The sequence below is a fragment of the Sphingomonas soli NBRC 100801 genome (genome assembly GCF_001591025.1).
Classification (GTDB): domain Bacteria; phylum Pseudomonadota; class Alphaproteobacteria; order Sphingomonadales; family Sphingomonadaceae; genus Sphingomonas; species Sphingomonas soli.
On record NZ_BCTZ01000013.1, the window covers coordinates 168,973 to 225,218 of the forward strand.

Here is a 56,246-nt window from a genome sequence, read left to right on the forward strand (position 1 = left end):
TCCGCGCTGTCAACCCTTGCGATTAAATCGTGTGCGATTTATATTCGCCGCATGACCGATACTCCCCGTCCCGCCGATCAGGGCGATGCGCTCGACCAGTTCCTGTGCTTCTCGGTTTATGCAGCCGGGCTCGCGTTCAACCGCGTGTACAAGCCGCTGCTCGACCGGTTCGGCATCACCTATCCGCAATATCTCGCGCTGGTTGCGTTAAGGGACAGCAATGGCAGAACAGTCAGCGAGCTGGGCGGAAAGCTGCATCTGGAATCGAACACCCTTACCCCGCTCATCAAGCGGCTGGAGGCTGGCGGGCTTGTCACGCGGAATCGCGACAAGCAGGATGAACGCGTTGTCCGGGTGGCGCTGACCGACGCCGGCCGCACCGTGGTGGACGAAGCGCTCGGCTGTGTTCCGGCCGCCATTCTAGAGGCGACCGGCATGCAGCCCCAAGACCTGAAGGCGCTCAATGTCAGCCTGGCATCGCTGGGATCGGCGCTCAGAAACGGCGCTGCCGCCTCCGACGCGGACGGGCGGTAACCCGCCGGTGCGCCTGCCATTGGGCAGCGACACCGTGGCTGCGATCGAGGCGAAGCATGCGGCCGACGCGACCATCCTGCGCGACTGGCGGGTGGTATCCGTATCGACCGATTTCCCCGCTGAAACCGCGCTTCCCGGCGCGTGATAGCACAGGGCGTCGGCGCTTTATGCGCCGGCGCCAGCGCACCTAGGAAGGCACGGCCACCCGAAAGGTCATCTATTTATAACCAGAGCCAAGGCCAACCGAAACGGACGTCCTCCACGTGGAGGCCGACCTGCCAAGACGGGTTTGCGGTGACCGCTTTCAGAAAGAGCTAGCGATTGGGCTGATGACCGGAATTAGGGCGCACTCCCGACAGGCCGGTTGTGCCAATATCGACTTGGCTGCTCGTGGGCCGCAACCGGACTGGCGGCTTGTGGCCGCCGGAGCGGCATAAGCAGACATCGTAGCGGGTGGTGCGCGTACAACTCGAATTGGGCCGCAAGCCGCCTTACCGCTTTCGTGCGGTGCCGCCGCGATAGCTGGCGTGAGTCCCTCCGTTACGCGCCATGCTCCCCACAGTATTGAGTCCTGGGCTTGCCGCAACGATCGACGCAGGTCGGCGGTCGTGCCCAGTGGCGCGACCGCGGCGGTTGCGTTATGCCCGCGCTCTGCTCCCTCTTCCGCTGAGAACCTCATGGCATTGGTCAAGAAATCGAACATCGACAGGCGCGCGAAATCCGGGAGCGATGCGACGCCGGAGCCAGTGACCTCGACTAAGCCCGCTGCCGTTACGCGGCGCAAGCCACCCGCGCGGACCGGGAGAGCTGTGACCGCCGCCGACCGGATCGAAGTCGCGACCGAGGAACTCGCCAGCGGCCTCGCCGAATCCGCCTCCGCGGCGGCCGAACTGCAGCGCGCGATGGATCAGATTTCGGCCGGCGCCGAGGAAGCCGCGGGCGCCGCGCAGGAATCGCTCGGACTGATCGGCGCGCTCGCCGACGGCTTTCGCGAGGCGCGCGACCGGGCGGAAGCCTCGCGGCGCCAGGCCGAACTCGTCCAGAGCGCGTTCCTGGAGACCAGCGCCCAGATCGACAGTTCGCTCGCCGCGATCGAACTGAGCGCCAGCCGCCAGCTCGTCTCGGTCGAGATCATCGCCGCGCTGGAGGCGTCGGCCAACAGCATCGGCGATATCGGGCAGAATGTCGCCGATATCTCCGACCAGACCAGCCTGTTGGCGCTCAACGCCACGATCGAGGCGGCGCGCGCCGGCGAGGATGGGCGCGGCTTTGCCGTCGTCGCCGATGAGGTCCGCGCGCTGGCCGAGGCATCGGAGGCCAGCGCGAGCGAGATCCAGGCGCTCGCGCTCGGCATTTCGGAAGAGGTGCGCTCGGTCGCCGAACGGATCCGCAGCGCCGCCGCGCTCGCGGTGGACGAAGCCGAAGCGGGGCGTTCGGTGGTGACCGTGCTCGACGCGGCGCGCGGCGATCTGGCCAAAGTCGTCGACGGCACCCAGGCGATCCTGCTTGCCTCGGTCGAAGCAGACGGCGCGGCGCGCGAGGCGCAGCGCGGCGCCGAGCAGATCGCCAGCGCGGCCGAGGAGCAATCCGCCGCGGCCGCCGAGGCGCAGCAGGCGGTGCAGCAGCAGAGCGTGTCGCTCGACCAGAGCCAGGAGACCGCCGAGGCGCTTTCCGAGCAGAGCGCGCGGCTTCGCGACGATGGCGACAATCAAGCGGCCGCGGAAGACCTGGCCTCGGCGGCCGAAGAGCTGTCGGCGACCGTGCAGGAGCTTTCCGGCGCGTCGGCGCAGATCCTCGTCGCGGTCGAGCAGATCGGGCGCGGCGCGCAGATTCAGGCGGCGGCAACTCAGGAAGCCAATAGCGCGATGGCCCAGATCGAACGCTCGGCGCGGGCGACGCAGGAAATCTCGAATGCCGCGCTGGAGCAGATCGGCACGGTCGCCGGATCGGTGCGAGGCGCCGGCGAGACGATCGGCAAGCTGGCCGGCGGGGTCGAGACCGCGCTGGGCGACACGCGCCAGACGCTCGGCCTGCTCGGCGGCCTGAACGACACCGCGCGGCGGATCGAGAAGATCACCGACGGGCTCGCCTTGGTCGCGGTGCAGACCAACATGCTTGCGGTCAGCGGCTCGGTGGAAGCGACGCGCGCGGGCGACGCGGGACGCGGCTTTGCGACCGTGGCGGGCGATATCCGCAACCTTTCGCGTGATTCGGCGGCCAGCGCCGAGCGCGCCGGCGATGTCGTGCGTATGATCCAGGAAGGGGTCGCATTGGTGAGGCGCGACCTCGACCAGATTGTCGCCGCCTCCGAGATCGAAGCCGCGCGCAACCGCGCGGTAATCGAGCGCTTCGGGCAGATCGTGAGTGACCTGGAGGGCGCGCGCGCGGCGAGCGAGGCGATTTCGCACGGCGCCGAGGCGATCTTCCGCTCGGTCAGCGAGATCCAGAACGGCACGGCGCAGATCGCGACCGCCGCCGAGGAAGCGTCGGCCTCCGCGGTCGAGGCGGGCAGCGCGGCGCGGCAGCAATCGCTGGCGGCGGAAAGCCTGGCTGCGGCGATCGAGGATATCGCAGCGCTGGCCAACGCGCTCGTCGACAAATCGGCCTGATCGCATGGCGAGCGCGCCCCTCGACGCCGGGCAGATGCTCAGCTTCAACGTCGCCGACGCGCGCTTCGCGCTGCCGGCCAGCGCGGTGCGGGAAGTGGTGCGCCGGCCCACAGTAACGCGGGTGCCGCACGCGCCCGCCAGCCTGCTCGGCCTCGGCAATCTGCGCGGCACGGTCGTGCCGGTGGTCTCCCTCGGCGCGCTCATCGGCAAGCCGGTCGGCGCGGGCGGACGGGTGATCGTGCTCGAACAGGCCGATCCTGTCGGCATCCTGGTCGACGAAGTCTCGACCGTCACCGGGCGCGGCGGCGAGGACGAGGCGCGGCCGATCGACTTGCCGGCGCTGCTGCGCGAGGCGTTCGGGACCGAGCGGGCGGCGCGCCCTGCGAGCATCGGGTCGCTCGGCGCCACGCTGCGCGAGGAAGCGGCGGCAGAGGATATCGTGCTGCTCGCCTTTTGGGTCAGCGGGCAGGAATATGCCCTGCCGCTAGATCAGATCGAGGAAGTTACACGGCTGCCCGACGACATCACCTTGCTGCCCAGGGCCGATGCGGCGGTGGTCGGATCGGTGGCGCGCGCGGGCAAGCTGCTTCCCCTGCTGTCGCTGCAGGCGCTGCTCGGGCTGAAGCAGCGCGAGACCGGGCAACGGCCGCGCATCGTGATCGCGCGGATCGGCACCCACAAGGTGGGGCTGGTCGTCGACTCCGTCAGCGCGATCCTGCGCGTCGACGAAAGCAGGATCGATCCTGTGCCGGCGGTGCTGTCGCGCGGATCGAGCGAGGCGCGCATCCAGGCGATATGCCGGTTCGACGGCGACAAAAGGCTGGTGTCGATCCTCGCCACCGACCATCTGGTGCGCGACGACGTGACCAGCAAGCTGCTGCAGGCATCGAATGTCGAGGGGGCGGATATGGCAAGCGAGGCCGAGAGCGCCGATACCGAGCAGATCCTGGTCTTCCGCCTCGGCGACCAGGCGTTCGGCCTGCCGATAGGGGTGGTCAGCGAGGTGACGATGCTGCCCGCGAAGCTGACGCCGCTGCCCAAGGCGCCCCCATTCATCGAAGGGGTGATGAACCTGCGCGGACAGGTGTTGCCGGTGATCGACCAGCGGCGGCGCTTCCTCGGCGATGCCGCCTCGGGAAAGCGGCGGCGGGTGGTCGTGGTATCGCTCGGCGATATCCAGGCCGGGTTTGTCGTCGATGCGGTCTCCGAAGTGCTGCGCGTGCCCGCCAATGCGCTGCGCACCGCGCCCGAGCTCGGCAATGACGAAACGCGGGTGTTCGACCGGGTCGCCAATCTAGACAGCGGCATGATCCTGATCGTCGAGCCGCGCGAGCTGCTCGACCGCGCCGAGCGGGATATGCTGGCGGCGATGGCCAGCGAGGACGCTCCGCCTCCGTGATCAAGCTGCTGATCGTCGACGATTCCCCGCTGATGCGCAGACTGCTTTCCGACTTGTTCGCGGAAAGCGGGGGTTTCGAGGTGGCGATCGCGCGAGATGGCGCCGAGGCGATCGAGCAGCTTCACGCTTTCGCCCCCCAGGTCATCACGCTTGACATCCACATGCCGGGCATGGACGGGCTCGCCTGTCTCGACCGGATCATGCTCGAACGGCCGACGCCGGTCGTGATGGTGTCGGCGTTGACCGCGCAGGGGGCCGACGAGACGCTGGAGGCGATGGCGCTCGGCGCGATCGACTTCATCGCCAAGCCTGGCGGCGCGATGTCGATGGAAATCGACAAGCTGGCGGGGGTGCTGATCGACAAGGTCCGTTTGGCGGCGAGCGCGCGCATCCCGCGGACGCTGCGCCTCGCCGAGCGCGTGCGCGTGCGCACCGCGGCGCCCACGCGACCGGCCGCCCCGCGGCCCGCCCCCGCGCGGCTGCCCAAGCGGCTGGCGGCGCTGCCCGGCCAGGGGCTGGTCGTGGTCGGCTGCTCGACCGGGGGACCGCCGGCGCTCGAGGCGCTGCTCACCGGGCTTCCCGCCGATTTCCCCTGGCCGATCGTCATCGCGCAGCACATGCCGGCATCGTTCACCGGACCGCTCGCCCGCCGCCTCGACCGCATCTGCGCACTCACCGTCAGCGAGGTCTGCCGGGCGACGCCGCTTGCCCCCGGCAACGCCTATATCGGGCGCGGCGACGCCGACGTGGTCATCGCCAAGCGTCCCGCCGGGATCGTTGCGATGGCTGCCCCGAGCAGCGCCGACTTTCACTGGCATCCCAGCGTCGATCGGCTCGTCGCAAGCGCGATGGCGCATTTCGGGCCCGATCAGCTTGTCGGTGTGTTGATGACCGGCATGGGAGCGGACGGCGCGGACGCGATGCGGCAATTGAAGCAGGATGGTGGCGTGACGATTGCCGAGGCCGAGGAAACAGCGATCGTCTGGGGCATGCCCGGGGCGCTTGTAAAGCTCGGTGGGGCGAGCCTGGTCGCGCCGCTCGACCGCATCGCCGCGGAGCTGGCCGGCGTGATGGGCAGGAAGTGAGCGAGCCCACCGCACCCCCGCCCGAGCCGTTCCATCTGTCGCCCGAGGATCTGGAGCGCGCCACCCAGCTCATCTACCGGCTGACCGGCATGATCTTCGGCGAGAACAAGCGCTATTATATCGAGCGGCGGATCGCCGACCGGATGGCGAAGAGCAACGCGCCGGACGTGCGGACCTATCTCGCGCTGGCGGCGGCCGGGCCCGAGGCCGAGCGGCTGATTAACGCCTTCACGGTCAACGAAACCTATTTCTACCGCGAGGACCATCAGCTCGCGGCGCTTTCCAACACGATCCTGCCCGAGGTCGTGAAGAGCCGCCGCCCGGGCGATCTGATCCGCATCTGGTCGATGCCCTGCTCGACGGGGGAAGAGCCCTATTCGATCGCGATCTGGCTGCTCGAGAACTGGCCGCTGGTCGACGCATACAATATCGAGATTGTCGGGTCGGACATCGACACCCAGGCGGTCGCCGCCGCCAGGGCCGGCTATTTCAACCAGCGCTCGCTTGCCAAGCTGCCGGATCGGGTTCGCGAGGCCTATTTCGAGCCCGAGCATCGCCATCGCCGCAAGCTGATCGACGATCTGTGCGAGTCCGTGCGCTTCACCGCGGCCAATCTGGTCGATACGGCGAGCGTCGTCGCGCAAGGAAAGTTCGACGTCGTGCTGTGCCGCAACCTGCTGATCTATTTCGACGACGCTTCGCGAGCGATTGCGGCCAAGAACCTTTATACTTGCCTCAACCCCGGCGGCTTCCTGTGTCTTGGCCATAGCGAATCGATGGCGCGGATCACCGAGCGTTTCACCCTGGCTCGCCTTGACGACGCAATCGTCTATCGTAGGCCGTGATGGACGAACTGCTCTCCCAGTTCCTGATCGAGGCGCGCGAGCTGATCGCCCAGGCCGGCGACGATTTCGAATGGCTGGCGCGCGATCCCGCGGACAGCGCCCGGATCGACAGCGCCTTTCGCGCGATCCACACGCTCAAGGGCTCGGTCGCGATCTTCGACATGGTTCCCGCCGGGCGCGCGCTTCACGCCGCCGAGGACGTGCTCGACCGCGCCCGGGCCGGCCGTCACCGGCTCGGCCGGACCAATGTGGACGCCCTTGTCGCCGTGCTCGACCAGACCGACCGCTGGGTCGATGCGATGGAACGCGATGGCGCGCTTTCGCCGCGCGCGGGCGCCGAGGCGGATGCGCTGCTCGCCCGGTTGCAAAGCAACGTCGCGCGGCCGCCCAAGCTGCCCGCCGCCGAGACGCCGCCTTGGCTTCCCGCCCTGCTGGCGCGCGAAGCCGCTGCGATCGAGGCCGCGGCCAGCGATCTGGTGGCCTTTCGCTACAACCCCGACAGCGAATGCTTCTTCCGCGGCGAGGATCCGCTCGCCACCGTGGCCGCGCTTCCGGGTATCGCCGCGCTGGCGATCCTGCCCAACGCCGCCTGGCCGGCGATCGACGCATTCGAGCCGTTTCAGTGCATGGTGACGATCGAGGGCCTGAGCGCTGCCGCGTTCGACGATGTCCGCACGGCGTTCCGCTTCGTTGCCGATCAGGTGATGCTGTTTCCCGTCGCGGCGGCAAGGGCGGCCGAGGCTGAGATCCAGACCGCGGCCGCCAAGTCGCTGCGCATCGACACCGCTCGGATCGACGCGCTGGCCGATGGCGTCGGCGAGCTGATCGTCGCCAACAACGCGCTGGCCCATGTCGCCGCCGAAGCCGATCGCGTCGATCCGCAGATCGGCGCGCAGGTTCGCGCGGCGCACGCGGCGCTAGAGCGCGCAGTGAGCGGCATGCGTCGATCGGTGATGACGGTTCGGCTGGTGTCGCTCGGTCCCAGCCTCAGGCGGCTGCCGCGGATGGTGCGCGAGATCGCCGCGACCTTGGGCAAGCCCGTCCGCTTCGAGATCAGCGGGGAAGGCATCGAAGTCGACAAGGGCATCGCCGACGAGCTGTTCGAGCCATTGCTCCACCTCGTCCGCAACGCGCTCGATCACGGGATCGAGCCTGGGGTGGTCCGCCGCAAGGCGGGCAAGCCCGAGACCGGGCTGCTCAGGCTGGCTGTAACGCGAGAAGGCGATCAGGTCGTCGTCGCTCTGACCGACGACGGCGCGGGCATCGACACGGCGCGGGTGCGCGCCATCGCTGTCGAGCGCGGGCTGCTCGATCGCGATGCCGCCGCCGCGCTCGACGAGATGCAGGCGATGCGGCTGATCTTCGCGCCGGGCTTCTCGACCGCGGCAACGGTCAGCGCGGTTTCCGGGCGCGGAGTCGGCATGGACGCCGTCAAGGCGGCGATCGACCGGCTCGGCGGCCGGGTCGAGATCGGCAGCGTGTTGGGCCGGGGCACGACCATAAGGCTGCGCCTCCCGCTCAACGCGATATTGACCCGGCTGCTGATCGTGCGTGCCGGGGGCGAGCGCTACGGCATCCCGCTCGACCGCATCGTCGAGACGACAAGCATCCCGACCGAGCATATCCACGATGTCGGTGGCGGGCGCAGCTGCGTGCTGCGTGATCGCGCGATACCGGTGCTCAGCCTCGCCGCGCTGCTCGGCGCGGAGGACCGGCGGTCCCCCTTCACCAAGCTGATCGTCACCGAAAACGCCGCGGAGCCGGTCGGCGTGATCGTCGACGGCTTCGGTCAGCGGATCGACGGGCTGGTGCGCCCCAAGACCGGGCTGATGGCCGGCGTGCGCGGACTTGCCGGCACGACCACGCTCGGCGATGGCGGGGTGCTTCTGGTGCTCGACCTGGCGGAACTGGTCGCGTGAGCGTCGCGCTCGCCGGCGATGCTATCCGCCTGACCGGCAATTGCCCGGTCGAGGACGCTGAGACCTTGCTCGCGCTGCTCCAGGAAAATGCCGTGGCGTCAATCGATATCAATGACTGCGGATGCCTGCATATGGCAGTGGTGCAAGTGCTGCTCGCCGCAGCGAGGCCGGTTCGGGGAGCCCCGGCAAACGCCTTTGTCCGGGAATGGCTTGTACCTCAAATGCTTAGCCTGACCGATTGAATGCTACCGGACTTTCATCCCTTGCTCTAAGCCCTATCCGCAACGAAACGAACCGAGTCGAAACGAATGTCCGTCACCATCCTCATTGTCGATGACAGCAAGCTTGCGCGCATCGTCGCCGGAAAAGCTCTGACAGAGTTGCAGCCCGATTGGCAGCGAGTCGAGGCAGGCAGCGCCGCCCAGGGCCTCGAGATCGTCGCGAGCCAGCGGATCGATGTCGCGCTGATCGACTTCAACATGACCGAGAAGGACGGCCTTGCCCTTGCCGCCGAGCTGCGCGCGCTGCGTCCCGACATGCCGATCGCGATCATCACCGCCAATATCCAGGACGAAGTCATCGCCCGTGCCCGCGAGGTCGGTGCCGGCTTTGTGCCCAAGCCCGTGACCACGGAGAGCCTTCAAGGCTTCATCTCCGGCGCCGCGCTTCGATTGCGATCCGGAAAGTGAGTACCGAGCCCGCCGTCACGCTGGACGAACTCGAAACCGATGCGTTGACCGAGATCGTCAATATCGGCGTCAGCCGTGCCGCCTCCAACTTGCGCAAGATGGTTGGCGACCAGGTGCTGCTTTCCGTGCCCTCGATAGAGGTGGTGAGCCAGCGCCGCGCCGCGCGGCTGATCAACGAGCGCGAGATCACCCAGCTGATCGCAGTTCGCCAGGATTTCGCGGGCCCCTTTTCCGGCCGGGCGCTGCTGATCTTTCCTGAGGAGAACAGCCTCGAACTCGTTCGCGCCGTAACCGGCGACGAACTCAGTCCTCAAGAAGTTCAGGACATCGAGCACGAAGCTTTGGCCGAAACCGGCAATGTGATCCTCAATTCGTGCCTGGCGACCATGGCCAACATGCTTCAGCGGTCGCTCACCATGACGATCCCCGAGGTGCTGCGCGGCGACGGCGCAGCGCTGTTCGAGACGCGGGACGAAACCGCCGCCGACGGTCTCGTGCTGTTCCTCTATATCGACTTCGCGGTGCGCAAGCGCGACATCCGCGGCTATATCGCCATGCTGATGGATCTGCCTTCGCTCCAGGCGCTCAAGGCGCTGCTCGGCGAGTTCATCGAGCGGGTCGTCGGGGACGATGGCTGAAGCGCCGGCCAGCGACGAGTCCGTGGCGGAGCGGCTGCGCGCCGTGCTTGTCACTTCGGGGGCCAGCGGCAGCTGGGACTGGGACATCGCCGCGGACACGCTGTATTTCGACGAGCATTTCGCCGATCTCTACGGCCTGACCCCCGAAGCGGGCGTCGCCGGGGTTCCCGGCGCGACCTTCTTTTCGGCGATCGATCCCGAAGACCGCGCGCGCATGAAGATCGCGGTGGCAGGCATTCTCGGCGGCGCCGAGCTCTTCTCGAAGGAATTCCGCATCCAGCGGCCCGATGGCTCGGTGCTGTGGATGCATGGCCGCGGCCAGGGTCATCTCGACGATCGCGACCGGTCGGTGCGCTTCACCGGCCTGCTGGTGGACGTCACCGAACGCAAGCGGACCGAGGAACGGCTGCGGATCGCGCAGAGCGCGGGCGGGGTCGGCACGTTCGAGCATGTCGACGGCTTCGCGACCGCGTCGGTCTCCACCGAATTCTGCCGCCTTCTCGGGCTGCATCCCGCCCGGGTGCTGCCGGTCCGCACGATCAACAGCGTCTTGCTTGTGGGCGACAAGCCGATCATCCCCGATACCGAACAGACGGGTGAGCCGCTCGACGGCGAGTTCCGGATCATTCGCAACGACGACGGCGCGGAGCGCTGGATCGCGCGGCGCGGCGAGATCGTGCGCGACAGCGAGACCAGCGGCTATCGCTTCATCGGCGTGATCTATGACGTCACCGCCGCCAAGCAGGCCGAGGAACGGCTTCGCGAGCTCAACGAGACGCTCGAGGCGCGGGTCCAGGAGGAGATTGCCGAACGCCGCCAGGCCGAGGAGACGCTTCGCCAGGCCCAGAAGATGGAGGCGGTCGGGCATCTCACCGGCGGCATCGCGCATGATTTCAACAATCTGCTGACGATCATCATCGGCAATATCGACACGGTCACGCGCAGGCTCGATTCGTCAAGCGACCCTCGCGCGAAGCGCTCGCTCGACAACGCGCTCAAGGGCGCCGAGCGGGCGGCCGCGCTGACTCAGCGGCTGCTCGCCTTCTCGCGCCGCCAGGCGCTCGATCCCAAGCGCACCGACATCGCGCGATTGCTCGCCGGCATGTCCGACCTGCTGACGCGCTCGATCACCGAGACGATCGCGATCCGGATCCATGCGCCCGGCGATCTGTGGAACGTCGAGGTCGATCCGCACCAGCTCGAAAACGCGATCCTGAATCTTGCGGTGAACGCGCGCGACGCCATGGCGGACGGCGGAAATCTGACGGTCGAGGCGCACAATCTCGTCGCCGAGGCGGGCAACACGGCCGCCTTTGTCGAGGCAGGTCATTATGTCGTCGTGAGCGTGACCGACACGGGCACCGGGATGACGCCCGAGACGGTGGCGAAGGTCTTCGATCCGTTCTTCACCACCAAGGAGGTCGGCAAGGGCACCGGTCTCGGCCTCTCGATGGTCTATGGCTTTGCCAAGCAATCGGGGGGCTATGTCCATATCGACTCAGTCCCCGGCGCAGGGACTACCGTTGACCTTTATCTTCCCAGGGCCGCGGACGGCGAGGCGGAGGCGGCGGCTGAGGAGTCGGTGCAGGCCATCGAGCTCGGAAATCGCGATGAGACGATCCTGGTCGTCGAGGACGACGACGATGTCCGCACCTACACCGTCGAGATCCTGCGGGAGCTGGGCTACCGCGTCATCGAGGCGCATGATGGCCAGACCGCTCTGGGCCTCCTGACCCGCACCGAGCAACCCGTGCACCTCCTGCTGACTGACGTCGTGATGCCGGTGATGTCCGGTAGTGAGCTCGCCGACCGCGCCCGAGCCATACGGCCGGACATGGAGGTGCTCTTCACGTCGGGATATACCCGCGATGCAATCATGCGAGACGGCAGAATTGCGCCGGGCCTGGACCTGTTGCCGAAGCCGTTCACGTTCGCGTCGCTGGCTGCAAAGGTGCGAGAGATGCTCAATCGCAGTGTAGCCTGATATATCGGGATGATCTCCCCAAGCCCTCCGATATATCGCCCTTTGGGCCGCCGCCGCTCGGCGCGTTGCCTTACGAGTTCGTTTGCGCCACGGCGCGATCCCACAGATTTCCGCACGAGCGAAAGTTATATGGCTGCGCTGATTGGGCTGACCGCCCATCAGTTGCTGATGGGCGGCCTCGATTAGATTTCGGTCCTCTCCGCGATTGTGAGAGCATCCTCGATGTCCACTCCGAGGTATCTGACCGTGTTCTCGATCTTCGTGTGTCCGAGGAGGATTTGAATGGCTCGAAGATTTCCCGTCGCTTTGTAGATCATTGCTGCCTTCGTGCGCCGCAGTGAGTGTGTTCCGTATTCAGTGCGTCGTAAGCCGATGGCGGTGACCCATTCATCGACAAGGCGCGCATATTGCCGGGTGCTGAGATGGCCAGCGCAGTCAACACGGCTTGGGAAAGCGTAATCTGCGACAGTGCCGCCGCGGCGTTCCAGCCAAGCAAGCAGACTCGCGCGAACATCAGCCGTGAGCTCAAACTGCACCGGTCTTCCCGTCTTCTGCTGGATGACGATTGATCTGGTCCGGATCTCGGCACCAGCCACGACATCGCCGATCCGAATCTTGACCAAATCGCATCCGCGCAGCTTGCTATCGATCGCAAGGTCAAAGAGCGCTCGGTCTCGAAGCCTTTCCTCCCGGTCTAGGAAAAACCGGACCGCCCATATCTGCTTCTGCGTGAGAGGCCGTTTGGTGCCGACCATCTTACCCGAGTTCCATGCGGTCCTGTTCTGCATGACAGGGTCGTACTGTGAATGTCCCATGTTCCAGCTCCTAGGCCTTAATTGGCCACGGAAATGCTCGCGCGAATGTCCTTCATCTTGGTTCCGGCTACTGCGCGAGCTCTCGACGCTAGTCAGCCGTGGCGAGTTGGATGAAAAGGCTCGGTCACGATCGTCAGCTTTCAGGATTAGCGGCGCTTGTCTTCAACGACCGATTTTGGGGCGCAAACCTGCCCTCCCATGTCGGCGCTAACAATTACAAAAGCTTTCCCGGCCGAAATCAGACAGGAGGCCGGTGCCGCGCTGCCGTATAAAGCGCGGTTGAGCCGGAGGCGCGAAACGCCGACGCATCACTACGCCAGTTAGAGGTCCGTTGCGGCGCGCAATTGTTCCAGCCGCTCCATGCTGAGAATCTCGACGATATCGCGCAACCGGTTCACGGAAACGGCGAGCGCGTCGAGATCATCCGCGCCAATTTCGTAGCTGGGCGAGTAGCGTGCCTCGACATAGGCGCGCTTGAGCAACTCGAAACGGCGGCGATCGAGGCGAGTGGCACGCGGCCAGGCATTGACAAGGCGGGACTCCTTGTCTTCCGACAACGAGCGGAGGAACTTGATGTTGTGCGAGCGCGGGAAATATAGTGTCCGCACCAACAAGAAGCAGGCATAGGCTGTTTCGGTGGCTTGGTGCAGGTTGAAGACAGCCTTGTTGCGCCAGTCGCGATCTGACCCTTCCATCCTCGCCAACTCTGCCATGCGGAGCCAGTTCGAGACCGACTTGCTCTCTGCTTCGAAGTAGCGCGTTGCCATGGCCAGCGCATCAGCGGCAGTCGCCGGCTTTGGCGCCGCAAGGGCATGCTGGGGCAGCTCGTACACCACAACCCCGTCGCGCACGATATCGACCCAGAAATACTCGCCTCGCTGGAGAGCCTTGTTCACTTCGTCCAGCGTATGGACGATGATATTGACCGGCCGCTGAACCTTCGGGTCGTGGAGGATCTTGTCTTCGGCGATGTACCAGTAGCCGGCGATATCAGTCAGATCCTCGTGGTTGACGATCACCAACAGGTCGAAATCGGATTGATACCCGTTGTCCGGTTCATCGACCCAGTCGTTCCGCGCATAGCTGCCGAACAGGATGATCTTCAGGATCTTGCCGTTCTTCTTCCACGGCTGGGTCGAGGTCGAAATCGCCTGCGCGAACTCCGCCATCAGCGTGTCGCGCACGCGCGCCAGCTCGGCCTGCTGGACATCTGGAAGGTGGTCGAGATCGACGCGCATGTTCATTTCCTAGCTGTGGCTCGCCGTTTCCTCAATGTTCCTGCCGGTCATTTGGGAAATTGCGTCAGATGGACCATGGCGTCGCCGAGAAGGCGTTCGACTTCCGAGACGGTAATGTCGAGCTCGGCGGCGATCTGAAAATAGTCGAGATCGCGGTAGCGCGCCCGTAGGAATACCTGCCATTCGGGATCAGGCATGGCCTGGATGGCACGGCGAAGTCTGCGAAGCTCGCGGTTCATGATCATTCTCCATCGTATATCGGCCGAAGCCGGGGGAGAGACGGTGCGGGCCCGCGACAGGAGGCGGGGCGCACCTGAAGGCCGAAACGAAGTGCAGGACGTGGGCCTTGCCCACGTTGCGCCGCGCCGGCGCGGGCCCAGGACAGGCTCGCCCGGCTTCGGCTGAATCGGAGACGGCGATCATCGCCGGCGATGATCGATGATCGCAATCCCGGCGCTGCGGGCCTTGTCGAACAGATTGTCCTGGATGCCGCCGCCGGGGAAGATGATGATGCCGCGGGGCATCAGGCCGATCACCTGATCGTTGCGCTTGAAGGGCGCAGAACCACGGCTGTGCCTGGCGAAGTCGGGGGCGATCGGAACTTGCTGGACCTTTCGCTCGCGGGCCCAAAGGGCAGCGATGTGCTCGGCACCGGACCGCGAGGCGCCATGGAGCAGTACCATGCCGGGATGGCGGCCATGCACCTGGTCGAGGACCTGCCAGATACTGCGATAGTCGGAATAGTCCGCACCGCCGCTGACATAAATGCGCTCGCCGGGAGGGACGAGTAGCTTCGCGTCTGCATATCGCCGGTCGTTGACGAATTCGCGGCTCTCGATCACTGCCGCGGTCATCGCGCGCCGGTTGAGCATCGACCCGGACTTGGGGAGCCAGGGCTTGCGCAGATAATGGCGGAACTGCTCGGCAAAGGCCTCGCGGAATGCTTCCATCGCGTCACGGCGCTCGATCATCGTGCGCCCTTCGGCGATCAGCGTCTCGAGCTCGACCGATTTGACTTCCGAACCATCCTGCTCGCGCTGCGAGCGCTTCTGCGCCAGCTCGTTGGAGTCGAGCTGGTGGTCGGCGCGCTCGACCGCGCGGTGAAAGACGTTGGTGAACCCCCAGAGCAACTCCTCCAGTTCGGGCTCGAGGCGGGTATCGGCGAGGCACGCCGCCATCGCATCGAAGGTGTCGGCAGCTGCCGCCTCGACCAGCCTGCCCTCGGGCAATGGCCTGGGATCGATATCGTCGTCGAACGGCCTGCGTCCGAAGAGCTCAAGTTCCTGCAGCAAATGCGTGAACTGCGATCCGCCGTCGCCAATGTCGTGAAGTTCATCCATTTCGAATTCTCCCAAGCTGCAGCCGCGTCGCTCGCGGCCTTCCTGGCGACGAAAGGCGGTGGCGCCGGCGGCAGTGCACGGCCGAGCGGAGCGGACGGCGCAGCCGGCGGCCGCCGAAGCGTCAGCGAAGGACCTGGAAGCGCGGCTATTTTGCTTCGCGATGCAAAGCGGGCCGCAGGACCGCGGCGGAAAATAGCCGCGCGGACGGGTTGCATTGGCGCGGGCGCTGCCGACCGGTCGCCCTCTGGGAAGGCGCGCGACGCGGACTCCGGCAGCGGAGGTCGAAAGCAATGCTGCGACAATGCTAAGGGCGGTCATCGCCTTTCATCTGCGCACTGATCTGTGCCCTGAGCCGGTCGAGCCCGATCGCGCGCAGATCCGCATTTAGGTCACCACGCTCGGAATCGATGGGCAGGACTTCGATCCCTGCGCGACCGGCGCGAGCCGACAATGCGACAAATGCCTTGCGGCCGGCGGGATCCGCTTCCCGGGCGACATAGAGCCGTCGAAGCGTCGGGGGAAACGCCAGGGCGGCCAGGTGCGCGGCAGACAGCGCGGCGATCGCCGGCAGGTTCGGCACGGCGGCACGGAGCGACAATGTGGACTCGATGCCCTCGCCCGCCGCCATCACCGAAGCCGTCTCGCCGAAGCGGACACCGTGGCCGAGAAGGTGGCCCATTGCCCGTCGCGGACAGGCGACCGGCGCCTTGCCGGTGCCGTCGGGAGTGAGCCAGGTGCGATGGGCGCCCGCGACCAGTCCGGCCAGGTCGGTGACCGTCGCGATCATCGCCGGCATTGCCCGCAAGGTGTCTGGCAAGTCGTCCGCGGAAGGCCGGTACCAGCATCGCGGGTGATAGCGCAGTACGTTCAACCCGGTGACGGGTGGAATGCCGCGGCCTTGGAGGTAGGTCGCGACCGGTGTCCCGGCGATCGGATCGGCGATTGCCAGCAGCCGCCGAGCCGCTTCGGGCGATCCCGATCGAACCGTTCCCCGAGTGCTCTGTCCGCTTTCGGCCGTTTTGGCAGGCAGGCTCAGAAAGCGCCGCGCTTCCGCGATCGCGTCGGACAGCGTGCCGGTCACCGTCCTCGCTCTGATAAGGTCAAGCAGGTCGCCATGCTCGCCCGACTGCGCGTCGGTCCATTTGCCCGCGCGCAGAGTACCGTCCGGAGTATCGCGAAGCCGGACATAGAGGCTGCGCCCCGGAGCGTTGTGCAGATCTCCGACCAGCCAGTAATTGCCTTCGCGCTGGCCATTGGAAAGGTAACGCCGGCAGAGGCGCTCGGCCTGGCCGGCAAGGTCGCGCGCGATCGCGCGGGCGGGATGCTCCATCGTCACTATCCAGTGCTGCAGCCAGCGCCAGGCGACGCCGGTTTGGGATGGAAATGGGGCGAGACGCGTAGCGTCCCGCCCCAGTCAGTCATTCGGCCGCGATCGCCAGCGGCTCCTCGTCGTCCGCGCCGTCTTGTTCGGAGGGTGCGGCCGAGGCGCTCGCCGTCTCCCCGACGCCGGGCAACTCGGCCTGCGCCGGCAGCTCGGGCGTGCGCAGCGGCTCGGGAAGCCAGCCGACATCCGCCATCAGCCGTTCGGCTTCCTGCGCCATCTCGGGCTTCTTGAGATGGTCGATGCGGGCAGCGGCCTCCCCGCCCTTGGCCTCGGTCACCGCTTCGATGATCCGCGCCTTGGTCACCTTGCCGAAGAAATTCTCGGCGGTGGGCTTCCAACCGGCGGCGACCATGTCGAGGCCGGTCGCGCGGGCGAGGATGTGGCTGTGCGCCAGCCGCCGCTCGACGGTGTGCGCCGAGATGCGCCCATTGTCGTATTTCGGCGCAACCTCGAACAGCGCGTTGACCGAATAGGCGGCACAGTGCGCGAAGAGTTCGGCCTGCTCCTCGCCGTCGAGCTGCTGGAGCGCATCCCACAAATCGCGATCGGATTCGGGCAGCCGCTCGCTCCATTTGGCGTGCCGTCCCTCGATCGCGGCGGCGGCCGGGCTGTGCTTCATGCTCGCGGGCTGAACCGCGAAGCCGACCCGGGACAGGCTGACCATCAGGCAGCTCTCGGTGCGTCCGTAATAGAAGGTAGCGAGCACGAAATTGTGCAGCACTGCCGCGAATGCGATCTTGGGATTGCAGGCGACGGCCTCCTGAAGCGCAAGCGTGCGCTCGGCGGTAAGTTCGGAGACGAGGCGGTCGGGCAAGGGCTTCAGTCCCTCATCCTCCTCTTCGACCTGCTCCAGCGACTCGCTATCGGACGCGGGCTCCACAGGCTCTTCATCGCCCCCGGCGGACCGCTCGCCTTCGCCCGGGACGGGCTCGGTCAAGGGCTCGTCCTCGGCACGCACCCAACCGGCCTCGATCTCGAACGCCCCGCTCCGGTCGAACGAGACGAACACGCCGGCGATCGCCATTTCGGCAGGATGATAGCTCCAGCTGCCGCCGGCGAGGGTGCCGATGCGCTCGTCGAGCTCATTCACCCGTGCGTCGACTTCGTCGGGGATGGAATCGGCTCCCGACCATTCGGCCTCGATCGCGTCGGCTTCGGCCTGAAGCGTCGCCACCTCGGCGAGCTCTGCCTCGGTCGGCGGGGTGTGGATCGGCTCGATCTGGCGCATGCCGTGGCTGAAGCCATAGGGCAGGTCGATCACGGTCTCGACCCATTTCCAGCCCTCGGCGCCGATGCGCTCGGCTTCGACATCCAGCTTTTCGAGCACGAGCCGGTCAAGCAGCGCGGCATCCTGCAGCCATCCGCCACGATCCTCCTCGAAAAGGTCGCGCAGCACGCAGCCACCAGCCTCGACATAGGCCTCGACGCCCACGAACCGGACGCGAGGATCGGTGGCGGCAACCGTGGACTCGGTCAGGCGGGAGCGGATGAACCAGGCCGACTGATTGGGATGCTGTTGGACCAGCTCCCAGACCTGTTCCTGCCGGGCATGGTCGTCCGAGACGCTGAATGCCATCAGCTGCTCCAGTGTCATGCCATCCGTGGCATAGACCTCGTGCAGAGCCGGCGAAACCGCCGCGAGCTTCAGGCGCTGGCGCACGACCGCGGGAGTCACGCGAAAGCGTGCGGCGACCGTCTCGATGTCGTCGCCCTTGTCGACGAGCAGCTTCATGCCGCGGAATTCGTCGAGTGGATGGAGCGCTTCGCGGAACACGTTCTCCGCATAGCTGTCCTCCTCGGCCGAGACGGCGCTGTCGGCCGGCTTGACCACGCACGGCACAATCGCGTCGGGCGCGAGACGCTTGCGCTTGACGAGGATCTCGAGCGCGCGGAAGCGGCGACCGCCCGCCGGGACTTCGAACTTGCCCGTTTCCTGGCTTTCGGCGTCCAGCTGGGGTCGCACGCTGAGACCATTGAGCAGGCCCCGACGCTCGATATCGGCGGAGAGATCGTTGATCGTGACGCCGTTCTTGACCCGCCGGACGTTCGACTGGGACAGGACCAGCAGGTTGAAGGGAATCCCCTGCGCAGGCGCAAGGACAAGCTTGGGTTGGCGCTTTGCCATGTCGGTTCTCCATGGCGGGTGGCCGGGAGACTCTCTCCCAACCTTCATCCCGCCATGGGAGCGGCGCAGCCCTCTACCTCTGGGAGGGAGGGCCGCGCCGCGGGGGGAGCAGGCGTTGGTCAGGCAACGGCGGCCAGGATCTTCGAGGCCTTGCCTTCCAGGTCCAGTCGCGCATCCTGGTGGGGCTTGTCGCGGGCAAGCGCGGTGATCCCCTGGACGAAGTCGAAGATCGAGGCGGGTGGATGCCCCTCCTCGTCGAGCACGGTGGCGATGATCCGGCCGGTCTCCGCCCTGGAGAAGCCGCGCTTGCGCAGGAAATCGTGCCGGTCCTCGTCCGTGCGAGCGACGATCCGCTGCCGCGCAGCCAGGATGCCCGACATGAAGGGCTGCGGTGAGGACGTCGCGAAGTTCTCGAGCGCTGGTGCAGCCTCGTGCGCGAAACGGTTCGCGGCGAACTTGGAGTGCCGGATGCTGATCTCCTCGAAGCCCTCCGCGCCCCAGATGTTGCGGTTCATGCAGACCGCACGGAGATAGAAGGAAGCCATGCCGAGCGTCTTTGCGCCGACCTCGCTGTTCCAGCAGTAGAAGCCCCGGAAGAACAGGTCGGGATCGCCATTGGGCAACCTGCCGGCTTCGATCGGATGCGCATCATCGACCAGGAACAGGAACACGTCGCGGTCGCTCGCGTAGAGCGTGGTGGTATCCTGGGTGATCTCGACATGCGGATTATGGGTCATGGTCGACCAGTCGAGCAGACCGGGTACCTTCCAGCGCGTGTCGCCGGTGCCGTTGCCGGCGATCCGCATGACGGCTTCGACCAGCTCGTGGTCCCAGATCCGCCCATAGTCGGGACCGGTCACCGCACGCAGCTGGGTGCGCCCATCCTCGGTCTCGAGAGTCTTCATCAATTCGCCCCGGTGAGTCAGCAGCCCGTGCTGCAAGTTGATGCCGGCGAGCGGCGCAGGGAGCTGGCGCAGATAACCCGACGGCGCGCCGACCAGGCTCGCAAGCTGGCCGAACGACCAATGCGTCGGCGCGACCGGCTCGTCGCGGCCGGGCAGGATCAGGGAGAGGCGCTCGGCATCCTCGCGGCTCGCCTCCACCCGAACCTCGCGGGTCTCGATGGTCCGGGTCGTGGCGCGCCTGGCCCGCGCGAGGGTCGCGGCGTGAAGTTCGCGCAGCGAAAGATAGCGCTCGTCGTCGGGACGCGAGAACCATTCGGACGAAACCCGCCCAATGCGCCGGCCCCTCGAGATATCGACCTTGTAGGGTGCGGTGCGCGGTGGCGGCGCGGAAGCGTGGTTGAGGACAGTGGCCATGGAAATTCTCCGCGACGGGCGCCGGGAGACTCTCTCCCGACCCTGACCCGTCACGGCCGAACCGGCCGCCCTTTTCCTCTCCGGGGCGTTGCGGGGCGGAGCGCCCGCAGAAGGGGTACGGCCAGATGCGGCTGGCCGTCAGGGGAAGGCTTTCCCCTTCCGGCATTCGGCAACACCCTAATGGCAATTCTCTGAGAGAATTGCGCGCCCTCACGCGCAGAGCCGCCGCAGTACGCAGCTTTACGTACCTTTTCGGTGCTGAAGAGCGCAGGCCCGACAAGGTGTCCGAAATATGTATACACTTTTCGGACCAATCGCTTGCACTATCGAGCATATATGACAGATTGGACCCGTTATCGCGTCAGATATGACTAGATAACTCTAGCAAGCTCCGCTTCGTCATGTTCGAAGGCGGGCTCGAAGCTACGCGCTTGCGCACCGCTGATGCCGGCGTCGCGCATCGCACCGCGCCAATTCTTCTCGACCGTGGTCGCCACCTCGCGGATCAGCGCACGCGCATCGGTCGGCTTGATCTCGAAGAACTCGCAGGCCTCGAAAGCGAGCCTGATCGATCGGTCATGGGCGCCTCCTTCCAGGATCGCCGTCTCGAGATGCGGATTGCGATCGGGCGCCGGATTGACGTCGAACATCGGCGACAGCCGCCACTGGCCCCGGCCGACATAGAGGAAGCCATGGTTCTTGAGATGGTCGTCCTTGTTCGACACCAGAATGGTGAAGATCAGGCGGCGGTAGAGCTCGACAAAATCCCGCAAGGGGTCGGCGGAATGACCGCGCATGAAGTCCACAATCTCGGTGTAGGAGCCGAGCGCGGTGCCGCGCTTGGCAAGCGCGGTCCGCGCGGAAATATATGGAATCCGTCCCAGGCCTTGCCTGTCGAACCGCCGGAGCAGTGCGACCGGATAAGGGGTGTCGGCCAGCTCGAGCCGGACCTCCGGCACGGTGATGCCGCATTTTGCCGCGAGACGCAGAACGGCAACCTCAGCGCGCTCGACCGGCTGCTGATCGAGCACCGAAGTGAATTTGGCGAGCCACAGATGGTCGCCGTCGCGCACATTGGCCTTGGGACGGGCACCGCCCGACCCGCCCGCGCCGGCAAGCGTCGCCAGGTCCTCGGCGGAAAGCTCGGCTCCCTGTTCATAGGCGCGGGCGATCGCCGTCAGCGCTTCGAGATCGATGAGGCGCGGCACCGCATCTGCGGCGGCGCCGGTGATCACGGCACCGTCCAAATCCAGAAAGCGCAGCGCGCCCTGGCGGCAGGCATCGTCGGACAAGGTCAGATACTCGAACTCGCTCAGGCCATTGCCATAGTTGCGCTCGAGCAGCCTTCGGCCCCAACTGTCCGGCGCCGCATCGGCAAAGGCGCCACCAAGGGCATCGCGCTGCTCGCCTTGCTGGGCGGACGCATGAAACGGCCCGCCGTCGAGCGGCATGTCCGGGGAAAGATCGAAATGGCGCGGGTTGTCGACCCATGCCTGATCATAAGCGAAGCTCGAGAATTGCCGCGGCCCGGCGTGCGTGAACCGCAGCAGCCCGACCGGGACCAGCGCGTCACCCAGCGCGACCTTTGCGCGATAGTCCGCCATCAGAATGCGACGCCATCGTCATCGGATACGTCGTCCATGCTGCCGACATCGCCTTCGTCGCGCCTGCGCCGCCGCGCCGCCGGAGAGCTTCGTCCCCTTTGCGGCAGGCTGTGATCGGTCAGGGCGAGGCCAAGTTCATCGTGCCGGATATCGATCAACTCGCCGAGACGCTCGGCAAGGCCGAGCACGATCAGGACATCGGCGAGCGTTCCGATGCCGATGCCCGGCTCGCCCTTCTCCAGCCGGGTTATGGTGCTGGGAGACGCCCCGGACCGCAGCGCGAGGTCCGCCACCGACATGCGCCGCCGGAGCCGTGCCGAGCGCAGGTCATTGCCAAGCTGGCGCAATAGAGGTCGAGATTTGGGCGAGGACATAATACAGCATATATAACGCACAACGGGCAATAATCAATCAGATATGACACAATGTGATAGAGACGGCGTATGCCTTCCAGTCACGGCCGCACGGGCGGTGCGGCCTGCTAGTCCTTAGTCGAAATCGTGGCTGCGCACCTTGATGAGGTCTTCCGGATCGACACCGTTCGGAAAGGGCGGCGAATAGAGATCGCGGGGCCCAGGGCGCCAACCGGCTTCGCCGCGATCGGGACTCCCGGCATGCGTTGCGCCGTCCCCGCGCCCAAACGGGATCGGCATCGCCATCCGCCCGATCGAGCGCAGCATCTCGTCGCGCGGCACCACGCGATCGACGATGACGTGGATGACATGGCCTTCCTTCTGCAGCCGCCCGCGCAAGCTCACCATCGACGCCGACATCACCACGCGGCGCTGTTTCTCGAACCGGTCGGGCCACAGGATCCCGTTGGCGACGCCGGTTTCGTCCTCGATCGTGATGAACAGTACGCCGCGCGCCGAGCCGGGCCGCTGGCGGACCAGGATCACGCCCGCGACCTCGACATGGCGTCCGTCGCGGATGCTGCCGAGATCGGAGCAGCGCACGATCTTCTCGGCAGCGAGCTGCTCGCGCAGAAACGAAAGCGGATGCGCACGCAGCGACAGCTGCAGCGTGCGGTAATCCTGAACCACCTCGCGCCCATCGGTAAGTGGCTGCAAGGTGACCCGCGGCTCAACGCCTTCGGGCGAAAAGCCGCCCTCGCGCGCATCGGCCGCGGCGAACAGCGGCAGGGGTGCCTCGCCCAGGCCTTTCACTTTCCATAAGCCCTGACGGCGGTCCTCGGCGATGCAGTGGAACGCGTCGGCCTCGGCGAGCCGCTCGATCGCGGCGCGCGGCACGCCGGCCCGGCGCCACACTTCCTCGACGCTTTCATAAGCGAGATCGCCCCGGGCTACGGCAATCGCGGCGCCATGGACATTGGCGAGGGAACGCACCTGCCGGAACCCGAGCCGGACGGCGAGGTATCGCCCGCCGGTCGGCTCCAGCGTGCAGTCCCAATGGCTGTCATTGATCGAGACTGGCCGCACTTCGACTCCGTGCCGTCGCGCGTCCTGGACGATCTGCGCGGGCGCGTAGAAGCCCATCGGCTGCGCGTTGAGCAATGCCGCGCAGAAGACGTCGGGATGATGATGCTTCACCCAGCAGGACGCATAGGCGATCTTGGCGAAGCTGGCGGCATGGCTCTCGGGGAAGCCATAGCTTCCGAAGCCCTCGATCTGCTTGAAGGTGCGCTCGGCGAAATCCTGCGGATAGCCGCGCGCGACCATGCCGCCGACCAGCTTGTCGTAGAAATGGCTGACGCCTCCGGTCAGCTTGAAGGTCGCCATGGCGCGGCGCAGCTGATCGGCCTCGGCCGGCGTGAAGCCCGCGCCGACGATCGCGACCTTCATCGCCTGCTCCTGGAAGAGCGGCACGCCAAGCGTCTTCTCGAGCACGGCGCGCAGCTCGGGTTTGGGATATTCGGGCTTCTCCTTGCCTTCGCGCCGGCGAAGATAGGGATGGACCATGTCGCCCTGGATCGGTCCTGGCCGCACGATCGCGACCTCGATCACCAGGTCGTAGAATTTCGTGGGCTTCATCCGCGGCAGCATCGACATCTGGGCGCGGCTCTCGATTTGGAAGACGCCGAGCGTGTCGGCTTTCTGGATCATCTTGTAGACCTCCGGATCATCGTCCTGGAGATCGGCCATGCCGATGCGGATGCCCTTGTCCGCCTCCAGCATGTTGAAGGCGCGGTTCATGCAGCCGAGCATACCGAGACCCAGCACATCGACCTTCATGAAGCGCAGCGCGTCGATATCGTCCTTGTCCCATTCGATGATCTGGCGGTCCTCCATCCGCGCCGGCTCGATCGGCACGAGATCGTCGAGCCGGTCCTGGGTCAGCACGAAGCCCCCTGGGTGCTGGGACAGATGCCGCGGCGTGCCGATCAGCTGGCGCGCGAGGCGCAGCGTCAGCTTGAGGCGATGGTCCTTAGAATTGAGGTTGAGGCTGGCGATCTGCTCGTCCGAGATGCCGTCCATCGACCAGCCCCAGACCAGCCCGGTCAGCATCTTGGTGAGATCGCGGGGCAGGCCGAGCGCCTTGCCGACCTCGGCGACAGCGCCACGGGTGCGATAGCGCGTCACCACCGCGGTCAGCGCGCTGCGGGTGCGGCCATAGGTCTCATAGATCCACTGGATGATCTCTTCGCGGCGCTCATGCTCGAAATCGACATCGATATCGGGCGGCTCCTTGCGCTCGCCGGAGACGAAGCGCTCGAACAGCAGCTCGTGCTGGATCGGATCGATCGAGGTGATGCCCAACAGGTAGCAGACACAGCTGTTGGCGGCCGAGCCGCGCCCCTGGCAGAGAATGCCGCGCCTGCGGCTCTCCTCCACGATCGAGCGGACGGTCAGGAAATAGGGCGCATAGCCGAGCTGGTCGATCAACCGCAGCTCATGAGCGATCTGGTCGGCATAGGGTTTGGGAACGCCGCCGGGGAATTTAGCGGCCGCCGCGTCTTCTGTAAGGTAAGCCAGCGCTTCCTGCGCGGTCTTCCCCTCCATCACCTGCTCGTACGGATATTGGTAGCGGATTTCGCCGAGATCGAAGGTGCACGCTCGCGCAATGTCCGCGCTCGCCGCGATCGCATCCGGAAAGTCGGCGAAGCGGCGCTCCATTTCCTCCGGCGACTTCAGGTGCCGGTCCATGAACCGCTCGCGCCGATAGCCGAGCGCGTCGACGGTGGTCTTTTCGCGGATCGCGGTCACCACGTCCTGCAGCGGCCGTGCCTCGGGCGAATGATAGAGGATGTCGCCGGTCGCGACGGCACGAACGCCGGCCGCCCGCGCCTGGGCATCCAACGCATGGAGGCGTTCGATATCATCGGGACGCCGCCGGTACGACAGCGCCAGATAGGCGCGAGAGCCGAAGACCTGCGCCAGCTCGGCGAGATGCGCACCGGTCTCGGCGTCGGACAGGTCGGGCACGAGGATCGCGACGATCCCCTCCGCGTGCTGCGCGACATCGCTCCAGCCGAGGATGCAAAGGCCCTTGCCGCCACGCGCCTTGCCGATCGAGAGCAGGCGCGTGAGGCGCGACCAGGCAGGACGGTCGGTCGGATAAAGCAGCAATGCCCGGCCATCGGTCAGATCGACCCGGCTGCCTGCGATCATGCGCACGCCCGTCGTCTTCTGGCCATCCCAGCCGCGGACCACGCCCGCGACCGTGCTCCAGTCGGCCAGGCCGAGCGCGGTGTGGCCCAGCAATTGCGCCGCGGCGAACAATTCCTCCGGGGCGCTCGACCCGCGCAGGAACGAGAAGTGACTGGTCACCTGAAGCTCAACATAGCTGGCCATCAGCCGAAAAAGCCGTGCAGATACCAGCTGAGATCCCCGGTCTCGGGGACGACGCCATCGCCGCGGCGGAACAGCCAGAAGCGCTGGCCGCCGTCCACCTCGACCCGGAAATAGTCGCGCACCGCCCAGAGCTCGCGGTCCGTCCGCCACCATTCGCCATGGATGCGCTCGGGCCCGTCGCCGGCAATCACGCGATAGGGCTTGCCCCGCCAGGTAAAGCGCCGTGGCGCGTGGTCGGGCAGCAAGGCAACCACATGTGACAGCAGCTCAGGGCGCGGCAGGATTCGCACCGGCCGTTTCCAGGCGGGCCAGCCCTGCGGCTCGGCCAGGGCGCCCAGACGGCGAACCGCCCGCTCGGGCACGTCACTCTGCTCGAGCCCGATGCGGAACACCGCATCCTCCCCGGCGCGCCCGGCGAGTTGGTCGATGGCGGGCGCGAGGTCCGGCTGCGCATCGCTATCGGGAATGAGCGCGCCGGCAATGCGCGCGCCCAGCGGTTCGCTGTGCGGCACGACCAGCCGCATCGCCTCGATGCCGAGCCCGGGCTCGAGCCGGTCGATCTTGAGGCCGAACATCCGGACGAGGTGGCGGGGATCGCGGGTGGCGCGTGACGCGCCGATGCCAAGATGCTGGTCGGCGCCATCGACCCGTTCAGCGGTGATCACCGCGGCACGTACGCCAAGACCTCGCGCCCGAAGCACCGCGACAAGGTCGTCGACCAGATCGGTGATCACCTGCGCGATCGCCTCAGGCGTAGCGATCGGTTCGAGCAGGCGCCGCGAGACTTCGGGCGCCTCGAACGGAATTACCGGCACGATCGGCTCGGCGGCACGGCCGAGCGCCTGGTCGAGCCGGGTGACGGTCGACAAGCCCAGCCGTTTGGCGAGCGGTCCCCGCGGCATCGGATAGAGATCGCCGACGCGTTCGAGTCCGAACCGGGCGGCGGCGGCCAGCGCCTGAGGCTCAAGGCGCAGCGCGGCAATCGGCACCCCTGCAAGCGCCGCCGCCTCCGCTCCAGGTGCGAGGATGGTGACGGCCTCCCCGCCAAAACGGGCGATCGCATGCGCAGCGCCGGCCGTTCCCGCGACCCCCACGCGCCCGGTAAATCCGATCCGCGCGAGAAAGCGCAGCATGCGGGCACAAAAGCGTACCTCGCCGCCGTGCAGATGGCTGGTACCCGTCAGATCGAGCCAGATCCCATCGGCGCCCGAGGGCGAGGCAATTGGCGTCCAATGCGTGACTGCGTGCAGCGCCAGCCGGTCGATCCATGCCTGGTCACCGCCTGCGTCGGCGTCGCGCACATCGAGATCACCGACCAGCGCGCGCGCATGCGCCGCCGCCATGCCGGGCACCAGGTCGAGCGCCAGTGCCACCGGACAGGCGGCAGTCACCACCTCGCGCTGGCCGATGCGCTCGATCAGCACGGTCGGGCGACCCCAGGGCAAAGTGCCAAGCGCGGCCGTCGGCATCGCCGCCCGCGCCGAACCCCGCCCCCCTTCGTCCGAAGGCATCGCGCGGAACGGGTGCTCGACCGGCTCGGAGCGCCGCCCGAGCAGCCGCATCGGCGGCTGCTGGTGCGCGGGCAGCGCCGCGATCCGCTCCGCTTCTCCTTCCCGGCCAAGCCCACCCTGCGCCCAGCGCGCGCCGGGGCGCCAGCCCCCGCCGCGCGGGACCGAACAGGCTCCGGGCTCGTCGTCGATGCTCGGCGGCAGGATCGGTGCGGGAGACCATGGCCGCTCAGGCGGCGCGGCGGTCCGCTCCAGCCGCCGCAGCCGCTCGATTGCGAGCTGGGGCAGGTAGAGCGAGGCGACCCTTGCCATCGCAGGCCTCGACTATAAGAGAGAAGGGATTGCCGCCGCGCTGGCGGACAAGATCGACCGACCAGCAGGAGCGGCCGACGCCGGCATGCGGCAGCGGCACCGAAGGCGCGCAGCCGATCCGCCACCGCGTGCAGGCGGCGGACGGGATTTCGAGTGGATCCCGCGCGGCCCGCGCCCAGCGTCGCAGGAGCAGCATCGGCGTTCGGCCGTCGGCGGCGGCAAGCTGGAGCCGCCTTGTGGCGGTCTGGTCGGCGGCCTTCACTTCGGCGACCACCGCCGCGAAACTGCCGTCGCGCAGGCAGTCTTCGGCAAGGGCAAGCGCCATCACCTCGTCCCGGCCCTCGCAATAGAGCAGCTTGCCCGGAGACAGGCCGGCTTGCTCGAGCCCGGGCGCATAGAGATCGAACCGAGTCAGTGCCCAGGCAACGCTCGCATTGGTCTCGGCTGCGAATCGTGCCGCCGCTCCTGCGGTGAATAGCGTCGCTGCGGCATCGTCTCCGAGCGTCGGCAAGGCGGCGCTAACCTCGTGCAGCCCACCGCCATCGAGACCGCCGCCGCCCAGCCGCGTGTCGATTGCCTCGATCCCGAACGGCAGCAGCGGCGCGCCGCTCGCCACCGGCACGGCGATACGCGCCTTCAGCTCGGCGAGCAGGCGTGCGCGTTCAGTCTCGGCAAAGGCGGCATCCGTCAGCATAAGGGAATAACGACTCGTTCGTTCCCATTATGTTCCGGTGAGTCGGGCGATCCGTCAAGCGCCAATCATCGGCTGCGCTTTTGCGCAGGCTGCTTGCCCTTGGCCTGAGGCGCCCAATCCACGGTGGACAAGTCCCGCCGGCGGATGAAGCGCGCGTCGATGGACGGGTTCGCCTCGACGAAGTTCATGGGCTGGGGTGTGTCCACCACGACCAGCCCATGGACCTGCGGCACCCCATCGAGCTTGAGCCGCTTCGCCAGATCGGCGGCGTGCGCGCGGACATAGGCGACGCGATCTAAATGGCGCAGCAAATTGTCAGGCTTTCCGCCTGCGCGCAGTTGCCCGCGATAGTCGGAGAGCCGCCGCGCGGTCTCGCCGAGGGTCCGGCAGAGCTTGATGTCCTTCGCCTCGATCACCCAGGCGTGGCGGCGATCCGGACTGAACGCGAGCACGTCGATATCACCGAGCAACTTGATCGTTGGCGTCGCCTTGTGATTCAGGCATGCCCAAGGCGCGATGGAAGCATCCGCCTGCAAGCCCAGGGCGCGCAGATCCTCGGCAATGCCGTCGTTGAACGCCATGCCCGCGCGATTGGCGGCGCGCCCGACATGGCTGCGCATCGTCTTGCTCGACCAGAAGCGGTCCTGAAGATTGCCGGTCAGCGCGCCGGAGAGATTGTGCAGAAAGGCGCGCTCCACCGCCGCCGGACCAACCGCCAGGAGCGGGTCCGGCCCTTTCGACAGCGCGAGCAGCGGCCTCCCGATCAAGGATTGGGGGCGGTCGAAGCGGCCAAGATCATAGTCGTTCGAATGCGCGCCCGGTGGCACGTCATCCCAGCCATCGCGGCACGGCAGGGTGAGGCGGTCGACAAGCAGCGCCAGCGTCGCCTCGTCGATGCCCTTTGCGTCCCGCACCCGCGCGATCAGATCGGAGCGCGTCAGCAGCAGAACATCCTGGCCCGCGGACACGGCCACATCGCACAACCCGGAATTGAAATCACCGAAGACGGCGGAAGTCACGCCGTATTCGGCCTTCAGGGCCGCGATGAGATCGGGCTCCAGGGTGGAGGGCGCGCCGGGCTCGCGTGCCAGCCACCAGCCATAATCTCCGATATGGCGCTGCCGCTGCTCCGAATGCATCGCAGCGGCGCTCGGCGCCAATGTCCCATCGCCGAAACTATGGTCGTACAGCAGATCGCCGGTCGGGCTGACGATCAGCTTGGGCGTAAGCCGGTCGCCGGCCAGGCTGAAAACAAGCTCGCAATATCCGAAATGGTGCAACGCCATCGCGGCAAGCTCGTCATAGTCCATCTCGCCGACCCGCATCCCACCGCTTTCGAGCGCATGCGATGCCGCGACCTCGGCCAGGATCGCCGATGCGCGCAGAACGGCGTTCACGCGGCTACGCTGGGCCAGGCTCACCACCAGATCGGTATCGTGTCCGTAGATCCCGCGCAGCGCCCGCGCAGTGAGCGCCCAATGCTGCTCATCGGCAATGCCGGCCTGCATCATGCCGAGCGCCATCGAGACGAGGTCGGTGCGGTCATAATATGCGACCCCGCCGAGCAGCACCGCCAAGCTCGACGCATGCAGCTCACCCAGATGTCGCGCGCATGCCTCCTTGCCGGTGATCACCGTCCCGGGCGTGCGCTCGGGACCGAAAGCATGGCCGTGCTTGATCAGCGAGACCGCCGAGCGCGACATTTCCCGAAAGCGCTGGGACAGGATGCCGTGAAGCCGAAGCACATCGGCCGCACGCTCCGGCTGATAGGCATGTCGCCAACGGACGTCGCTCGAGGGCACCGCTTCCAGAACTCGCGCCAAGGCCTCTGTGCGTTCGATCGGCCTGCCAGTCGCCCGGCTCACGCCTTCGAGCAGCGCAGCGGCAAGGGCGACCTCGCCGCGATTGTCGATCCGCCTTGCGCCTTGCTGCCAGATGTCGCCGGTCCGCACCGCGATCTGGTCGGACAGGATCTCCACCGAGATATCGGCATCCAGCGCCACCTCATCCGGCACCTCGCCACCGAAATCATTGGAGCCGGATATTTCCAGCGTCACGCGCACGGGCAATTGGGGTCCAACGACATCATCATCATCGAGCAGCGGCATGACCAGGCTCAGCCAATGGAGCGCGGCGGCCCAATTCTGATGGGCTGCGGACAGCGCATCGGGATCCTCGGGCCGCACGATTTCCAACCAGGCGGGGCGTGCGCCGGCAAGCGAGACGCCGACCAGGCGCTGTGCCTTGAGCGCCTGGAACGAGACGTAGATCGGCTCGAGCGTGCCGAAGCTGGCCATCGGATCGAGGCGGACGACGGGGCGGAAGCCACCGTCCGGCCAAGCCACGGCGCGGCGGTCATAGGCCTCGATCCCCTCGCGGCGCGCGGCGAACAGGCTGTCGGTCGGCATGCTCAGCTGAATCGGTGGACGAATGTCGCGTTCGTTCTGGGGAACGAGCGTGTAGTTGGTCTCCTTCCACCACTGGAAGAGATTGAGCGGGCCGCTGAGATTCTGGAGGCCGAAGCCTTGCCGGCGAACCATGTCGGCTAGCACATCCACTCGCCAGAAATCGCCCAATAAGCCGTCCGAGCACCCGCTCAGCGCGATCGCATCGGCGACCTCGATGCCCATGAACCGCCAGCCTTCGAGATCGTCAGGCCGCGCGAAGTCGATACGCTCGCCCTTGCCCCAACCACCCATCAGGTAGAGCGTCGCACCGAAGCAATAGCCTGGCTCGTCCTTCACGGCCTCGTGCGCCTTGCGCATCGATGCGACGATCCGCGTGCCACGCGCGCTATTGGCAGGCCAGGGCTCGCCGAAGCCCAGCTCGCGCCAACCCGCGAAATCGCCGGCAATCTGCTCGAGGTGCATGTAGCGCCCGGTCGAATATTCGAAGACATGGGACCGGATCGGCTCGCCGAGGCCCCAATGAGTGGCGACGTCGTCGGTCTGAGCGAAGCGGGTCTCGGAGAGGCGTTCGGCCTGGACGACGAGAAGCGCCTCGGTGAGCGCAGCTTCGCGGCCGGTCTCAAGCACATGATCGGCTATTGCCGCCCGCACTGCCATCGAGATGGCCGCCGGCGAGGCCAGCAGCAAATCTGACCCGAGGGCGACCAGCGGCTTGAAGTCGAGCGGGGCGTTCGCCGGCTTGGCATCAAGCGTCGCCGTCATCTCCGCTTCCGAAAGTACGAACCGGGCAAGCGCATCCCTGGGGATGTCCGCACCGCCCAGCGCCGCCTCGGTCCAGCGGACATGACCGGCAAGCCTGCCGAGCCGGGCTTCCGCGGGCAAGGCGATGGTGGAATTCGGCTCGCCCTCGCCCGCGATCCGGCGCTCGAGTCCTGCGCGCGCTACCACTGCCTTGGAAAGCGAGAGCAGCGCTTTGACCGACCGCATGACCTCGGCGTCTGCGGCGCCGGCCATGCGCGTGAAGGCTTCCACCAGGCAGTCGACGTAGAAAGCGGGGTGCGACCAGACGCCCATCACGATCGGGATTTCGCCAAACCGCGTCGCGATCGGGGAGAGAAAGAAGTCCTCGCTCGGATCCTCGATCCGCAGCACTTCGGCCTTGTCGAGGTCCGCGTTGAGCAACCGCATCAGGTCCGACCGCCCGACCTGCTGCTTGCCATCGGCGAGCCCGAGGACGAGCCTCGTCGCCCAGGTCAGGCGAATGTGATTGGCGTGGAAGCGCGGCTCCAGTTGCAAGCCTGCGAGCAGCGCGAGCGCCTGGCCCTGGTCCCAGCGTGCGATACGCCGCGCCAGCTGCGGCACGCGTCGCACCGCATCAGCCGGAACGGCCGGGAGGTCGCGCGACGAGAAGAACGGATGCGTGATGTCGGTCGGTAGCGAGGCCGTACCACCGAGCGGTCCGAGTCCCGCCGGTTGTGCAAGCGATGATCCGGCTCGCAGAATCGCGCTTCCAGGCGGTTTGCGGGCCATGATCTGTGCGCGTTCCCTTCCCGACCAGATGCTCCTTCCGGACCGAACAGGCATGCCAGCATGTTCGAATTCCGCAAGCGAAACGGCATTGTCGCTACTATGGGCGACAGCAAAGCGACGCTGACTCCAAATAGGGAAAACCTAGAACAAGCCCTCCCGCATCGCAGATTGCCACGTTCGCGAAGATACGCGACAACAAGGTGCCGAGCCTCATTCCTAAAGCTGGAAGGTCCCCCACCGAGCCTTGCAGCCGGAGATCTTTGCCGCAGTCTTATCTTACCGGGCGGCCGGACAAATCCGCGCCAGCTGACCACCGTTGTCCCACCAAGACTTGTAGATAGCCTGGCCGTGCGACAGCTGCCAGCAGCTCAGGTCGACGCCGCCCGCGCTGACAAGCGCCAGGGTAGGGCCGTAATGATCGGTCCCGAACCGCCTGAGGGAAACGGGTCCGCGCGACAGCGCTGCCCGCAGTGATCGAGTCGAGGCGTAGGGATCGCCCGGCGCGCAATGCCGACCCTGCTGGCAATGCCACGGCAACTCGGGCGCGTCGATGCCGAGCAGGCGGACGCGCTCGTCCCCGCACCGCAAGGTGTCGCCATCGACGGCGACGCAGGCGGCGCCCGCCGGCGCTGCAGCGATCAGCAGTGAAAGGGCAGCAAGCACAGATCGTCATCCTTGATCGTTCGGTTGGCGCAGCATTCCGTAGCCGCTTGCAGGCGATGCGCGTAGAGTCACAATGCGCCGGAGCAGTTACATGAACAGGCGATACGGATAGACGTTTCGCGGCAGGTCCGGGACGTTCGCAATCGTACGGGCCAGCTTCTGCGAATAGCGGATGCTGACCGGTACAGGGTCGTAAAGCGCGTCGTTGTTCCAATCCATCTTGGTCAGCGCCAACGCCTCATGGGCTGTCAGCTCAAGCGGCCCGCTACCGGCGTGGCGGATCAGCTGCAGCGGCCTCGGGATGCTCTTCTTGCCCTGATAGTAATCGCCCTTGGTCGAGACCTCGGGAGCATTGCCCGCCACCCAGACCAAGGCGGAGTTGCCGGTGCGGACAACCATCGTACCGCGCGGGACGGGGAAGCCCGATGGCCGCGACGGCGGCTTTTCCACCCCTGACTTGATCAGCCAGACGCCCCGCCAGCACGATGCCGAACTCACCTCGATGCACTCTATTTCCGGAACGCCGGAGAGCGCGTCGAACGCGCCCTCAATTTCGCTCTCCTTGAAAGCCGTGGTCTTGTGAATGACCATGCGCTTCGGCAGGTTGCCGCCGTTTCGCCCCTGATAGAGCTCCAGGCTGCGCGCGAGGACCGCGCGCATGTCGTCGCGGCTGAGGAAGGGATTCCTGCGGGCTTCGGCGACATCGGCCACCGGGTCCCGCGCCTCGAACGCAACGAATTGCATGCCGCCGCCGTCCATGTCGAAAACTTGCGAACAGCAGGTCACATAATGCGCGTCCTGCTGATCGCCGCGCAGCGCATAGGCCAACCCAATATAGGCGGTGTCGGTCGGCACACCCTTCAGCGGCGCTAGCTTCCATGGCGTGCCTGCAGCCTTGACATACAATGCGGTCGACAGGCGCCACGCAAGCGACGCCTTGTAGCCGAAGGTGAAGACACGGTCGTTCAGGACCTGGGTCGGGATATTGTATTTGGCGCCCAGAGCTTTCAGCACATCATGCGCGTCGAAGTATTTTCCGCGTGTCGCGGTGTCCCAATTGTCGGGAAAATGGACGAGCACCACATCGAATTCATTGCGCACCGAGTCGAGGCGCCGAAGCGCGGCATCCATGGCGAAGTAGAGGCGGTTCTGCGCGTCGCCATCGCCCGGTAGTTGGTCGAGGCGGTCGGGCCATTTGATGTGCGCACTTGCGGGCGCGGCCTGGAGCGCCACGCGGAAGAGGCGCTCGAAGCCAGGATATTCCGGCACATATTCCGAGCGGTCGGACGGCCGATGCACGTTGCGCAGCAGCTTCATCAGGTCGCCGCGACGATGGAATGCGCTCTCCGGGCCGACCGTCGCGATGCGCACGCGCGAGGTATAGCCGCTGAACGAACCCATCGAGTATGGCCCGTGGTTCACGAGTCCCCGGAGCGGATGGACATCGACTTGGGTCGCGTCGGATGGCGAGAAGGACAGGTCCGGCTCGTCCAAGAGCGTGAATGGCGGCAGCTCGCTAAGGGCCGGGTTCGCCATCATTTGCTCCTGTCGAAATAAGCATGGTGATGCGACGGGCGGCTATATCCGGTGACGGGCGAAACCTTGAACACGGCGTCGAAGCCGGCACCTTCCTCGAGGCCGAAGGCGCTGCGCGTAGAGCCCCCAGCTTCGGTCAGAAGCTGGGCCCAGGCTCCGATAATGCTGGCCCAATTTTTATTGTAGCGCGGAGCCCAGCGTTCGCGGCGCCAATCACCGGCAGGGTCACCTCGACGCTCGGCCTGCATGCCCATTTCAGCCGGGGCTTGGTCGGCGACTGGATCCTCAGCGCCTTGTGGTGGGGCGGACTCCTGCCGCGGCAGCTGGACGAAGGTGTAGGGCTCGAAGCCGCACCACCATCTGCCGTCGACCTGTTCGAGCTTGAGGTGGACGCCTTCCTGAAAGGGGAAGCCAAGTTTGGGCACCGCGCCGAAGAGATTGGTCCCGTAGGCATCGCGCATTCGTGACAGGGTCTGCTGCTGGCGCCGCGTTCGCTCAGGATCATCGCCATCGCGCGGTGCAGCGACGACGAGCGAATGACCCGATCGCCGGTAGCGCGGAATGAGCGGGCGCTGCCGGGCCAGGGATCGCACGAGCGTATCGTATAGCAAGCCCATGGCCCAGCTGTCGGCGGCCGGGTCGAGGTCGATCGTTCCAGCGAGCGATGGGCCGAGCGGACCCAGGGCGTCCAAGATTTCCTGGTCTCGGCCGAACACTGCCAGCTCCCGCCCCAGCGCGGCTGCCGTCGCCCGGTAACCCTTCGCCTTGAAGATCTCACGCACCTCTGCCGAGGTCGTCGACTGGCCCAGCCGGATGCGCCTCGCCGCTGTCGGCATCGATTGAAGCAGAATCGCCGAGTAGCGCAGCACCGGAAATGCACGGGCTTTGGCACTCGGAATGTGGACGGGTACGAGGCGCGGGGTAGGCCGCCCTTCCATCACGTTTTCGTAAAGCGTCTGCGGCAGGTCCGTTGTCTTTATGATCTCAGCAACCAGCTCGTCGAACGTCGTGCATTCGACAACCGCGACATCGACTCCCGCGGCCTGCGCGCGATCCAGAAATTCGGTGACCGCCGGGAGCAGGCGGCTCGCTGATGCGGTAACCCAATAGAGTCCGTTCGGGAACGGCGATGGTGCAGCCAGGACTTCATTCAAAGTCTCCAGGATCGAGGCATCGCGCCCGCTATAGCCGACGAACAGCATACCGAACCGCTTGCCGGCCTCGACCAGCACGTGCCGCATCCGGGCGTCCTGCTGCTCCAGCTCCGATCCGCTATTCTTTATCGCGATCGACTGATAATCCCCATGGAGCTTTGCGATTAACGGCCAATCGGATTCATCGAGGCACCGCATGGCCCGATCGGCGGAATCGATCGCAGCCACAGTCGGCCGTTTCTGGTCGGCGGCGGGCAGGATTGCGTTTGCGGAAACCGCGGCGTCTTCTGCGAGCGGGTCGAAATTGGTCGTAAAGATGCAGTCGACCTTGCCGGCAGCAACGAGGCTTCCCAGCACCTTATGCCCGAAGCACGGCGTGCCCTTCGCGATCGCATCCGCGATATATTGGCGACGGTGGCGGGGCTCGGGATAGACCGCCTCAAAGGCGGCGGCATATTCCGTCGGATCTCCGTCCGGCGGCAGCAGCGAGGTCCGGCGAAAGAAGTCGTCGATCCGGTCGATCCAGATGGGATCAGCGGTATCGATTTCCCGCTTGGAGAGATTCGTCTCCCGGCAGAAGATTTGCGCCTTGAAGTCTCGGATCATCGCGTAGCCGGTCGGAATCCCGGACGCCGCCGACGCGCCCGCGCCGAGGAACCATGCCACAAGATTTGGCCGCAGGGCGAAGGCTGTCGCGAACTGAGCAGCGGACATGGTTCGGACGGAACTGATGGGGCTCTCCTTCGACGATGCTCGGATTAAGGGATAGTTCAGGACTTCCAAATTCAATCAAAGTATATCGTGCGGACTGCGCCCATCCCGGGCCTTAAAATCCATAGTCTATCAATTGCGGGCGAGATCAGCGGTAAATCGGCCCGTACATGCCCGAATTGACCATCGCCTCGTATATCTTCTTCATGGCCAGCGCGGTGTCCTGAGTGACGAACAGTGACGATCGCGAGCCATGCGGCGAGCCCAAAAGGTACGAGCGCATATTCTCCCATGTCTCCCCGACCTCAGACCAACGCCAGGCCGGAACTTCCTTCTCAAGCATCAGCGGCACGGCGAGGGATTTCGGTATGGTGAAGCCTTCCTCAAGGTCGGCCATCCACTCGCACTTCACGAGGATCGGGGTGGTCCCGGTCGAATAAAAGGGTGCGTCAATCGCCTCGGCGCTGACGTAAATGTCCTTGGGTCCGACAATGTCGTTCGCCGAGCGCATCACGTCTTCGCCGTCCCCATAGGGGCAGGTGACGAAGCCATGCGCGAAATACACCGTGTGATCGAGGCCGCGGTATCCGCAGCGCTCGCTGGGGGTCGTGACCTGATCGCTCGCTTTCAGCGATTTCGCCACGAGGGGATGCCAGCTCGGATAGCCTCCCACCGCCGGCCCGCATGTGGCGACGATCTCCGCCAGCGCATGCTCCGCCTGTTGCCGCTCGTCCGCCGACAGGCTGCGCGGAATGAGATACCTTCTAACCCGCTCCAGGCCGGCCTCGGCCGCCTCATCCGCGCGAAATGCCACCTGAACCCTCGCAAATTCCTGTCGAAGCGCTCCGATACCGCATCGCGCACGAAATCGCAATATCATGCGCAGTAAATTGAATTTGCGCGCGATCGGTTGATGGAATGACGATTTCTTCGGCTTTGCCGAGGAGCCCGGATGGCAAGGTGGGGGTCCTATGCAGGCGTTTCTTCCGCTCCCGGACTGCGTCGGCCACGAGCACGAGCCGGTGCGCCCGCGACTGCGTCCGACCCGTTTCCACCCCGGACGCCCACCGCTCGTTCATCATCCGGCATCCCAGCTGGCGTTCGAGAGTCGAAAGGGTCGAGGCTGGCTGCGGCCTCCCGCCCTTCATGACCGTGTCCCTTGCCGCACTTGGTGTAGCCGCCCAGCGCCGCGCTCACGAACGACGCTTCCTCGTACATCTCGGCCATATCCGGTTCCCGGGTGAGCAGGCCGTCGAAGAACGTGGCTATGGCCGTGATCTTCATGTCCAAAATCTGGTTGAGGAGGCGCTTCGGATTGCTGATGTCGTTGCGGCCGGTCTTCACCCAGCGCGCGAAGAACATCGCCACGACCAGGCTGTACCGTAAGAGATAGGTGTTGATGGCGAGCCCCGCTTCCTTGGGGAAGCGGTCTTGCTGCGCACCGATCAGGACCTCCCGGATGGCGAAGGCAAGGTGCACGAGCTTCTTCTGCAAGTCGGCTGGATAGGATTGCCGCTTGCACAGGTGCCGGACGTCGCTCGCATCGAAGGCGCGCTCCGCCATCCGGAAAAGGTTGAAGAGCCGCGGCGCGGTTTGGGCGACCTCGGCCAGGTATTCCCGGGATTGCTCCTCGAAGAAGGCGAATTGACGTTCGATCGCGGTGTCCAGCGGCGCATGGATGATCGTCTCGCAATAGGCGCCGAACTTGGCCGTCTGGTCGGCATCGATCATGCGCCGGCTGAGCCGGGCCGTCGTCCCGTCCATATTGGTGAGATCCACAAGATCGCGCAGGATGATGATCTGGCCGGGAAAGCGGCAAGCGATCTGCATGAGGCGCCGGGCATTGGTCGCCGCATATTCCTTATGCACCTCGACCATCGTGATCTGGTTGATGAGCCCGAAGTTGTGGCGCGACGCTGCGAGGTAGTTCTGCAGCCCCTCATCGGCGAGGTAATTGGTGTCGATGACCAGCCGCTGCATCGGTTCGCATTTTCTGTTCTAAGGGTCTCGCAGCGCTTTGGTGCGATACGCGGCGCAATGCTATCACCGAACGCCGATCGCGGCGACTACGCCGACCGCAAGATCGTTCCTGGCCTAGCTCAAAGGCTCAGCGTTGCAGTAATTCCAGAGTGGCCGGATCCCGGCTTCCGCCGAACCAGCGTTCCAGCGCGGCGTGGAACAACGGCCCGGCGCCGGCCTCGACGAACAAGGTCAGCGAAGACCGAAGCTTCATCGCGTCGATCTGGCCGAACACTGCCTCGGCACTGATACTCATGTCGGTGATGTCCTGCAGTGCTTTGACGCACTCGACATAGCGGCCCCCAAGGACCGGATGCGCAAGATACGCCCGCGCTTCACCGAGCGATCGGATGCCGAAGAACTGCGCGGTCTCGCTCCGGCCCAGCCCGGCGAGCTGCGGGAAGATGAACCACATCCAGTGCGAGCGTTTGGCGCCGCGCCGGATCTCGCCGAGCGCGGTGGCATAGACCGGCGCCTGCGCTTCAACGAACCGCTCGAGCGAAGTCGTCGCCGCCGTCATAGCAGCGACGCTTGCATGGGTTCGGGCGGATAGACCCGCACCGGCACCAGGCTGCCCTTGGGCAGGACGCCGAGCACATCCTCTGCCGCCACGTCCGGATCGAGCCAGGCCGCCCAGCGGTCGCGCGGCAGAGGAATGATCTGGCGGTGATGATAGGGCGCGACATCCTCGCCCGCATCGAGGGTCAGCATAGTGAAGGCCTCGCCGAGCGGGCTCTCACGCCAGATTCCGGCGATGCAGAACCAGCGATGGTCCCTCATCGTGAAGAGCCATTTGTCGAGCCGCTTCTGCTTCGGCGCCTCGGGGTCGGTGAACTCGTAAAAGCCGTCTGCCAGGATCAGGCAGCGCTTGTCCCCAAACGACCGCCCCTCGGCGCGGTAATTGTAGACGGGCTTGCTCTTGGGGCCATGGCCCGGCCAGCTCCAGCGCCGGTTGACCAGCTCGCCGCCCCCGCCGGCCGCGGTGCGCACGATCGGCGCGATATCGGTGATCTTGATGTCCTCGCGCGCGGCGACATTGGGCGTGCCTTCGGGCAGATCGACCTTGATCTTGAGGTCGTCGAAATCCTCCATGATCGAGGCGATATCGACTTCGAGCCGATAGTCATTGCACATCGCCGGTCTCCGATTTGCGCCGCGCGTTCGTTCGCATTATGTTCTCACCATGAAAGCGAGTCCCTTCGAGTCGGAAGCCGCGCTCGGCACCCGTCGCCCGATCATCCGGCGGAACCCCGACGATGCACAAGAGGTCGAGATGGTCGAGGCCGGCTGGGGCCTCCAGCCCTGGGAGGGCCAGGGCGCCAAGCCATTCAAGTTCATCCGTTCGGAAGGCAAGACGTTCCCGACCCATCGCTGCCTGATCCCGGCAAGCGAGTTCCAGGTCAAGAATGGCGACCGGCACTTCCGGGTCACGCTCGAGGACGGCAACTGGTTCTATCTCGCCGGCGTCTGGCGGCCGGCCAATCCCGACTGGCCGCTGAGCTTCGCGGTGGTGACGATCGAGGCCAACCCGGATGTCTTTTTCTATCAGGAGCGCCAGGGTTCGGTGCTGCGGCGACGCCAGAACATGGCCTGGCTCGACCTGACCGTACCGCAGGAGGAACTGCTCCAGGCGCTTCCGGCTCGCAGCTTCACGGTCACCGAGATCGCACCGCGGGCGCCCGAGCTGCGCCAGACCGGACTTAGTTTCTGAGGGACCAAGGACATGTTTCCGATGCAAGCCGTAGCAAGCCCGCGCGAAAAATCCGTGAGCGCAACCGACCTGCTCAACGCAGTGCCGATCAGCGCCGCGCAGATCGAGGCCGCGCTCGAGGTGCTGGCCGCGCTCTCTGCGCATCTTCGGGCCCGGCCGCAGGCGCAGGCGCTGGCGCTGCAGGCCTATGCGCGCGAAGCCGGGTTCGAAGAGGATGCAGCGTCCGCGGCGCTCCACGCCCGTGTCGCCGCGCTGGCGCGGTGGACTGCGGCAAACGATCCCGAACGCCAGTCCGACCCCCGCTCGGTGCTCGAAGCCACCGCGCGCTTTCCGCTCAGCGACACCGAAGCGGGGATCGGGTTCGAGGCCGGCGGATTCCAGGAGCTCATCCTCTTCATCGACGATCTGCCTTTCTGAACGCCGGGCCCCCGGGCTGGCAGCATCGGCGGATCAGAACGCGCGAGGGCCATGCCTCTTGCCGGAACAGGCCGGGGGCGTTGCGGGGGCCGGCCCCCGCAGAAGGGGTATGGCGAGACCAAAGGCTCGCCATCAGGGGAAGCCCTTCCCCTTTCCCCTCCCCTTCCGGGGACCTGCCAGTCGCTAGATCGTCATCCCTTGCTCGGCTCGTCTGGCGGCCGATAGCTGAAGTCGGTCTTCATCTCGGCGTCGAACGACCAGTTCTGCGTATCGAGCGAGTCCATGAACCCGCGCACCTCGCCTGAGGTGAAGAAGCTTTCAGGCTCGAAGCGGAAGGCGCCGACGAGGTCGGCAAAATCATCGTCGTCGAAAAGCGCGTTCAGCTCGAGATTCAACCGCTCCGAGGCCTTGAGATAGGCGCGTTCGGTAAGCGCTTGCGCATGTTCCAGCAGACGGTGCAGGGCATAGGCATCCTCGGCGCGCAGCAGGCGGCGCTCGTTGGGATAGCTGATCCCCATCCTGTCGTCGCCGAGCACGAGCACGACGCGATAGTCTTCCCATGAGCCGCCGGAGACATAGTGCGCGAAATGCTGGTCGCGAAGCGCGAGGATGCGGGCATGCTCGGCGCGGAGATCGTCCGGCAAGTTCCCGCGCAGGTCGAGGGTACTGCGGTCGCGTCCCTGGCTGTGGACCGCGCGCGCATAGAGGAACAGCGGAGTCACGAAGAGCGAAGAACATAGCAGCCCCTCGGCTTCGGTGGCCGGCACGCCTTGCTCGCGCTTCGCCGCGATCGCTGCCTGCTGCTCCGACAGCAACTGCATCGTGGCGAGCGCACGGTGCAGGTCGAAGCGGATCGACACCATGGAATGGGCATTACGCACCAGCTTAGACAACAGCTTGTAGCGCGGATCGCCGCCATAGGCGTCCACGAAACTGCGCAGATCAATCAGCAGCGGCGCGTCCGGCATAGCGAAATTCAGCGCCTGACGCGGCAGCTGCGCTTCGCCGCGCTCACCGGGGAGCGGCGATCTGCAGGTCGAGCCTCGCGATCTGGGTCCGCAGCGACTGGACCCATTGCTGCTGCGCCTCGCGCAACTTGCGATAGGCCTTCTCCACGTCGCTCACGCATTTGGTCGCTTCGACCTTCGCGGCGGCACACCGCGCCTCAATAGCCGCCCACTCCTCATCCGAGAAATTGTTGTCCTCGTCATGCTGGTCATTGATATCGGCCCAGTGCGCATCGCCCGCGGTCTCGACCAGACGGGCAAGCGCGGACTTGAGCTCGGACTTGCGCGACTCGATATCGGCATGCTCGGTGTCCTTCAGGATCACGAGATACCAGTCGAGCACGCCGTTCATCGCGCCTTGCAGGTGATGGGCGTCCTCGGTTCCGAGTTCGAGCGGCTCACCCATCGGATCGCTCGTCGCCCGGCTGGCGAAGGACAAAGGGTCACGGATCGACTTCTCGACCCTGTCATACCGCCGCAGCGCATCGCGCAGCAGCGTCGCCAGCGTCTCGCGGTGAGAGATGCGCGTCTGGAGATTGCTGTCCTTGAGCTGGCGCCAGACCGGAATGCCGGCAATGACGGCGACGCCAATGGCGACGATGCCGGTCAGCAGCGTCTGGAAGTCGTAGATGAAACAGCCGATGCTGCTCAAAATACAGTGGCTAGTCTCGCTGCAGCTTGTCATGCCGTCTCCTGCTGGACGCAATAGGGCCAAGGGAGGGGAGTGAACAGATGGGTGGCAACAACTTTGGCCTGACCGACCGCGACTATGCGGTGCTGCTGCTCGGGGATGCCGATCTCGATGCACAACTTCGCGCCATTCACAGTCTTTTGCGCCGGCACGCCGAGGCGGACGCCGCGCTTCAGGAGGAGATTGGCGAGCTTGCCAAGCGCGCCAGCGAAGCCTCGGGCGAATATGGCATGCATCTGGAGAATAGCTGGGTCGACGAGATGCACGGCACCGTGTTCCAGGGTGCCGCCCACTCGGCCTCGGCGATCGGAATGCTCGCGCCGTTTCTCGAATCGCTGTTCGTCGGAATCTTCGCCGGCATCCGGGATATCGAGGCGCCGGTGCAACCCGTCACGCTCACCGGCACGCGCGCTGCGCACGCCGCCGACCCGGACTTCTGGGACCCGCACCTCGTGTTCAACGCAGCCGGGAAGAAGAGCACGAGCGTGCTGCGTGGCATCGTCGAACTGGTGGAGGCCACGGGCCTCACGCCGCATATGCCCGCCGACTATGCGAAGACCCTCGGCGCGATCTTCGGGTACCGGAACAAGATGCTGCACCACGGCTTCGAATGGCCCCAGCTGGAGCGGACCAACTTCGAAGCGACGATCGTGCGGGAGGGCTGGCCGAGCGACTGGTTCGATCGCTCGCTCACCAATGGCGAGACCTGGATCATCTATATGAGCGACGTGCTGATCCGCCACACGCTGAGCCGGATCGACGAGATGCTCGACGGCATCGGCGCCTTCATCCAGGCACGCTATCCGTGAGAAGCCTGGCCCGCAAAGCGCCCCGGAAAGCGCAGTCAATCCGATGACCGACCCTTCCGATATCGTCGTCCGGTTCGAGCGCGAGCCGCTGCAGCTGCCCTGGCCGGCGAACGGCAAAGCGGGCGGATTCCTCACATTCGAAACCGGCGCCGCCTGGCGCGAATTCATCGCTGCGCTCGGCATCGACTCGCGCATCCCCGACATCGTGCAAGCCAAGTTCGACCGCGCACAGCGCCTCTATATGCTGGGATGGATCGACTTCGCCACGATCAAGGCCGGCGAACTCGCCGCATTGATCGCCCTCGAAGTGGCACTGATGGACCGGTACGGCGGCGCCTACTCCAAGCGCAAGCGCAGCTTCTCGACGCTGCTTGTCCATATGGTGGAGGCCGATGGGTTGACCGACGCGCACATCCCGATGTCGGTACGCTGCGGGGGAAGCGCCATCGGCCAGCTGACCGGCGACGTGCATCCGACCCTGGCCGAACGTCGCAACCTGCTCGCGCATGGCGACCCGTTCGACGGCTTCGCAACCGGCGGTTTGCTCGAGCTGGTGCGGGACCTGATCAACTATGCCTATCGCGGCTTCATCGCCGAAGCGGCCGCGCTCGGCCGGCACGCATGACCGGTCCCGCGAGCCGCCCCAAGCGGCTCAGCCGATGCGCAGTACCATCAGGTCGACGAGTTGGCCCGGCCGATCGGCGCAGACATGCTCGAGATGGATCGCATAGCCGTCGCCCGCATTGGCACGAACCCGGCGCACCAGATTCTGGAATGAGGCAAGGTCCGCGTCGCGATCGCTGGCCGGACTGAGCGAGGCGCCACCATCGGTCTGCTTGAAGATGAAGTTCCCGCCGCCCTCAACGAGCTCATCGATAAACGCCAACGCTGATCCCCTTCCGGCCCTGTTTCATCCTGTCGCGGGCCCCTGTCCAGGGGCTTGTCGGACACCCGGTGGTGCAGCTCGGACCTCGCGAGGAGCGCGGCTGAGGACGCGGTTGCCGGGGGCGATTGATCCAGACGACAGCCTTTGTCCGCGAGCTAATCGGCATCGAGCGGCGGCGCCGCTGGGTGGCGGTACAACCGATCGCTAGGGTCCGGGCCTCCCCAGTTCCTGAAGCTGGCGAGCACATCCAGCAGCGGATGGTCCTCGACCGCAGACGGCCGGTTGAGATCAGAGTAGAGATCTTCCGGCGGGCGATTGTGGAACAGGTGGCACAGGCTGTTCGCCAGCACGTCGGCCGCCACGACGATAGGATCTTCGTCGCCCACCGGCGTGATGGTCAGGTTTTGAACCGTGGTCGCGACCTCAAGCGCCGGCGGTATCTTCGCTTCGAAGCGCATCTCCGCGCTCACCACCGCCTTGGTGACCGTGTCGAAGCCGGTCGCGGTGCTGGTCCGCGGACCCGTGTGGAGCAACTCCGCTGCCTCTTGCCGGAACAGCTTGGCGATCGGCGCATCGACATTGTCGGTGCGCACGACGATCTCGACCGGGCCTGGCCGGCGCTCCTCGATATAAGCCACGATATGGCTGTAGAGGCCGGTGAACAGCATCGCGTGGAGCGACTCCGGCTTCTCGCGCGGACTGCCGATCTTGACCCTTGGATTGGGGTTCCGTGCCGCCATGTCGGTTCGCGTATCGGAGAGGATTTGCTGGGTCATCCGGTGGAAGTTGTGGAAACCCGCGACGTGGATCGCATACCAGAAGCACGGCAGGTTCAGCTCGAGGATCGCGGCGAATATGTCCGCCCGTAAACCGTGCTGCTGCTCGGGCGGCAGGTCGGTGATGTGGAGTTTGCCGTCGATGCTCCGATAGGGCGCGATTGCTGCTTCGAGCCGCAGCTCCGCGGCAGCAAGGACTTCTTCGGGCACGAACACGCCCGCGAAGACACCGACCTCGCCGGGGTCCTGCTCGTCCTGGTCAGCATAGCCCTTCGCGCCGGATTCGTCGCAGGCAAGAATGATCTTCATTGGCGATCGATGTCCTTAGCCGTCCGGGCGGCACCGGTGAGCGGCGTCGACAGGATGATGGTTTCATGCGGCCCCGCCGGTGCGCGCCCGAGGACGTGCAGCGCATTCAGGTAGCGGTGCCGCTGGTGCCCCTCGACGATGACCAGTCGCACATCGGGCAACAACTCACCGCCGTCGATGACGCCGAACGGCGTAGATAGGAGCACCATGGGATAGTCCCAAGTGCCCTGGTCGAGCGCGACGGCCGTCGGATGACGATCCGCACCGCCGCGTCGCTGGAAGGTGTCATAGTCGAACTGGGGATGCAGCTCGCCACCAAAGGCCCGGTGAATGGCGGCCAAGAGCTGCTCACCGGTCCAGGCCCGCCGTTCCCATCCAAGGCTGTCGAGCGGCAGGAAGCTGAACGGGGAATAGGTCCAGTGCTTGTAGATCCATTGCTCGCACAGGTCTTCGGGCAGGTGCGCCAGCACCGGCCGATTGCGCTCCCACCAGCTGTCGAAGCTCTCCTTCTCGTGCGTGTATTCACCGATCGGGCGAAGCGATTCCGGCCAGGCGGTCGGCGGCACATGATCCAGGTCGAAGGGCGGCATTGCCTATCCATAGCGGGCAGGCGCATGACCGGAAGCCAAATCGATATGCCGGGAGAAGCAGGTTGGACGAAGAAAAGGGTCGCTGGGGAATCTGGATCGACGTCGAAGGATTCAGCAACCTCTGGAGCGCGGGCGATCTGGCTCTGCGCGGGCTCGGCCAGCTCACCAGCCTGATCTTCGAGATCGGAAGGAAATGCTATCCGCGCGACGGCGAACGTCTCTTCGCGCACCAGGTCGGTGACGGCTTTTATATCGCCAGCGACTTTCATGAGGTGAGCCTGGACCGATGCGCCGCTTTGGCGATCTTCCTGATGCGCGGCATGACCGAGATCGGATGCGTCGCGCGCGCCTCCATCGCCGAGGGGGACTTGGCCGACTATAGCGGCTGCCGGCCCCGCGAGGTGCAGGCCGAGGCGCACCGCAACGGCGATTCGGACGTGGTTTCGCTCGGCGACGGGCTGATGACCTTGCAGGCCATCATGGGCCAGGGTCTGATCAATGCCGTGGCGCTCGACAAGCTGACCAACACCAAGGGCGCGATCGTGACCATTGAGGCCGCCAAGGTCGGCCGGCTGTCGTCTGGCTTCATCTCCCGAGCGCTGGAAGAGGCGCCTGCGATCATGGCGATCGATTGGGTCCATTCCACGTCTCCGCGGATCGACGAGATCGCCGAGCGTACGGGCTTATCAAGCCCGTCGCCGGAGACGCTCGCCCGCCGGCTCATCGACTATGTCGCGCAGCACAGCTTGCAGCCGAAATGGAGCAATCCGACGTTCCGCTATGCCGGTGTCGGCGACTGATCGCGATTGAGGGAGCGGGTTCGGGCTCCCATATCCGGCCCGGCCAGACATAGGGGGAAGAAGTGTCCGAAGCGAAACGCAGATCCGCTGAGCGCGCAGCGTCGCACGCGCCGCTCGACCAGAAGCTGCGCGATCTCGGCGTCGATACGGGCGCGTTCGGCTTTTACGACCAGCCCGCCTTCATGGCCCAGGAGGCGCTCGATCGGCGCTTTCTCGACAATTATGCGCTGTGGGTCCAATCGCGGCCGCGCAGCGCCGACGACGACGCGCGCGCCCGGGCCATCGTGCCGCGCCTCGCCGCGTTCCTCGCGGACCTGTTCGAGCAGGAGGATATGCAGCGCAGCTGCGTCCATGTCTCGTCGATGATGCCGCGCATCCTCGACCGGCTGGGCGTGTGGAGCTTCGCGCTCAAGGGTTCGATGATCATGTCGGTCCCCGCCAAGGACATTGTCAGAGCCCAGGCCGTGAAGGACCTTCCGGCCACTCCGGGCCAGGAGATCGGACACTCCTGGGTAGTAGCGCCGCCCTTCGTCATCGTTGATCCCACCATCCGCCTTCAGAACCCGCCAGGCGATGCCATCAATGCGTACATCCCGCCTATCGTCGCGGTGGAGGACGCGCCGCTGACCAAGCCGACGGTCGACGATGTCGTCAGCGTAGCGCTGCGCGCGCACACAGCCCGGCAGGAGGGCCGCGAGGACAGCCAGCTCCATCACCGCGCCGTGCCGCACTTGCGCGAATTCGGAAGGGAATTTCCGAGCCGTCAGATCACCATCGGCCAATTGCGGGTGCGGTACGTCCCGGTCGCGGTCCGGATTAGCGATGTGCCGCTTGAGCTGATCAACGGCGGCGGAGACAGGCTGCGCGGATCCGAGGTCTGGAACGATTATGTCGCCAAGGCCTTTGCGGAATATATCGTCGGCTAGCCGGCCCGGCGATCTCCTCGCCCAAGGGGACAGCTTTGAAGGCTCTGCCGTCAGGGCTTGGGCTCATGGTTGGCCGGGGCATAGCGGCCCCACCTGCCCCAGGGCAGCGAACGCAGTCCGTCCTTTTCGACAAGGTCGGCGCATTCGCGCATCATGTCGGCGACCGCCTTCCAGCGCGGGCGGTCATTCTTGGCGTAATAGACCAGGGCCGCGGCGCCGGTGGCGATCCAGACCTCGCCGACATCCCATATGAAATCCATCTTCCGGCGGCCGGCGGGAAGCGCATAGTCCTTCATGTCCCAGAACCAGCGGTTGAAGCTGGTGTAGAAGTCCTTCCGCCAGGAATCGCTTTCCCAATAGCGGGCATGCTTCACGTCCGGCACCCGGGGCTCGCCTTCGGCAGGAGCCTGCAGCTCCGCAATCTCGGGCTCCGACCAGTCGGGCTCCGGCTCTTCTCCTTCCTCCGGAGGACCGAGAAGGTCCCGCACCACACGCAAGACTTCTGCGACCTCCTTGCGGTAGTCGGTGGCGGGCTCGAACCGATCGTGGGTGGAAAGCAGCCCGGCGACGCTCTGCTTGAGCATCGCGAAATAGACGGCGGCTTCGTTGTCTCCGGGATTGCGGCCCCAATGCTCCTCGACGACCCGGTCCATCCAGACCGCCACCACATCATCGAGTGATCCGTCTCTCACCAGCTTTTCTCCGATACTGACTACAAATGGTTTCGTAGCGGCTGAATGCCATCGTCGAAACGGCTGGCGGAAAGCGGATGTGGGATCGTGCGTGCCGGTCACCGCCGGGGGCCAGTCAGTTCACGCAGCCATGGCCTGCAATTCGCGCCCCTGGGACTTCGCCCAGGCAGTCAATGCGTCGGCCGAATAGACGATGCGGCGCCCGATCTTGCGGAAGGCGGGGCCGGTCCCCATCCAGCGGTAGGTCTGCATCGTCCCGACCGTGAAGCCCAGCAACAAGGCTGCGGCGCGCGTGTCGAGCCACTGCGTGCGGATTACCGCGCCGAGCACCGGGTCGGACGGAAGGGATTCATTTTCGGAATCGACCGCCCAATAGGCTTCGAGCGGATCGCCCGGCATGGTGTCGTTGGCGGCCACTACTTCGAGACCCTCGCCAAGGCACCGTGCGATCTCGTCGGAGATGCGCTCGGCCGCCGACTTGAGCGGGTGATCGGACAAATGGGTGTAGCGTTCGGTCGTCTTGGCGCTGCGGTGCCCGAGCAGCGCACCGATGATCAACATGCTGTCGCCCGTGGCCGCGCCGATCGAGGCGAAGCTGTGGCGCAGGTCGTGGATGCGCACGTCCTCCAGGCCGGCGGTTTTCCGGATCCGGACCCATACCGCCTGCAGGTCGGTGACATGGGTGCCGTCCTTCTTGCCCGGCAGCAGATAAGGGTTGCCTTCCACCCTCGGCACCATCGCGATGATCCGCATCGCGGGTCCGCCCAGATGGACGACCTTGGCGCCCGTCTTCGAATCCGGCAGACGCAGGCAGCGATGATAGCGATCGATATAGCTGTGCTTCAGCTTCAGGATCTCGTTCTTCCGGCAGCCGGTAAGGACCAGCAGCCGCAGCGCCGCGATCGCGTACTGGCTTTCCACGCCGAGCGATGCGGCAGCGGCCAGTGCCTCACCCAGCCGCGCCAGCTCGGCGGGCGAGAGGAACCGCTCCATCTTCTTGCCGGGAAATTTCCGGACGCCGATGGCCGGATTGTCCGGCCGCAGCTTGCGTTCCACTGCCACGCCAAGCATCGCACTTATGGTCGTCACGCACTGGTTCGCGGCGCCTTTCCCGCCGCGCACGCGCGACAGTCGCCGATGCCCCTTTTTGAGGGTTCGGGCGGTCTTGCCGGCCGCGATGTCCCGCAGCATCTGCTCGATATCGCTCCGCTCGATCTTGGACACCCGACGCTTGCCGAGCAGCGGCAGGATGTGGTTCTCGATATTGTTACGCGCCTGCCGGACCGAACTCTCCTTCGCGGTAAAGAGAGTCTCGTTCAGATAGATCTCGCTAAGATCGGCGAGCGTGAGTTCTTTACGCTCCGCAATCTTTTCTTGCTGCGGGTCGATGCCATCTACAATCTTTCCCAAAAGGCTCTGCGCCTCGCTACGCGCGGCTTCGGGCGTCCAGGGCGAGCCGTGCGGCCCGATCTTGAACCGGCGCTGGCGACCCTCGATGCGGTACTGAAGCACATAGACCAGCTTGCCAGCGGGAGATATTCTCAGCCCGAAACCAATGACATCGCTATCCCAAAGGAAGCGGTCGGTGCCATCGGCCGAGAGGCCATCGACGATGCGCTTGGTGATTCGAACGCGCTCGGTGGACATGCTATACTACTCCAACCCGACCTCAGCCTTCCGAGAGCATCCGAAATTTGGAAGCAGATTGGAAGCAAGAGTCAGAATATCGTGGGTTAAAGTTTCGCGTTGTCGGCTATCTGAGTCAAGAAAAAATGACTGAAATCGTAGGTTTGGATAGATTAGCGCAAGTAAAAAAGCGTCTTGGTAAGGCTGAGGTCGTGAGTTCAATCCTCACCGGCAGCACCATCATTTCAATGACTTAGCGACATTTCCCCGGCAGGGGTCCGCTCGGGGTAGCACCGGGGCAGCACGCGCGGCCATGTGATACCCACGGTCGCAGCGGCCTTCATTTCGTGATGCGAAGATCGGCGCGCATGGACGTCTTCAGGTCTTCGTGGGCGGCATCCCGGCCCGCGCGGTCACTGTTGGTTTCGACAATGCGGCGAATCGCGTCGCGCACCGGCTCGGGGGCGACTAACTCGCACCGCATCTGCCAGTATGCGAACGCCTTCGCTGCTTCGTCGCTGCCTTCGACCGCCGCACGATGATAGGCTTCCAACAGCCCGACATATGCGGCCTGCTTCTCTTTGAAGCGACGTTCGTCTTCCTGCGATCGTCGCGACAACCAAGCCTGAACAAGCGCGGTGACGATTGAGCCGAGCCCAAATGCGGTGAGAAGCGGGATTAATTGCGACATGCCCACACTCTAGCGACGATCGTTGCCCGTAGCGATGCCACGCTTATAACTGTGACGATGCGGGATCAGATTGTTGCCGAGATTAAGCGAATTGCTGCTGCGACCGGCAAAGCGCCCGGCCGCACCCTGTTTGAGCGCGAGACGGGTATTCGAACTTCGCAATGGCTCGGCATCTATTGGGCACGCTGGGGCGATGCAGTTCGAGAAGCCGGTTTGACCGCCAACGATCTTCAGGGCCGCACCGATAACGACTTCATTCTTGAACAGATAGCGCACGCTGCACGGCACTTCGAACGTGCGCCGACGTATGCGGAACTGCGGCTCTACGCACGAACCAATGAGGGCTTCCCCGCGCATAGCACCATCTTCAACCGCTTCCCGGCGAAGGATGACATGGTAGTCGCGTTGCGCGAATGGATCGGCGACAAGCCCGAGTTCGCCGACGTTGCCGCATTGCTGCCCGAGCCGAAACCTGATCGTGCTGCACCCCGGCCAACGCCAAAGGGCGCTGACGGCCATGTCTATCTTCTCAAATCCGGCGATCACTTCAAGATTGGCCGCAGCGACGAATTGGAACAGCGTGTGAAGGAAATTCGCGTCGCGCTACCGGAAGCTGCGGCTCTTGTTCACACGATCCGCACTGACGATCCGCCCGGCATTGAAGCGTATTGGCATCGGCGGTTCGCCGACAAGCGCGCCAACGGCGAATGGTGGCACCCGTGCAGAAGCGTGTTTCCCCTGACGAGCTGCTGATTTGTCACGTCGTGGCGGGACGCTACCTGCATCAAGCGAAGCTCGCGGAGTTCGTGGCATTGCCGTTTTCTGACATCGTCACGACCGCCTGGCTGGATCGATGCGAGCTTCCGGCGCAGTTGGTGACGCCGCGGCTTACAGTGGGCGAAATCCGCAAGGCGGCTACGACAACGGCGGCGGGTTGGACGCGCGTCCTCAGGGTGCTCGAGGCAGCGAGGAGCGCGGTGTCCTCCGCCGCATCGGCGACTGTGCGGGATTTCCTGCAGGTTCTCCGCAGCCAGATCGGGCCCGAGGCTCTCCAGACGGGTAGGGATTGAGGCCCGCCGTTCGGGCTGGCGATGGACGGGCCTGGGGGAACCTACCGAAATCTCGACGATTCAGCCTCGCGAAGGAGAGAAATCATGAGCGACAACAAGGCGCTGCGCGCGCCGCAGGATTCCTCGCGCATTGCCATGGGCGAGGATTATGAAGTTGCCTATTGGACCGACAAGTTCGGCGTCGGCCGCGACCGGCTGCAGGAGGCGGTCGATGCTGTCGGCAATGGCGCCGATGCAGTGGAGGCATATCTGAAGCGCTGACCTGGCTCAGAACCTGATCGCCGGGAACCCAGTGAACGGACGCAGTTCGCATTGCAGGACCGAGCGGCTCTCGATCCCGCGCACCACCAGCTTCGCTAAGAGCAGCCCGGTCTCGCGGTCGATCGTCACGGAATAGGCCTGGACATCGAAGATCGGGGTGGCGATGTCCTGCAGGGTTATCACGGTCGGTTCGATCTTCGCGATCGCGATCGTCGAAGTGCATCGATCGAGGCACCATCGCCCCTTCTTGAGATCAATCCGGTAGGTCTCGCTGGTCTGATAGGTTTCAGGCGCGCTGTAGGGGTCGGCGGGATTATGGAGATAGGTCGTCCCGGTGCACAGCAGGTTGAACGCACTCGCCGCGACGATGAGCCATCCAAGCATTGGGTCCTCCTTTTAGAATGCGGCCTCATGGGCCTGGACCTCCCCGCTGCAGCTGTGACCGGTTCGGCGGGCTGCTGCAGTACGCAACGACCCGGAACGTTCCCGGCCATGCGACAAGCTCGGAACATTTTCCGGGCTGATACGCAGCTTTGCGTATCGGCTGGCCGGGCGGGAGCGGCGATGCTCGGAAGCTTCGAGGGAGCGCTGTACTTCTCGACCTCGACCTATACGACGATCGGCTATGGCGATGTGGTGCTGCCGCGCGGCTGGCGCGTGTTCGGCGCTATAGAGGGCGCCAACGGCATCATCCTGCTGGGCTGGTCGACGGCCTTCTTCGTCTCGGTGGTCGGCCGCATACGCTTGATGGAAATCGAAGCCCGCGAGCGCTGAGCTGCGGATATTGTGCAGCCAAGTCCTCGGCGTCAGCGAGTCTTGTCCGAAATTTGTTGTTGTTTTTCGGACAACCTATTATGTGCTGCGTCCGAAATATGTAGGCAAATATCGGACATGGACACGCCTGACCTCAAGACCGGGATCCTGCAGCGTATCGCCAAGGCGAAGCCGCGCATGGTGTGGACACCCGCCGACTTTCTCGACCTCGGCGGCCGCGACGCTGTCGACAAGGTCCTGCAGCGCCTGGTCAAGGCCGGCGACCTGCGGCGCATCGATCGCGGCCTCTATGACCAGCCGGCCGTCAACAGCCTGACCCGCCAGCCAAATGCGCCGGACCCGCGCCAGGTGATCGACGCGATTGCGCGGCGCGATCAGATTCGGGTGCTGGTCGACGGGATGACGGCCGCCAACGATCTCGGCCTCACCAATGCGGTGCCGTCGAAGATCGTGGTCCATACCGATGCGCGGCTGCGCTCGGTCCCCCTCGGCAACATGATCATCACGTTCAAGCCGACCGCGGCGAGCAAGCTCTATTGGGCAGGCCGCCCGGCGATGCGGATCGTGCAGGCGCTGCACTGGCTGCGCGACACGCTCGGCGACCCGGACGGCCTGGACGACCTCAGGCAACGGCTCGACGACCTGCTGCACAGCGGCCCCAATGCCGCCAGGATCCGCAACGACCTGCGCGACGGGCTGTCGACCCTGCCGGCCTGGATGCAGGATTTCCTCAAACCCCTGCTGACCGCGAGGCGCGCTGCATGAACCCCGCCTATGACACGATCCTGTCGGCCGATGCCGAGACCCGTGCCGGGCTGTTCACCGCGACCGCGCAGCGCATCGGCACCACGCCGCAGAATGTCGAGAAAGACTTCTGGGTGTGCTGGACGCTCGACGCGCTGTTCAACGGGCTTCCCGACGGCCCGCGCCTGCTGTTCAAGGGCGGCACCTCCCTGTCCAAGGGGTTCGGGCTGATCCGCCGCTTCTCGGAGGATATCGACGTCACGGTGTTCCGCGACGATCTCGGCGAAGACTATTCGGTCGAGGATCTGCAGGCGATGACCGGCAAGAAGCGCGAAAAGGCGCTCGATGCGATCCGAGAGGCATGCGAGGCCTTCATCAACGGCGCGATGCTCGACGGTCTCACGCAGATCGCCGCGGATGCCTCGGAGCGCTGCGGCATCGCGCCCGGCCAACTGAAGATCGTGCCCGACGCCAAGGACCGGCAGACGCTGCTCGTCAAATATCCGACCGCGACCGAGTTCGACGCCTATATCCCCAAGGCAGTGAAGATCGAGTCCGGCGCGAAGTCGGCGCTCGACCCGAACTCGATCCGTTCGATCCGCCCGTATCTGGAAGAGGATGCGCCGGGTCTCGATCTCGAAGTGCCCAACATCACGGTCGTCGATGCCGAGCGGACCTTCTGGGACAAGGTCGTCATCCTGCACGGCCTGCGCCACTGGTACGAGTCCAAGGGCGTGCTGCGCGGCGGCGGCAACCGCATCTCGCGGCACTATTACGACCTGCACGAGCTGATGCAGTCGCCACTCGGCGCGCAGGCGATCGCCGATCCCGCGCTCGGCGCCGACTGCGTCGCGCATGCCCGCATGTTCTTCAACCGCCCAGCATTCGATCTGGCGAGCGCCGTGCATCCAACCTTCGCGCTCATGCCGGAGCGCGAGATGTATGACGCGCTCAAGCTCGATTATGCAGCGATGTCGGGCATGATCTTCGGCACCGCACCCGGCTTCGAGGCCGTCACCGAGAGCATCGCCGAGCTCGAAAGACGCGTCAACGCCGCCGCAGCCAGTTGAGCGCATCCCTAGGATTCGAACATGGTACAGCTGCCGGTCACCAAACGCCCTAACTTCGGCCGTTCAAGCGGTCCGCGGAGAATCCCGAAATCCGTCGTTCGTTAAGATGCCCGTCCGCTACGCCTCGGCTTCGGACGCGCAAAATACGCCGTGGAGTGCTTCAAGCACCCGCGAAGCGCCCTCATGGGCAATCGAGTAATAGAGCGTCTGACCGTCTCGCCGAGCCGTCACGATGCGATCCTTACGCAGCAGCGCAAGCTGCTGCGACACCGCGGCGTCGCGCATGCCCGTCAGGCGCACCAGTTCGCCAACCGGTTTCTCCCCCTCCCAGAGATGGCGGAGGATCATGAGCCGGCTGCGTCCCGAGAGTGACTTCAGCAACTCCGATGCGCCGTCGAGCGCGCCAAGCATGTCTTCTTTCACAGCTCCACAGCTATGCAGGCGATGGTTCGGTTGCAACCCGGCCATCGTCGCGCAGCACCACATAAATCGCGGGGATCACGGGCACGGTCAGCAAGGTCGAGGAGGCGAGGCCGAACAGCAGCGAGATCGCCAGGCCCTGGAAGATCGGGTCGGTAAGGATGACGCCCGCCCCGATCATCGCCGCCAGCGCGGTGAGAAGGATCGGCTTGAACCGGATCGATCCGGCCGCGATCAGCACCTCGCGTAGCGCCTTGTCCTTCACCTGGGTGTGGCGGATGAAGTCGACGAGCAGGATCGAGTTGCGCACGATGATCCCGGCGAGCGCGATGAAGCCGATCATCGATGTCGCGGTGAACGGCGCGCCGAAGAGCATGTGGCCGATGACGATGCCGACCAGCGTCAGCGGGATCGGGGTCAGGATTACTAAGGGCAGACGGAAGCTGCGGAACTGCGCGACGACCAGGAAATAGATGCCGAGCAGCGCTGCGCCGAATGCCGCGCCCATGTCGCGGAAGGTGACCCAGGTGATCTCCCACTCCCCCTCCCAAAGCAAGGTCGGCCGACTCTCGTCCTCGGGCTGGCCGTGCAGGCTGTCCGCCTTCGCCGGTCTCAACATGATCCAGGCGGCATTCTCCGGCTGGTGCCCGGCGGCGATGCTGTTCAAGGCACTCGGCCTGCGTGCGGGCAACGCGTTTCGATGAGCGCCGCCGCCTGCTGTCCGATCCGCGACGAAGCGCTAGAGCAAGCGAACACAGTGGTTGCCGCTGCGCTCGATGCGCCGGCGCTTCGCCCCCAGGTGCGCGCATTCTTCGACGACGCGACGTTCACGGCAAGCTATGTCGTGCATGATCCCGCAACGCGCCGCGCGGCAATCATCGACTCGGTGCTCGACTATGATCCGGCAGCGGGGCGGACCTCGCACGCCTCGGCCGAGGCGATCCTGGCTTATGTCCGGGAGAACGCGCTGAGCGTCGACTGGCTGCTCGAGACGCACGCGCACGCCGATCATCTCTCGGCCGCGCCCTGGCTCCAGCAGCGCCTCGGCGGCAAACTGGCGATCGGCCGCGCGATCACTGTCGTGCAAGAGACCTTCGGCAAGCTTTTCAACGCGGGGACCGAATTCGCGCGCGACGGATCGCAGTTCGACCGGCTGTTCGACGATGGCGACAGCTTCGCGCTCGGCAATCTCCAAATCGCCGTCATTCATGTGCCCGGCCATACTCCCGCCGACCTCGCCTATGTCATTGGCGATGCGGTGTTCGCCGGCGACACGATTTTCATGCCCGACTACGGCACCGCGCGCGCCGACTTCCCGGGTGGGGACGCGGCGCAGCTCTATCGCTCGATCCGCCGGCTGCTCGAGCTCCCTCGCCAGGCGCGGCTGTTCCTGTGCCACGACTATAAGGCGCCGGGCCGCGAACGCTTCGCCTGGGAAACGACGATCGGCGCCGAGCGCGACGCCAACATCCACATTCACGATGGGATCGGCTAGGCGGAGTTCGTCGCGATGCGCACCACACGCGACCGAACGCTCGACATGCCGAGGCTCCTCCTGCCCTCGGTGCAGGTCAATATGCGCGGCGGCCACTTCCCCGAACCCGAGGCGAACAGCGTCCGCTACCTCAAGATTCCCGTCGACGCGATCTGATCGCGTCCGTCAGCAAGCAAAGGCATCCCATCAATGGCACATAAGCCACTCGCTCCCGGCATCGGCATCACCACCCAGCTCACGCCCGAAGGCATCGCCGCCGCCAAGGCGGCAGGGTTTCCCTTCGCGGCCGTTTCGGTCGTCGACCGATCGCGACTATGGCTTGCGGTTTCCTACGGCTTCGATCCGCGGGAATTCACCCGGCCCGACAGTTTCTGCGACGCAGCGATCCAGGTTCCGGGCTTTGCACCCCTTTGCGTGGCCGATGCGTGGACGGAGCCCCGTTTCAATTCGCTCCGGCCGTGATCGAGATGAACGTGCGCGCCTATTATGCGGCGCCTCTGGTGTCCAGCGGCGGCCATGCTCTGGGCACGCTATGCCTCCTGGACCAGAAACCTCGCACCGCGGACCTGGGCACGCTCGAACTATTGTCCTCTCTCGCCGCAGACGCGGCAGCCGTGATCGGCCGGGAAAGAAACGCGCTCGCCTATTCCGAACACGCCATTGCGGA

54 protein-coding genes and 3 pseudogenes (1 of these 57 running past the window's edge) are annotated in these 56,246 nt (G+C 65.5%); 26 read left to right on the forward strand and 31 right to left on the reverse strand.

Annotated features, from left to right (window positions below; all coding sequences use genetic code 11):
- Positions 1–51: 51 nt before the first annotated feature.
- The 11 genes from SSO01S_RS10125 to SSO01S_RS10170 all read left to right on the forward strand — a co-directional run bounded on the left by SSO01S_RS10125 (position 52) and on the right by SSO01S_RS10170 (position 11,702).
- Positions 52–534 (forward strand): MarR family winged helix-turn-helix transcriptional regulator, encoded by a 483-nt coding sequence (locus SSO01S_RS10125; protein WP_066798562.1) that lies wholly within the window; start codon positions 52–54, stop codon positions 532–534.
- A 7-nt stretch (positions 535–541) separates the two neighbouring features.
- Entirely contained in the window at positions 542–679 is a 138-nt protein-coding gene (locus tag SSO01S_RS17260) for a hypothetical protein (protein WP_245646718.1), read from the forward strand.
- Positions 680–1,343: 664 nt separating this feature from the next.
- Complete coding sequence (locus SSO01S_RS10130; RefSeq protein WP_369404245.1) at positions 1,344–3,143, forward strand: methyl-accepting chemotaxis protein; 1,800 nt, start codon at positions 1,344–1,346, stop codon at positions 3,141–3,143.
- Between the two features lie 4 nt (positions 3,144–3,147).
- The gene (locus SSO01S_RS10135; RefSeq protein ID WP_083942960.1) at positions 3,148–4,542 is read left to right on the forward strand and encodes a chemotaxis protein CheW; all 1,395 of its coding nucleotides are present in this window, start codon (positions 3,148–3,150) and stop codon (positions 4,540–4,542) included.
- Positions 4,539–5,627: a chemotaxis-specific protein-glutamate methyltransferase CheB gene (gene cheB / locus SSO01S_RS10140; protein ID WP_066798564.1), complete on the forward strand. Its 1,089-nt coding sequence runs from the start codon at positions 4,539–4,541 to the stop codon at positions 5,625–5,627. Before SSO01S_RS10135 ends, cheB begins: the two co-directional genes overlap by 4 nt.
- On the forward strand, positions 5,624–6,472 hold the full coding sequence (locus tag SSO01S_RS10145) for a CheR family methyltransferase (RefSeq protein WP_066798565.1): 849 nt from the start codon (positions 5,624–5,626) through the stop codon (positions 6,470–6,472). The genes cheB and SSO01S_RS10145 overlap by 4 nt, the downstream gene beginning before the upstream one ends.
- On the forward strand, positions 6,472–8,391 hold the full coding sequence (locus SSO01S_RS10150; RefSeq protein ID WP_066798566.1) for a chemotaxis protein CheA: 1,920 nt from the start codon (positions 6,472–6,474) through the stop codon (positions 8,389–8,391). Before SSO01S_RS10145 ends, SSO01S_RS10150 begins: the two co-directional genes overlap by 1 nt.
- A complete protein-coding gene (locus SSO01S_RS10155) occupies positions 8,388–8,633 on the forward strand; it encodes a hypothetical protein (RefSeq protein WP_066798567.1) in 246 nt (81 codons plus the stop codon). Before SSO01S_RS10150 ends, SSO01S_RS10155 begins: the two co-directional genes overlap by 4 nt.
- A gap of 66 nt (positions 8,634–8,699) precedes the next feature.
- Positions 8,700–9,080: a response regulator gene (locus SSO01S_RS10160; protein WP_066798568.1), complete on the forward strand. Its 381-nt coding sequence runs from the start codon at positions 8,700–8,702 to the stop codon at positions 9,078–9,080.
- The gene (locus SSO01S_RS10165; protein WP_066798569.1) at positions 9,077–9,718 is read left to right on the forward strand and encodes a chemotaxis protein CheX; all 642 of its coding nucleotides are present in this window, start codon (positions 9,077–9,079) and stop codon (positions 9,716–9,718) included. Before SSO01S_RS10160 ends, SSO01S_RS10165 begins: the two co-directional genes overlap by 4 nt.
- A complete protein-coding gene (locus SSO01S_RS10170) occupies positions 9,711–11,702 on the forward strand; it encodes a hybrid sensor histidine kinase/response regulator (protein WP_066798570.1) in 1,992 nt (663 codons plus the stop codon). The genes SSO01S_RS10165 and SSO01S_RS10170 overlap by 8 nt, the downstream gene beginning before the upstream one ends.
- A gap of 182 nt (positions 11,703–11,884) precedes the next feature.
- Here SSO01S_RS10170 and SSO01S_RS10175 read toward each other — a convergent pair whose 3' ends face one another.
- The 20 genes from SSO01S_RS10175 to SSO01S_RS10270 all read right to left on the reverse strand — a co-directional run bounded on the left by SSO01S_RS10175 (position 11,885) and on the right by SSO01S_RS10270 (position 38,948).
- Positions 11,885–12,517 carry a tyrosine-type recombinase/integrase gene (locus SSO01S_RS10175; protein WP_066798571.1) on the reverse strand — a complete coding sequence of 211 codons (633 nt, stop codon included), beginning with the start codon at positions 12,515–12,517 and terminating at the stop codon, positions 11,885–11,887.
- 320 nt (positions 12,518–12,837) lie between these two features.
- The gene (locus SSO01S_RS10180) at positions 12,838–13,755 is read right to left on the reverse strand and encodes a HEPN domain-containing protein (RefSeq protein WP_066798672.1); all 918 of its coding nucleotides are present in this window, start codon (positions 13,753–13,755) and stop codon (positions 12,838–12,840) included.
- 47 nt (positions 13,756–13,802) lie between these two features.
- A complete protein-coding gene (locus SSO01S_RS10185; RefSeq protein ID WP_169798348.1) occupies positions 13,803–13,994 on the reverse strand; it encodes an RNA polymerase sigma factor in 192 nt (63 codons plus the stop codon).
- Between the two features lie 180 nt (positions 13,995–14,174).
- Complete coding sequence (locus tag SSO01S_RS10190) at positions 14,175–15,095, reverse strand: DUF2493 domain-containing protein (protein ID WP_066798573.1); 921 nt, start codon at positions 15,093–15,095, stop codon at positions 14,175–14,177.
- Between the two features lie 304 nt (positions 15,096–15,399).
- The gene (locus SSO01S_RS10195) at positions 15,400–16,425 is read right to left on the reverse strand and encodes a DUF7146 domain-containing protein (protein WP_066798574.1); all 1,026 of its coding nucleotides are present in this window, start codon (positions 16,423–16,425) and stop codon (positions 15,400–15,402) included.
- A gap of 88 nt (positions 16,426–16,513) precedes the next feature.
- Complete coding sequence (locus SSO01S_RS10200) at positions 16,514–18,604, reverse strand: ParB/RepB/Spo0J family partition protein (RefSeq protein WP_066798575.1); 2,091 nt, start codon at positions 18,602–18,604, stop codon at positions 16,514–16,516.
- Positions 18,605–18,723: 119 nt separating this feature from the next.
- Complete coding sequence (locus SSO01S_RS10205; protein WP_066798576.1) at positions 18,724–19,923, reverse strand: hypothetical protein; 1,200 nt, start codon at positions 19,921–19,923, stop codon at positions 18,724–18,726.
- 371 nt (positions 19,924–20,294) lie between these two features.
- A complete protein-coding gene (locus SSO01S_RS10210; protein ID WP_066798577.1) occupies positions 20,295–21,527 on the reverse strand; it encodes a type II toxin-antitoxin system HipA family toxin in 1,233 nt (410 codons plus the stop codon).
- Complete coding sequence (locus tag SSO01S_RS10215; RefSeq protein ID WP_066798578.1) at positions 21,527–21,901, reverse strand: helix-turn-helix domain-containing protein; 375 nt, start codon at positions 21,899–21,901, stop codon at positions 21,527–21,529. The genes SSO01S_RS10210 and SSO01S_RS10215 overlap by 1 nt, the downstream gene beginning before the upstream one ends.
- Positions 21,902–22,015: 114 nt before the next feature.
- A complete protein-coding gene (locus tag SSO01S_RS10220; RefSeq protein WP_066798579.1) occupies positions 22,016–25,279 on the reverse strand; it encodes an error-prone DNA polymerase in 3,264 nt (1,087 codons plus the stop codon).
- Positions 25,279–27,099: a DUF6504 family protein gene (locus SSO01S_RS10225; RefSeq protein ID WP_157073724.1), complete on the reverse strand. Its 1,821-nt coding sequence runs from the start codon at positions 27,097–27,099 to the stop codon at positions 25,279–25,281. Before SSO01S_RS10225 ends, SSO01S_RS10220 begins: the two co-directional genes overlap by 1 nt.
- Complete coding sequence (locus SSO01S_RS10230; RefSeq protein ID WP_174520777.1) at positions 27,017–27,793, reverse strand: ImuA family protein; 777 nt, start codon at positions 27,791–27,793, stop codon at positions 27,017–27,019. Before SSO01S_RS10230 ends, SSO01S_RS10225 begins: the two co-directional genes overlap by 83 nt.
- A 65-nt stretch (positions 27,794–27,858) precedes the next feature.
- The gene (locus tag SSO01S_RS10235) at positions 27,859–31,572 is read right to left on the reverse strand and encodes an anti-phage protein Upx-like protein (RefSeq protein WP_157073725.1); all 3,714 of its coding nucleotides are present in this window, start codon (positions 31,570–31,572) and stop codon (positions 27,859–27,861) included.
- 435 nt (positions 31,573–32,007) lie between these two features.
- On the reverse strand, positions 32,008–32,394 hold the full coding sequence (locus SSO01S_RS10240) for a thermonuclease family protein (protein WP_066798581.1): 387 nt from the start codon (positions 32,392–32,394) through the stop codon (positions 32,008–32,010).
- A gap of 87 nt (positions 32,395–32,481) precedes the next feature.
- Positions 32,482–33,930 (reverse strand): argonaute/piwi family protein, encoded by a 1,449-nt coding sequence (locus SSO01S_RS10245; RefSeq protein WP_066798582.1) that lies wholly within the window; start codon positions 33,928–33,930, stop codon positions 32,482–32,484.
- Positions 33,930–35,798, reverse strand: coding sequence for an SIR2 family protein (locus SSO01S_RS10250; protein ID WP_083942961.1), 1,869 nt, complete (start codon positions 35,796–35,798; stop codon positions 33,930–33,932). Before SSO01S_RS10250 ends, SSO01S_RS10245 begins: the two co-directional genes overlap by 1 nt.
- A gap of 145 nt (positions 35,799–35,943) precedes the next feature.
- Entirely contained in the window at positions 35,944–36,609 is a 666-nt protein-coding gene (locus tag SSO01S_RS10255) for a hypothetical protein (RefSeq protein WP_066798583.1), read from the reverse strand.
- Between the two features lie 155 nt (positions 36,610–36,764).
- Positions 36,765–37,775, reverse strand: a complete 1,011-nt coding sequence (locus tag SSO01S_RS10260; RefSeq protein WP_066798584.1) for a hypothetical protein — start codon at positions 37,773–37,775, stop codon at positions 36,765–36,767.
- A gap of 127 nt (positions 37,776–37,902) precedes the next feature.
- Positions 37,903–38,334, reverse strand: a complete 432-nt coding sequence (locus SSO01S_RS10265) for a DUF1810 domain-containing protein (RefSeq protein WP_066798585.1) — start codon at positions 38,332–38,334, stop codon at positions 37,903–37,905.
- The gene (locus SSO01S_RS10270) at positions 38,331–38,948 is read right to left on the reverse strand and encodes an SOS response-associated peptidase (RefSeq protein ID WP_066798586.1); all 618 of its coding nucleotides are present in this window, start codon (positions 38,946–38,948) and stop codon (positions 38,331–38,333) included. The genes SSO01S_RS10265 and SSO01S_RS10270 overlap by 4 nt, the downstream gene beginning before the upstream one ends.
- A 49-nt stretch (positions 38,949–38,997) precedes the next feature.
- On the opposite strand from SSO01S_RS10270, the gene SSO01S_RS10275 reads away from it, so the two are divergent.
- The gene (locus SSO01S_RS10275; protein ID WP_066798587.1) at positions 38,998–39,525 is read left to right on the forward strand and encodes an SOS response-associated peptidase family protein; all 528 of its coding nucleotides are present in this window, start codon (positions 38,998–39,000) and stop codon (positions 39,523–39,525) included.
- 54 nt (positions 39,526–39,579) lie between these two features.
- Positions 39,580–39,942, forward strand: coding sequence for a hypothetical protein (locus SSO01S_RS10280; protein WP_157073726.1), 363 nt, complete (start codon positions 39,580–39,582; stop codon positions 39,940–39,942).
- Positions 39,943–40,133: 191 nt separating this feature from the next.
- Here SSO01S_RS10280 and SSO01S_RS10285 read toward each other — a convergent pair whose 3' ends face one another.
- A complete protein-coding gene (locus SSO01S_RS10285) occupies positions 40,134–40,910 on the reverse strand; it encodes a hypothetical protein (RefSeq protein ID WP_066798589.1) in 777 nt (258 codons plus the stop codon).
- A gap of 43 nt (positions 40,911–40,953) precedes the next feature.
- On the reverse strand, positions 40,954–41,634 hold the full coding sequence (locus SSO01S_RS10290; RefSeq protein WP_157073727.1) for a hypothetical protein: 681 nt from the start codon (positions 41,632–41,634) through the stop codon (positions 40,954–40,956).
- Positions 41,635–41,681: 47 nt separating this feature from the next.
- On the opposite strand from SSO01S_RS10290, the gene SSO01S_RS10295 reads away from it, so the two are divergent.
- Positions 41,682–42,449 carry a hypothetical protein gene (locus tag SSO01S_RS10295; protein ID WP_066798591.1) on the forward strand — a complete coding sequence of 256 codons (768 nt, stop codon included), beginning with the start codon at positions 41,682–41,684 and terminating at the stop codon, positions 42,447–42,449.
- Between the two features lie 43 nt (positions 42,450–42,492).
- Positions 42,493–43,074: a hypothetical protein gene (locus SSO01S_RS10300; protein ID WP_066798592.1), complete on the forward strand. Its 582-nt coding sequence runs from the start codon at positions 42,493–42,495 to the stop codon at positions 43,072–43,074.
- Between the two features lie 27 nt (positions 43,075–43,101).
- On the opposite strand, the gene SSO01S_RS10305 is transcribed toward SSO01S_RS10300, so the two are convergent.
- From SSO01S_RS10305 to SSO01S_RS10315, 3 genes are all read right to left on the reverse strand, one after another.
- Positions 43,102–43,335, reverse strand: coding sequence for a hypothetical protein (locus SSO01S_RS10305; RefSeq protein WP_066798593.1), 234 nt, complete (start codon positions 43,333–43,335; stop codon positions 43,102–43,104).
- Positions 43,336–43,490: 155 nt separating this feature from the next.
- Positions 43,491–44,420, reverse strand: a complete 930-nt coding sequence (locus tag SSO01S_RS10310; RefSeq protein ID WP_066798594.1) for a hypothetical protein — start codon at positions 44,418–44,420, stop codon at positions 43,491–43,493.
- Positions 44,417–45,010: a hypothetical protein gene (locus SSO01S_RS10315; RefSeq protein ID WP_066798595.1), complete on the reverse strand. Its 594-nt coding sequence runs from the start codon at positions 45,008–45,010 to the stop codon at positions 44,417–44,419. The genes SSO01S_RS10310 and SSO01S_RS10315 overlap by 4 nt, the downstream gene beginning before the upstream one ends.
- Before the next feature lie 62 nt (positions 45,011–45,072).
- Here SSO01S_RS10315 and SSO01S_RS10320 point away from each other — a divergent pair, with 62 nt between their 5' ends.
- Both SSO01S_RS10320 and SSO01S_RS10325 read left to right on the forward strand, forming a co-directional pair.
- A complete protein-coding gene (locus SSO01S_RS10320) occupies positions 45,073–45,810 on the forward strand; it encodes a hypothetical protein (RefSeq protein ID WP_066798596.1) in 738 nt (245 codons plus the stop codon).
- A 62-nt stretch (positions 45,811–45,872) separates the two neighbouring features.
- The gene (locus tag SSO01S_RS10325) at positions 45,873–46,736 is read left to right on the forward strand and encodes an alkaline phosphatase family protein (RefSeq protein ID WP_066798597.1); all 864 of its coding nucleotides are present in this window, start codon (positions 45,873–45,875) and stop codon (positions 46,734–46,736) included.
- A 50-nt stretch (positions 46,737–46,786) separates the two neighbouring features.
- Here the strand turns inward: SSO01S_RS10325 and SSO01S_RS10330 are convergent, their stop codons facing one another.
- The 3 genes from SSO01S_RS10330 to SSO01S_RS10340 all read right to left on the reverse strand — a co-directional run bounded on the left by SSO01S_RS10330 (position 46,787) and on the right by SSO01S_RS10340 (position 49,745).
- On the reverse strand, positions 46,787–47,428 hold the full coding sequence (locus SSO01S_RS10330) for a hypothetical protein (RefSeq protein ID WP_157073728.1): 642 nt from the start codon (positions 47,426–47,428) through the stop codon (positions 46,787–46,789).
- 120 nt (positions 47,429–47,548) lie between these two features.
- Positions 47,549–49,075, reverse strand: a complete 1,527-nt coding sequence (locus SSO01S_RS10335) for a tyrosine-type recombinase/integrase (RefSeq protein ID WP_066798599.1) — start codon at positions 49,073–49,075, stop codon at positions 47,549–47,551.
- Between the two features lie 319 nt (positions 49,076–49,394).
- Positions 49,395–49,745, reverse strand: a complete 351-nt coding sequence (locus SSO01S_RS10340) for a hypothetical protein (RefSeq protein ID WP_066798600.1) — start codon at positions 49,743–49,745, stop codon at positions 49,395–49,397.
- 57 nt (positions 49,746–49,802) lie between these two features.
- On the opposite strand from SSO01S_RS10340, the gene SSO01S_RS10345 reads away from it, so the two are divergent.
- The 3 genes from SSO01S_RS10345 to SSO01S_RS17265 all read left to right on the forward strand — a co-directional run bounded on the left by SSO01S_RS10345 (position 49,803) and on the right by SSO01S_RS17265 (position 51,076).
- Positions 49,803–50,498: a GIY-YIG nuclease family protein gene (locus tag SSO01S_RS10345; RefSeq protein ID WP_066798601.1), complete on the forward strand. Its 696-nt coding sequence runs from the start codon at positions 49,803–49,805 to the stop codon at positions 50,496–50,498.
- Positions 50,465–50,815, forward strand: a complete 351-nt coding sequence (locus tag SSO01S_RS10350) for a hypothetical protein (protein WP_157073729.1) — start codon at positions 50,465–50,467, stop codon at positions 50,813–50,815. The genes SSO01S_RS10345 and SSO01S_RS10350 overlap by 34 nt, the downstream gene beginning before the upstream one ends.
- A gap of 84 nt (positions 50,816–50,899) precedes the next feature.
- Positions 50,900–51,076, forward strand: coding sequence for a DUF3606 domain-containing protein (locus tag SSO01S_RS17265; RefSeq protein ID WP_083942962.1), 177 nt, complete (start codon positions 50,900–50,902; stop codon positions 51,074–51,076).
- A 6-nt stretch (positions 51,077–51,082) separates the two neighbouring features.
- Here SSO01S_RS17265 and SSO01S_RS10355 read toward each other — a convergent pair whose 3' ends face one another.
- A complete protein-coding gene (locus SSO01S_RS10355) occupies positions 51,083–51,460 on the reverse strand; it encodes a hypothetical protein (RefSeq protein ID WP_066798603.1) in 378 nt (125 codons plus the stop codon).
- A 183-nt stretch (positions 51,461–51,643) separates the two neighbouring features.
- Here SSO01S_RS10355 and SSO01S_RS17900 point away from each other — a divergent pair.
- The 3 genes and pseudogenes from SSO01S_RS17900 to SSO01S_RS10370 form a co-directional block, all read left to right on the forward strand.
- Positions 51,644–51,850: pseudogene (locus tag SSO01S_RS17900) on the forward strand (potassium channel family protein); the annotation flags it as partial.
- Positions 51,851–51,967: 117 nt separating this feature from the next.
- Positions 51,968–52,615: a DUF6088 family protein gene (locus tag SSO01S_RS10365; protein WP_157073730.1), complete on the forward strand. Its 648-nt coding sequence runs from the start codon at positions 51,968–51,970 to the stop codon at positions 52,613–52,615.
- Positions 52,612–53,664 (forward strand): nucleotidyl transferase AbiEii/AbiGii toxin family protein, encoded by a 1,053-nt coding sequence (locus SSO01S_RS10370; protein WP_066798604.1) that lies wholly within the window; start codon positions 52,612–52,614, stop codon positions 53,662–53,664. The genes SSO01S_RS10365 and SSO01S_RS10370 overlap by 4 nt, the downstream gene beginning before the upstream one ends.
- Positions 53,665–53,781: 117 nt before the next feature.
- Here the strand turns inward: SSO01S_RS10370 and SSO01S_RS10375 are convergent, their stop codons facing one another.
- Complete coding sequence (locus SSO01S_RS10375; protein ID WP_245646720.1) at positions 53,782–54,087, reverse strand: ArsR/SmtB family transcription factor; 306 nt, start codon at positions 54,085–54,087, stop codon at positions 53,782–53,784.
- A 10-nt stretch (positions 54,088–54,097) separates the two neighbouring features.
- A pseudogene (locus tag SSO01S_RS10380) lies at positions 54,098–54,676 on the reverse strand (efflux RND transporter permease subunit); the annotation flags it as partial.
- A 132-nt stretch (positions 54,677–54,808) separates the two neighbouring features.
- Between SSO01S_RS10380 and SSO01S_RS10385 the strand changes: the two are divergent.
- From SSO01S_RS10385 to SSO01S_RS10395, 3 genes and pseudogenes are all read left to right on the forward strand, one after another.
- Positions 54,809–55,735: pseudogene (locus tag SSO01S_RS10385) on the forward strand (MBL fold metallo-hydrolase).
- Positions 55,736–55,768: 33 nt separating this feature from the next.
- Positions 55,769–56,041 carry a hypothetical protein gene (locus SSO01S_RS17910; RefSeq protein WP_066798607.1) on the forward strand — a complete coding sequence of 91 codons (273 nt, stop codon included), beginning with the start codon at positions 55,769–55,771 and terminating at the stop codon, positions 56,039–56,041.
- 5 nt (positions 56,042–56,046) lie between these two features.
- On the forward strand, positions 56,047–56,246 hold the 5' portion of the coding sequence (locus SSO01S_RS10395; RefSeq protein ID WP_369404248.1) for a GAF domain-containing protein. 127 nt of this gene lie beyond the right edge of the window; only the first 200 of its 327 coding nucleotides appear in the window; it begins with the start codon at positions 56,047–56,049; its stop codon lies beyond the right edge, outside the window.

What these genes read in the sequence shown, in the direction of transcription:
- SSO01S_RS10315 (WP_066798595.1), bottom strand. Translation starts at nt 45,010, where the DNA reads ATGCCGCCCTTCGACCTGGATCATGTGCCGCCGACCGCCTGGCCGGAA.
- SSO01S_RS10335 (WP_066798599.1), bottom strand. Translation starts at nt 49,075, where the DNA reads ATGTCCACCGAGCGCGTTCGAATCACCAAGCGCATCGTCGATGGCCTC.
- SSO01S_RS10345 (WP_066798601.1), top strand. Translation starts at nt 49,803, where the DNA reads ATGCGGGATCAGATTGTTGCCGAGATTAAGCGAATTGCTGCTGCGACC.
- SSO01S_RS10125 (WP_066798562.1), top strand. Translation starts at nt 52, where the DNA reads ATGACCGATACTCCCCGTCCCGCCGATCAGGGCGATGCGCTCGACCAG.
- SSO01S_RS10200 (WP_066798575.1), bottom strand. Translation starts at nt 18,604, where the DNA reads ATGGCAAAGCGCCAACCCAAGCTTGTCCTTGCGCCTGCGCAGGGGATT.
- SSO01S_RS10230 (WP_174520777.1), bottom strand. Translation starts at nt 27,793, where the DNA reads ATGCTGACGGATGCCGCCTTTGCCGAGACTGAACGCGCACGCCTGCTC.
- SSO01S_RS10265 (WP_066798585.1), bottom strand. Translation starts at nt 38,334, where the DNA reads ATGACGGCGGCGACGACTTCGCTCGAGCGGTTCGTTGAAGCGCAGGCG.
- SSO01S_RS10205 (WP_066798576.1), bottom strand. Translation starts at nt 19,923, where the DNA reads ATGGCCACTGTCCTCAACCACGCTTCCGCGCCGCCACCGCGCACCGCA.
- SSO01S_RS10245 (WP_066798582.1), bottom strand. Translation starts at nt 33,930, where the DNA reads ATGGCGAACCCGGCCCTTAGCGAGCTGCCGCCATTCACGCTCTTGGAC.
- SSO01S_RS10355 (WP_066798603.1), bottom strand. Translation starts at nt 51,460, where the DNA reads ATGCTTGGATGGCTCATCGTCGCGGCGAGTGCGTTCAACCTGCTGTGC.
- SSO01S_RS10270 (WP_066798586.1), bottom strand. Translation starts at nt 38,948, where the DNA reads ATGTGCAATGACTATCGGCTCGAAGTCGATATCGCCTCGATCATGGAG.
- SSO01S_RS10340 (WP_066798600.1), bottom strand. Translation starts at nt 49,745, where the DNA reads ATGTCGCAATTAATCCCGCTTCTCACCGCATTTGGGCTCGGCTCAATC.
- SSO01S_RS10370 (WP_066798604.1), top strand. Translation starts at nt 52,612, where the DNA reads ATGAACCCCGCCTATGACACGATCCTGTCGGCCGATGCCGAGACCCGT.
- SSO01S_RS10285 (WP_066798589.1), bottom strand. Translation starts at nt 40,910, where the DNA reads ATGCCGGACGCGCCGCTGCTGATTGATCTGCGCAGTTTCGTGGACGCC.
- SSO01S_RS10135 (WP_083942960.1), top strand. Translation starts at nt 3,148, where the DNA reads ATGGCGAGCGCGCCCCTCGACGCCGGGCAGATGCTCAGCTTCAACGTC.
- SSO01S_RS10300 (WP_066798592.1), top strand. Translation starts at nt 42,493, where the DNA reads ATGACCGACCCTTCCGATATCGTCGTCCGGTTCGAGCGCGAGCCGCTG.
- SSO01S_RS10170 (WP_066798570.1), top strand. Translation starts at nt 9,711, where the DNA reads ATGGCTGAAGCGCCGGCCAGCGACGAGTCCGTGGCGGAGCGGCTGCGC.
- SSO01S_RS10295 (WP_066798591.1), top strand. Translation starts at nt 41,682, where the DNA reads ATGGGTGGCAACAACTTTGGCCTGACCGACCGCGACTATGCGGTGCTG.
- SSO01S_RS10195 (WP_066798574.1), bottom strand. Translation starts at nt 16,425, where the DNA reads ATGGAGCATCCCGCCCGCGCGATCGCGCGCGACCTTGCCGGCCAGGCC.
- SSO01S_RS10160 (WP_066798568.1), top strand. Translation starts at nt 8,700, where the DNA reads ATGTCCGTCACCATCCTCATTGTCGATGACAGCAAGCTTGCGCGCATC.
- SSO01S_RS10215 (WP_066798578.1), bottom strand. Translation starts at nt 21,901, where the DNA reads ATGTCCTCGCCCAAATCTCGACCTCTATTGCGCCAGCTTGGCAATGAC.
- SSO01S_RS17265 (WP_083942962.1), top strand. Translation starts at nt 50,900, where the DNA reads ATGAGCGACAACAAGGCGCTGCGCGCGCCGCAGGATTCCTCGCGCATT.
- SSO01S_RS10260 (WP_066798584.1), bottom strand. Translation starts at nt 37,775, where the DNA reads ATGCAGCGGCTGGTCATCGACACCAATTACCTCGCCGATGAGGGGCTG.
- SSO01S_RS10310 (WP_066798594.1), bottom strand. Translation starts at nt 44,420, where the DNA reads ATGAAGATCATTCTTGCCTGCGACGAATCCGGCGCGAAGGGCTATGCT.
- SSO01S_RS10210 (WP_066798577.1), bottom strand. Translation starts at nt 21,527, where the DNA reads ATGGCGGACTATCGCGCAAAGGTCGCGCTGGGTGACGCGCTGGTCCCG.
- SSO01S_RS10180 (WP_066798672.1), bottom strand. Translation starts at nt 13,755, where the DNA reads ATGCGCGTCGATCTCGACCACCTTCCAGATGTCCAGCAGGCCGAGCTG.
- SSO01S_RS10220 (WP_066798579.1), bottom strand. Translation starts at nt 25,279, where the DNA reads ATGGCCAGCTATGTTGAGCTTCAGGTGACCAGTCACTTCTCGTTCCTG.
- SSO01S_RS10250 (WP_083942961.1), bottom strand. Translation starts at nt 35,798, where the DNA reads ATGTCCGCTGCTCAGTTCGCGACAGCCTTCGCCCTGCGGCCAAATCTT.
- SSO01S_RS10185 (WP_169798348.1), bottom strand. Translation starts at nt 13,994, where the DNA reads ATGAACCGCGAGCTTCGCAGACTTCGCCGTGCCATCCAGGCCATGCCT.
- SSO01S_RS10190 (WP_066798573.1), bottom strand. Translation starts at nt 15,095, where the DNA reads ATGGATGAACTTCACGACATTGGCGACGGCGGATCGCAGTTCACGCAT.
- SSO01S_RS10150 (WP_066798566.1), top strand. Translation starts at nt 6,472, where the DNA reads ATGGACGAACTGCTCTCCCAGTTCCTGATCGAGGCGCGCGAGCTGATC.
- SSO01S_RS17910 (WP_066798607.1), top strand. Translation starts at nt 55,769, where the DNA reads ATGGCACATAAGCCACTCGCTCCCGGCATCGGCATCACCACCCAGCTC.
- SSO01S_RS10175 (WP_066798571.1), bottom strand. Translation starts at nt 12,517, where the DNA reads ATGGGACATTCACAGTACGACCCTGTCATGCAGAACAGGACCGCATGG.
- SSO01S_RS10365 (WP_157073730.1), top strand. Translation starts at nt 51,968, where the DNA reads ATGGACACGCCTGACCTCAAGACCGGGATCCTGCAGCGTATCGCCAAG.
- SSO01S_RS10290 (WP_157073727.1), bottom strand. Translation starts at nt 41,634, where the DNA reads ATGACAAGCTGCAGCGAGACTAGCCACTGTATTTTGAGCAGCATCGGC.
- SSO01S_RS10275 (WP_066798587.1), top strand. Translation starts at nt 38,998, where the DNA reads ATGAAAGCGAGTCCCTTCGAGTCGGAAGCCGCGCTCGGCACCCGTCGC.
- SSO01S_RS10225 (WP_157073724.1), bottom strand. Translation starts at nt 27,099, where the DNA reads ATGGCAAGGGTCGCCTCGCTCTACCTGCCCCAGCTCGCAATCGAGCGG.